Annotated in this window: 47 protein-coding genes and 1 pseudogene; 45 read left to right on the top strand and 3 right to left on the bottom strand. The window is 41.4% G+C overall.

The window, feature by feature from the left end; translation table 11 throughout:
- Positions 1 to 167: 167 nt before the first annotated feature.
- The 8 genes from cdaA (at position 168) to HT723_RS03120 (ending at position 8,676) form a co-directional block, all read left to right on the top strand.
- Positions 168 to 1,025: a diadenylate cyclase CdaA gene (cdaA, locus tag HT723_RS03085; RefSeq protein WP_205403118.1), complete on the top strand. Its 858-nt coding sequence runs from the start codon at positions 168 to 170 to the stop codon at positions 1,023 to 1,025.
- Complete coding sequence (locus HT723_RS03090) at positions 1,012 to 1,791, top strand: CdaR family protein (protein ID WP_172934606.1); 780 nt, start codon at positions 1,012 to 1,014, stop codon at positions 1,789 to 1,791. Before cdaA ends, HT723_RS03090 begins: the two co-directional genes overlap by 14 nt.
- Before the next feature lie 24 nt (positions 1,792 to 1,815).
- Positions 1,816 to 3,168, top strand: coding sequence for a phosphoglucosamine mutase (glmM, locus tag HT723_RS03095; RefSeq protein ID WP_172934607.1), 1,353 nt, complete (start codon positions 1,816 to 1,818; stop codon positions 3,166 to 3,168).
- Between the two features lie 73 nt (positions 3,169 to 3,241).
- Positions 3,242 to 3,616 (top strand): DUF1149 family protein, encoded by a 375-nt coding sequence (locus HT723_RS03100; protein WP_001050087.1) that lies wholly within the window; start codon positions 3,242 to 3,244, stop codon positions 3,614 to 3,616.
- A gap of 1 nt (position 3,617) precedes the next feature.
- Positions 3,618 to 4,466 carry a DegV family protein gene (locus HT723_RS03105; protein WP_172934609.1) on the top strand — a complete coding sequence of 283 codons (849 nt, stop codon included), beginning with the start codon at positions 3,618 to 3,620 and terminating at the stop codon, positions 4,464 to 4,466.
- Positions 4,467 to 4,844: 378 nt separating this feature from the next.
- Positions 4,845 to 5,612, top strand: a complete 768-nt coding sequence (dapB, locus tag HT723_RS03110; protein WP_172934611.1) for a 4-hydroxy-tetrahydrodipicolinate reductase — start codon at positions 4,845 to 4,847, stop codon at positions 5,610 to 5,612.
- Positions 5,609 to 6,808 (top strand): CCA tRNA nucleotidyltransferase, encoded by a 1,200-nt coding sequence (locus HT723_RS03115; RefSeq protein ID WP_345890227.1) that lies wholly within the window; start codon positions 5,609 to 5,611, stop codon positions 6,806 to 6,808. The genes dapB and HT723_RS03115 overlap by 4 nt, the downstream gene beginning before the upstream one ends.
- Entirely contained in the window at positions 6,805 to 8,676 is a 1,872-nt protein-coding gene (locus tag HT723_RS03120) for an ABC-F family ATP-binding cassette domain-containing protein (RefSeq protein WP_172934613.1), read from the top strand. Before HT723_RS03115 ends, HT723_RS03120 begins: the two co-directional genes overlap by 4 nt.
- A gap of 142 nt (positions 8,677 to 8,818) precedes the next feature.
- Here the strand turns inward: HT723_RS03120 and mntE are convergent, their stop codons facing one another.
- Complete coding sequence (mntE, locus tag HT723_RS03125; RefSeq protein WP_172934615.1) at positions 8,819 to 10,003, bottom strand: CDF family manganese efflux transporter MntE; 1,185 nt, start codon at positions 10,001 to 10,003, stop codon at positions 8,819 to 8,821.
- Between the two features lie 303 nt (positions 10,004 to 10,306).
- Here mntE and HT723_RS03130 point away from each other — a divergent pair, with 303 nt between their 5' ends.
- From HT723_RS03130 to yaaA, 6 genes are all read left to right on the top strand, one after another.
- Positions 10,307 to 13,003, top strand: a complete 2,697-nt coding sequence (locus HT723_RS03130; protein ID WP_000032458.1) for a cation-translocating P-type ATPase — start codon at positions 10,307 to 10,309, stop codon at positions 13,001 to 13,003.
- A gap of 12 nt (positions 13,004 to 13,015) precedes the next feature.
- Entirely contained in the window at positions 13,016 to 13,813 is a 798-nt protein-coding gene (yghU, locus tag HT723_RS03135; protein WP_172934616.1) for a glutathione-dependent disulfide-bond oxidoreductase, read from the top strand.
- Positions 13,814 to 14,032: 219 nt separating this feature from the next.
- Complete coding sequence (locus HT723_RS03140) at positions 14,033 to 14,443, top strand: peptide deformylase (protein WP_050207907.1); 411 nt, start codon at positions 14,033 to 14,035, stop codon at positions 14,441 to 14,443.
- An 11-nt stretch (positions 14,444 to 14,454) separates the two neighbouring features.
- Positions 14,455 to 16,050, top strand: a complete 1,596-nt coding sequence (locus tag HT723_RS03145; RefSeq protein WP_119948177.1) for a hypothetical protein — start codon at positions 14,455 to 14,457, stop codon at positions 16,048 to 16,050.
- Between the two features lie 132 nt (positions 16,051 to 16,182).
- Positions 16,183 to 16,347, top strand: coding sequence for a YczI family protein (locus HT723_RS03150; protein ID WP_050136214.1), 165 nt, complete (start codon positions 16,183 to 16,185; stop codon positions 16,345 to 16,347).
- A 192-nt stretch (positions 16,348 to 16,539) separates the two neighbouring features.
- Positions 16,540 to 17,268 (top strand): peroxide stress protein YaaA, encoded by a 729-nt coding sequence (gene yaaA, locus HT723_RS03155; protein ID WP_023933180.1) that lies wholly within the window; start codon positions 16,540 to 16,542, stop codon positions 17,266 to 17,268.
- A gap of 124 nt (positions 17,269 to 17,392) precedes the next feature.
- On the opposite strand, the gene HT723_RS03160 is transcribed toward yaaA, so the two are convergent.
- The gene (locus HT723_RS03160) at positions 17,393 to 17,941 is read right to left on the bottom strand and encodes an NADPH-dependent FMN reductase (protein ID WP_172934618.1); all 549 of its coding nucleotides are present in this window, start codon (positions 17,939 to 17,941) and stop codon (positions 17,393 to 17,395) included.
- A gap of 257 nt (positions 17,942 to 18,198) precedes the next feature.
- Here HT723_RS03160 and HT723_RS03165 point away from each other — a divergent pair, with 257 nt between their 5' ends.
- The 16 genes from HT723_RS03165 to HT723_RS03240 all read left to right on the top strand — a co-directional run bounded on the left by HT723_RS03165 (position 18,199) and on the right by HT723_RS03240 (position 29,031).
- Complete coding sequence (locus HT723_RS03165; protein WP_000747244.1) at positions 18,199 to 18,687, top strand: DUF5590 domain-containing protein; 489 nt, start codon at positions 18,199 to 18,201, stop codon at positions 18,685 to 18,687.
- A complete protein-coding gene (locus HT723_RS03170) occupies positions 18,684 to 19,871 on the top strand; it encodes a pyridoxal phosphate-dependent aminotransferase (RefSeq protein ID WP_000777796.1) in 1,188 nt (395 codons plus the stop codon). The genes HT723_RS03165 and HT723_RS03170 overlap by 4 nt, the downstream gene beginning before the upstream one ends.
- On the top strand, positions 19,864 to 20,229 hold the full coding sequence (locus HT723_RS03175) for a VOC family protein (protein ID WP_000565214.1): 366 nt from the start codon (positions 19,864 to 19,866) through the stop codon (positions 20,227 to 20,229). The genes HT723_RS03170 and HT723_RS03175 overlap by 8 nt, the downstream gene beginning before the upstream one ends.
- A 16-nt stretch (positions 20,230 to 20,245) precedes the next feature.
- Entirely contained in the window at positions 20,246 to 21,592 is a 1,347-nt protein-coding gene (asnS, locus tag HT723_RS03180) for an asparagine--tRNA ligase (RefSeq protein ID WP_172934638.1), read from the top strand.
- A 152-nt stretch (positions 21,593 to 21,744) separates the two neighbouring features.
- Complete coding sequence (gene rpsF, locus HT723_RS03185; RefSeq protein ID WP_001151785.1) at positions 21,745 to 22,035, top strand: 30S ribosomal protein S6; 291 nt, start codon at positions 21,745 to 21,747, stop codon at positions 22,033 to 22,035.
- Positions 22,036 to 22,046: 11 nt separating this feature from the next.
- On the top strand, positions 22,047 to 22,517 hold the full coding sequence (gene ssbA, locus HT723_RS03190) for a single-stranded DNA-binding protein SsbA (RefSeq protein ID WP_000609606.1): 471 nt from the start codon (positions 22,047 to 22,049) through the stop codon (positions 22,515 to 22,517).
- 31 nt (positions 22,518 to 22,548) lie between these two features.
- Positions 22,549 to 22,788 carry a 30S ribosomal protein S18 gene (rpsR, locus tag HT723_RS03195; RefSeq protein ID WP_000068664.1) on the top strand — a complete coding sequence of 80 codons (240 nt, stop codon included), beginning with the start codon at positions 22,549 to 22,551 and terminating at the stop codon, positions 22,786 to 22,788.
- A 273-nt stretch (positions 22,789 to 23,061) separates the two neighbouring features.
- Entirely contained in the window at positions 23,062 to 23,565 is a 504-nt protein-coding gene (locus HT723_RS03200) for a GNAT family N-acetyltransferase (protein ID WP_172934620.1), read from the top strand.
- Positions 23,566 to 23,647: 82 nt separating this feature from the next.
- Positions 23,648 to 25,048, top strand: coding sequence for a bifunctional Cof-type HAD-IIB family hydrolase/peptidylprolyl isomerase (locus HT723_RS03205; protein WP_172934621.1), 1,401 nt, complete (start codon positions 23,648 to 23,650; stop codon positions 25,046 to 25,048).
- 1 nt (position 25,049) lies between these two features.
- Entirely contained in the window at positions 25,050 to 25,409 is a 360-nt protein-coding gene (locus HT723_RS03210) for a S1 RNA-binding domain-containing protein (RefSeq protein WP_000689593.1), read from the top strand.
- A 53-nt stretch (positions 25,410 to 25,462) separates the two neighbouring features.
- On the top strand, positions 25,463 to 26,212 hold the full coding sequence (locus HT723_RS03215) for a tRNA1(Val) (adenine(37)-N6)-methyltransferase (protein WP_138699787.1): 750 nt from the start codon (positions 25,463 to 25,465) through the stop codon (positions 26,210 to 26,212).
- On the top strand, positions 26,202 to 26,486 hold the full coding sequence (locus tag HT723_RS03220) for a GIY-YIG nuclease family protein (protein ID WP_172934622.1): 285 nt from the start codon (positions 26,202 to 26,204) through the stop codon (positions 26,484 to 26,486). The genes HT723_RS03215 and HT723_RS03220 overlap by 11 nt, the downstream gene beginning before the upstream one ends.
- An 85-nt stretch (positions 26,487 to 26,571) precedes the next feature.
- Positions 26,572 to 27,507, top strand: a complete 936-nt coding sequence (locus tag HT723_RS03225; RefSeq protein ID WP_172934623.1) for a manganese-dependent inorganic pyrophosphatase — start codon at positions 26,572 to 26,574, stop codon at positions 27,505 to 27,507.
- Positions 27,508 to 27,593: 86 nt separating this feature from the next.
- Positions 27,594 to 28,106 (top strand): YiiX/YebB-like N1pC/P60 family cysteine hydrolase, encoded by a 513-nt coding sequence (locus tag HT723_RS03230; protein ID WP_172934626.1) that lies wholly within the window; start codon positions 27,594 to 27,596, stop codon positions 28,104 to 28,106.
- Positions 28,090 to 28,740 carry a DUF1803 domain-containing protein gene (locus HT723_RS03235; RefSeq protein WP_172934628.1) on the top strand — a complete coding sequence of 217 codons (651 nt, stop codon included), beginning with the start codon at positions 28,090 to 28,092 and terminating at the stop codon, positions 28,738 to 28,740. Before HT723_RS03230 ends, HT723_RS03235 begins: the two co-directional genes overlap by 17 nt.
- Before the next feature lie 99 nt (positions 28,741 to 28,839).
- Positions 28,840 to 29,031 (top strand): CsbD family protein, encoded by a 192-nt coding sequence (locus HT723_RS03240; RefSeq protein ID WP_000051193.1) that lies wholly within the window; start codon positions 28,840 to 28,842, stop codon positions 29,029 to 29,031.
- 47 nt (positions 29,032 to 29,078) lie between these two features.
- Here the strand turns inward: HT723_RS03240 and HT723_RS03245 are convergent, their stop codons facing one another.
- Positions 29,079 to 30,524, bottom strand: coding sequence for a UDP-N-acetylmuramoyl-L-alanyl-D-glutamate--L-lysine ligase (locus HT723_RS03245; protein WP_172934629.1), 1,446 nt, complete (start codon positions 30,522 to 30,524; stop codon positions 29,079 to 29,081).
- Positions 30,525 to 30,629: 105 nt separating this feature from the next.
- Between HT723_RS03245 and HT723_RS03250 the strand changes: the two genes are divergently transcribed.
- The 15 genes and pseudogenes from HT723_RS03250 to greA all read left to right on the top strand — a co-directional run bounded on the left by HT723_RS03250 (position 30,630) and on the right by greA (position 48,227).
- Positions 30,630 to 32,252: a polysaccharide biosynthesis protein gene (locus tag HT723_RS03250; RefSeq protein WP_172934630.1), complete on the top strand. Its 1,623-nt coding sequence runs from the start codon at positions 30,630 to 30,632 to the stop codon at positions 32,250 to 32,252.
- A 206-nt stretch (positions 32,253 to 32,458) separates the two neighbouring features.
- The gene (locus HT723_RS03255; RefSeq protein WP_050262124.1) at positions 32,459 to 34,417 is read left to right on the top strand and encodes a peptide ABC transporter substrate-binding protein; all 1,959 of its coding nucleotides are present in this window, start codon (positions 32,459 to 32,461) and stop codon (positions 34,415 to 34,417) included.
- A gap of 35 nt (positions 34,418 to 34,452) precedes the next feature.
- Positions 34,453 to 34,617, top strand: coding sequence for a hypothetical protein (locus HT723_RS03260; RefSeq protein WP_160313820.1), 165 nt, complete (start codon positions 34,453 to 34,455; stop codon positions 34,615 to 34,617).
- Complete coding sequence (locus tag HT723_RS03265; RefSeq protein ID WP_138703950.1) at positions 34,611 to 35,657, top strand: hypothetical protein; 1,047 nt, start codon at positions 34,611 to 34,613, stop codon at positions 35,655 to 35,657. The genes HT723_RS03260 and HT723_RS03265 overlap by 7 nt, the downstream gene beginning before the upstream one ends.
- A gap of 48 nt (positions 35,658 to 35,705) precedes the next feature.
- A pseudogene (locus HT723_RS11505) lies at positions 35,706 to 36,440 on the top strand (ABC transporter ATP-binding protein); the annotation flags it as partial.
- A gap of 186 nt (positions 36,441 to 36,626) precedes the next feature.
- The gene (locus HT723_RS11510) at positions 36,627 to 37,349 is read left to right on the top strand and encodes an ATP-binding cassette domain-containing protein (protein WP_025170631.1); all 723 of its coding nucleotides are present in this window, start codon (positions 36,627 to 36,629) and stop codon (positions 37,347 to 37,349) included.
- Positions 37,350 to 37,506: 157 nt separating this feature from the next.
- On the top strand, positions 37,507 to 38,601 hold the full coding sequence (locus HT723_RS03275; protein WP_172934631.1) for a cystathionine gamma-synthase: 1,095 nt from the start codon (positions 37,507 to 37,509) through the stop codon (positions 38,599 to 38,601).
- Positions 38,602 to 38,608: 7 nt separating this feature from the next.
- Positions 38,609 to 39,775, top strand: coding sequence for a PatB family C-S lyase (locus HT723_RS03280; RefSeq protein WP_000521369.1), 1,167 nt, complete (start codon positions 38,609 to 38,611; stop codon positions 39,773 to 39,775).
- 92 nt (positions 39,776 to 39,867) lie between these two features.
- Positions 39,868 to 42,966, top strand: a complete 3,099-nt coding sequence (locus tag HT723_RS03285) for a DEAD/DEAH box helicase (RefSeq protein ID WP_172934632.1) — start codon at positions 39,868 to 39,870, stop codon at positions 42,964 to 42,966.
- Positions 42,967 to 43,013: 47 nt separating this feature from the next.
- Positions 43,014 to 43,631, top strand: a complete 618-nt coding sequence (locus HT723_RS03290) for a cystathionine gamma-synthase (protein WP_172934633.1) — start codon at positions 43,014 to 43,016, stop codon at positions 43,629 to 43,631.
- Between the two features lie 10 nt (positions 43,632 to 43,641).
- Positions 43,642 to 44,976, top strand: a complete 1,335-nt coding sequence (gene murC, locus HT723_RS03295; RefSeq protein ID WP_023933148.1) for a UDP-N-acetylmuramate--L-alanine ligase — start codon at positions 43,642 to 43,644, stop codon at positions 44,974 to 44,976.
- A gap of 9 nt (positions 44,977 to 44,985) precedes the next feature.
- Entirely contained in the window at positions 44,986 to 45,447 is a 462-nt protein-coding gene (locus HT723_RS03300) for a GNAT family N-acetyltransferase (RefSeq protein ID WP_172934634.1), read from the top strand.
- Complete coding sequence (locus tag HT723_RS03305; RefSeq protein WP_172934635.1) at positions 45,444 to 45,938, top strand: GNAT family N-acetyltransferase; 495 nt, start codon at positions 45,444 to 45,446, stop codon at positions 45,936 to 45,938. Before HT723_RS03300 ends, HT723_RS03305 begins: the two co-directional genes overlap by 4 nt.
- Before the next feature lie 80 nt (positions 45,939 to 46,018).
- Complete coding sequence (mltG, locus tag HT723_RS03310) at positions 46,019 to 47,683, top strand: endolytic transglycosylase MltG (RefSeq protein WP_172934636.1); 1,665 nt, start codon at positions 46,019 to 46,021, stop codon at positions 47,681 to 47,683.
- 61 nt (positions 47,684 to 47,744) lie between these two features.
- On the top strand, positions 47,745 to 48,227 hold the full coding sequence (greA, locus tag HT723_RS03315) for a transcription elongation factor GreA (protein ID WP_000818760.1): 483 nt from the start codon (positions 47,745 to 47,747) through the stop codon (positions 48,225 to 48,227).
- Positions 48,228 to 48,396: the final 169 nt, after the last annotated feature.

The raw sequence follows: 48,396 nt of genomic DNA on the forward strand, positions 1-48,396 counted from the left end.
TTGAGCAACCTGCGGCTAGCTTCCTAGTTTGCTCTTTGATTTTCATTGAGTATCAGTTTATTTTATCATATTTTTTCTTTAATTTAAAATGAAGTAGGATAGGGAAAAAAATGCCAGAAAAATGGTATAATAGAGAGGAACGTGTTTGGACAGAGAGGAGACAGCAGATGAACTTTCAACAATTATCCAACCTGCAATATTGGACTAGCTTGTTTTCTAGTCCATGGGCGATAGCTATCAATCTGATTGATATTTTGATTGTTGCTTATATTTTATATCATTTTACAAAAGCTATTGCAGGAACCAAGATTATGATTTTGGTACGTGGAGTTTTGGTGTTTATTTTAGCTCAAATCCTTGCAAATATGATTGGCTTGACTACGATTTCTTGGTTAATCAATCAAATTATTACTTATGGGGTGATTGCAGCCGTTGTGATATTTTCACCAGAAATTCGGACTGGTTTGGAGCGTCTGGGACGAGCGACAGATTTCTTTTCCAATGCCCCAATTAGTGCTGAGGAACAGATGATTCGTTCCTTTGTTAAGTCTGTTGAATATATGAGTCCTCGTAAGATTGGTGCTCTGGTTGCTATTCAGCGCGTCCGCACCTTGCAAGAATACATTGCGACAGGGATTCCCTTGGATGCCAATATTTCAGCTGAACTCCTCATTAATATCTTTATCCCCAATACTCCTCTACATGATGGTGCTGTGATTATCAGAGAAAATCGAATTGCGGTGACTTCGGCCTATTTGCCCTTGACAGAAAGTACAGGGATTTCCAAGGAATTTGGGACCAGACACCGGGCGGCTATTGGCTTATCAGAAGTGTCTGATGCCTTGACCTTTATCGTCTCGGAGGAAACAGGTGGTATTTCTATTACCTACAATGGAGTCTTCAAGCATGATTTGACGATTGAAGAATTTGAAGCAGAGCTAAGAAGAATTCTTTTGCCAGCTGTTGAGGAAAAAGCCAGTTTCAAGGACCGTTTGCTAGGAGGTTGGAAATATGAGAAAAAATAGTCTATATATCATTTCATCTCTCTTTTTTGCTTGTGTCTTATTCATCTATGCAACGTCAACCAACTTTCAAAATAGCAATACCGCAAGGCAGGTCAAATCAGAAACCTATACCAATACGATAACGAACGTTCCTATCGATATTCACTATGATGATGACCAGTATTTCATTAGCGGATTTGCATCAGAGGTTTCAGTTGTGCTGACAGGTGCCAATCGTGTGACCTTGGCCAGCGAAATGCAGGAGAGCACTCGTAAGTTTAAAGTAACTGCTGATTTGACGGATGCCAGTGTTGGAACGATTGAGGTTCCCTTGAATATTGAAAATCTTCCAAGTGGGATGACTGCTGTGGCAACGCCTCAAAAGATTACAGTGAAAGTTGGTAAGAAGGTTAAGCGAGATGGAATGATTGTTGTGCCACAAGTTGACCAAAGCCAGATTGACCCTAAGCTACAAATTGATAGTGTAACCGTGTCAAATGAAAGGGTTTCTGTCACAACTGACCAAGAAACATTAGCTAAAATCGATCGAATTATTGCGCTTTTACCAACCAGCGAACGCATAACAGGTAATTACAGTGGTTCAGTACCTTTGCAGGCAATCGACCGTAATGGTGTTGTATTACCAGTAGTTATCACTCCATTTGATACAACAATGAAGGTGACGACAAAACCAGTAGCACCAAGTTCAAGCACATCAAATTCAACTACAAGTAGTTCATCGGAGACATCTTCGTCAACGAAAGCAACTAGTTCAAAAACGAATTAAAAATAGAAAAAGGATTTTATAAAAATGGGTAAATATTTTGGGACTGATGGAGTCCGTGGAGAAGCTAACGTAGAACTTACTCCGGAATTAGCCTTTAAACTAGGACGTTTTGGAGGCTATGTTCTCAGTCAACATGAAACGGAAGCACCGAAAGTCTTTGTAGGACGTGACACACGTATTTCAGGGGAAATGCTAGAATCTGCCTTGGTAGCAGGTCTCCTTTCAGTTGGTATTCACGTATACAAACTAGGTGTTCTGGCAACACCAGCAGTAGCTTACTTGGTAAAAACTGAGGGAGCTAGTGCGGGTGTCATGATTTCTGCTAGCCACAACCCAGCCCTTGATAATGGGATTAAGTTCTTTGGTGGTGATGGCTTCAAACTAGATGATGAAAAAGAAGCAGAAATTGAAGCCTTGCTAGATGCTGCGGAAGACACTCTTCCTCGTCCAAGTGCAGAAGGCTTAGGAACCTTGGTAGATTATCCAGAAGGCTTACGTAAGTATGAAGGCTACCTTGTTTCAACTGGAACTCCTCTTGAAGGAATGAAGGTTGCCTTGGATACAGCTAATGGTGCAGCTTCTACAAGTGCCCGTCAAATCTTTGCAGACCTTGGTGCTCAGTTGACTGTTATAGGGGAAACACCAGATGGTCTTAACATCAACCTTAATGTTGGTTCAACCCATCCAGAAACCCTTCAAGAAGTGGTCAAAGAAAGCGGCTCAGCTATTGGTTTGGCCTTTGATGGAGACAGTGACCGTTTGATTGCTGTTGATGAAAATGGCGACATCGTCGATGGTGACAAGATTATGTACATCATTGGGAAATACCTTTCTGAAAAAGGACAATTGGCTCAAAATACAATTGTGACAACTGTTATGTCTAACCTTGGTTTCCACAAGGCCTTGGATCGCGAAGGTATTAACAAGGTAGTCACTGCAGTTGGCGACCGCTACGTTGTTGAAGAAATGCGAAAATCAGGCTACAACCTCGGTGGTGAACAATCTGGGCACGTTATCTTGATGGACTACAATACAACAGGTGATGGTCAATTATCCGCTGTCCAATTGACAAAAATCATGAAGGAAACTGGTAAGAGCTTGTCAGAGTTGGCAGCAGAAGTAACCATCTATCCACAAAAATTAGTCAATATCCGAGTGGAAAATGCCGTGAAGGAAAAGGCTATGGAAGTGCCAGCTATCAAGGCTATCATCGAGAAGATGGAAGAAGAAATGGCAGGGAATGGTCGTATCTTAGTACGCCCAAGTGGAACAGAGCCCCTCTTGCGTGTTATGGCAGAAGCGCCTACCACAGAAGAAGTTGACTACTATGTTGATACCATCGCAGACGTAGTTCGAGCTGAAATTGGGATGGACTAAAACTTAGAAAACTAGATGAAAATAAAAAATTATGGTACAATAGCTTATAATATTGTAGCCGAGGGAGAAAGATATGAATCTTAAACGTGAACAAGAATTTGTTAGTCAGTATCATTTTGATGCGCGTAATTTTGAATGGGAAAATGAAAATGGAGCTCCTGAAACTAAGGTGGATGTGAACTTCCAATTGCTCCAACATGATCAAGAAAATCAAGTGACTTCCTTGATTGTCATCTTGACCTTTATGATTGTATTTGATAAGTTTGTCATTAGTGGAACCATTTCACAGGTAAATCATATCGATGGCCGTATTGTCAATGAACCAAGTGAATTGAGCCAAGAAGAAGTGGAAACTTTGGCTCGTCCATGTTTGAATATGCTCAACCGTTTGACTTACGAAGTAACTGAAATTGCATTAGACTTACCAGGAATCAATTTGGAGTTCTAATATGAAACTAGCTGTTATCACAGATTCCTCTGCCTATCTCAGTGCAGAGACCTTGCAAAGAGAAGATTTATTTGTCTTGGATATTCCTGTCAATATTGATGGTGAGGAGTATATCGAAGGCATCAATCTGACTGCTGAGGAATTTTACCCAAAAATGGCTCAGGCTTCTGAATTGCCTAAGACCAGTCAACCAAGTATTGCCAAGTTAGATGAAATCTTAACTTCGCTAAAAGAACAAGGCTATACCCATGCCTTGGGGCTTTTCTTATCTTCTGGAATTTCAGGTTTTTACCAAAATATCCAGTATATGATAGATGAATATGAAGGCTTAACCATTGCTTTTCCAGACACTTTGATTACAAGTGCTCCTCTGGGTATCATGGTTGAAAGCGTCTTTAATTGGCGTGACCAGGGCGATGATTTTGCCAGCATTCAGGATAAGCTAGCCATTCAAATCAGCCGTACGTCAGCTTTTATCATGGTAGATGATTTGGATCATTTGGTAAAAGGTGGGCGCCTTTCAAATGGGGCTGCCATTTTGGGCAATCTGCTAAGCATTAAGCCAATCCTTTATTTCAACGACCAAGGTGTGATTGAAGTTTACGAAAAAGTTCGTACTGAAAAGAAAGCAACCAAGCGCTTAATTGAAATTATCAAGGAAACAACGGCTTCAGGCCAATATCGGGTCATTGTCATTCATGGGAATGCTCCTGAAAAGGCTGAGGAATTGCGTCAACACTTGCTTGATTCTGGCTTGGGTTCGGATGTTTCACTTGCTACATTTGGTAGTGTCATTGGAACTCACCTAGGAGCAGGAAGCATTGCTCTAGGTTATATTCCAGTGATTTAGTTGGCGCTTCTTGGCTAGTTAAGAAATAGCAATTGAACACGGACTATCTGCCTCTTGAAAAAAGATGCCTGTCTTGCCTTTCGTGGAAAGTCAGCGCAATTCCCTATTTTTCATGGGTAGCTAATGTCCTTTGTATCTTGATAATTGAACACGCCTGGAACCCTGTGTGAAAAAGATAGATTTTCCAAGGAGTAGACACTTCTTGATCAGAACTTCTATTTTCACTTTGTGTTCCTACAGGCTTTGTATCTTAGAAATTGAACATGGACTATCTGCCTCTTGAAAAAAGATGCCTGTCTCGCCTTTCATGGAAAGTCAGCGCCATTCCCTATTTTTCATGGGCAGCTAACGTCCTTTGTATCTTAGATAGGAGTAGAGATGAGTATTCGAGTAATTATTGCTGGTTTTAAGGGAAAGATGGGCCAGGCTGCTTGTCAGATGGTCTTGGCTGATCCAGACTTGGACTTAGTAGCAGTTTTGGATCCCTTTGAGTCTGAATCAGAATGGCAGGGTATTCCTGTTTTCAAGGATAAGGCTGATTTAGCAGGCTTTGAAGCGGATGTCTGGGTAGATTTTACTACTCCAGCTGTTGCCTATGAAAATACACGCTTTGCTCTTGAAAATGGCTTTGCTCCAGTAGTTGGAACGACTGGTTTCACAAGTGAAGAAATTGCAGAGCTAAAAGAATTTTCTCGTGCTCAAGATCTGGGTGGTTTGATTGCTCCTAACTTTGCCTTGGGTGCTGTCTTGCTTATGCAATTTGCAAAGCAGGCTGCCAAATATTTCCCAAATGTGGAGATTATTGAGCTCCATCATGACAAGAAAAAGGATGCTCCGAGTGGAACAGCTATTAAAACAGCTGAGTTGATGGCAGAAGTTCGAGAGTCTACCCAGCAAGGTGCGCCTGATGAGGAAGAATTGATTGCAGGTGCTCGTGGTGCTGACTTTGATGGCATGCGCATCCACTCAGTACGTTTGCCAGGCTTAGTAGCCCATCAGGAAGTCATCTTTGGCAATCAGGGAGAAGGATTGACCCTCCGTCATGACTCCTATGATCGCAGCTCCTTCATGACAGGAGTCAATTTGGGAATTAAAGAAGTTGTCAAGCGTCATGAGCTTGTCTATGGATTAGAACACTTATTATGAGATTAATGCAAATGCCTTCTGAATTTCAGAAGGCTTTACCAGTATTAGAAAAAATTAAAGAAGCAGGATTTGAAGCTTATTTTGTTGGGGGCTCTGTTCGAGATGCCCTCCTCAATCGCCCTATCCATGATGTGGATATTGCGACGTCTTCTTATCCAGAAGAGACCAAGCAGATTTTTCCGCGAACAGCCGATATCGGAATTGAACATGGGACTGTCTTGGTTTTAGATGGGGATGAGGAGTATGAGGTAACCACCTTTCGGACAGAGGATGTCTATGTGGACTATCGCAGACCCAGTGCAGTCTCCTTTGTGCGCTCGCTAGAAGAAGACCTCAAGCGTCGCGACTTCACAGTCAATGCCTTTGCCTTGGACGAGACAGGCGAAATCATTGACTTGTTTCATGGTTTAGAAGATTTGGAAAAGCAAGTTTTGCGGGCGGTTGGGGAGCCTAGTGAACGTTTCAACGAAGATGCTTTGCGAATTATGCGTGGCTTCCGTTTTCAGGCCAGCCTTGGCTTTGAACTTGAGCCAGAAACCTTTAAAGCTATGAAGACTTTGACGCCACTTTTGGAGAAAATTTCTGTGGAGCGTACCTTCGTTGAGTTTGATAAACTCTTGCTGGCTCCATTTTGGAGAAGGGGCTTGGCTTCCATGATTGAGAGTCAAGCTTATGACTATCTCCCTGATCTGGCATCTAGCCAAGACAAACTTAACAGACTGTTTGATTTAGAGACTGATTTCACCTTTGAATCTTCAGAGCAAGCTTGGGCGGCTCTACTGTGGGCTTTGGAGATTGAAAATGCGCAGCCATTTTTGAAAGCTTGGAAGACCTCACGTCAGTTTGCCAAGCAAGTTCAGGATTTGCTGACTATTTTGGCCTTGCGTGAAAAGGGAGAATTGAGCAAGCGCGATTGTTATCGCTTTGACTTGGAGTTGCTTTTACAGGCTGAAAATCTTCGTCATACCCAGGGAAAACCAGTCAACCCACAAGTCATAACAGAAACCTATCAGAGTTTGACCATTCATGACAAGAAAGAAATTCAGATTAATGGTGGCATTTTGATCAAGGAATATGGTTATCAGCCGGGACCAGACTTGGGAGAGATTTTAACAGAGATTGAGTATGCCATTGTCGATGGAGAATTGGAAAATGACCGACAAGCCATCCATGCTTATCTGAGGGAGAAGAAATGAGTGATTTTATCGTTGAAAAACTAAGTAAATCTGTCGGTGATAAGACCGTTTTTAAGGATATTTCCTTTATCATCCATGACCTAGACAGAATTGGTTTGATTGGTGTCAATGGAACAGGGAAGACCACCCTTTTAGATGTTCTTTCTGGCGTTTCTGGCTTTGATGGGGATGTCAGTCCCTTTTCGGCTAAGAATGATTACCAGATTGGTTATTTGACTCAAGATCCTGATTTTGATGATAGCAAGACGGTCTTGGATACGGTTCTTTCCAGCGACCTCAAGGAAATCCAGCTCATTCGTGAGTATGAGTTGATCATGCTCAACTACAGTGAGGACAAGCAGGCTCGTTTGGAACGGGTCATGGCTGAAATGGACTCTCTCCAAGCTTGGGAAATCGAGAGTCAGGTCAAGACTGTTCTCAGCAAGCTGGGGATTCAGGACTTATCTACTCCTGTTGGGGAATTGTCAGGTGGTCTAAGAAGACGGGTCCAGTTGGCGCAAGTTCTTCTTGGTAATCACGACCTCTTGCTGCTGGATGAGCCAACCAACCATCTGGATATTGCGACTATTGAGTGGCTGACCCTCTTTTTAAAAAATTCTAAGAAGACAGTTCTCTTTATCACTCACGATCGTTATTTCTTGGATGCTTTGTCGACTCGGATTTTCGAGTTGGATCGAGCTGGATTGACCGAGTATCAAGGGAATTATCAGGACTATGTTCGCCTTAAGGCGGAACAGGACGAGCGTGACGCAGCTCTTCTCCACAAAAAAGAACAACTCTATAAGCAGGAATTGGCCTGGATGCGTAGACAACCGCAGGCGCGTGCGACCAAGCAGCAGGCTCGTATCAATCGTTTCCACGACCTGAAAAAGGAAGTTTCAGGCAATACTGATGAGACAGACTTGACCATGAACTTTGAAACCAGTCGGATTGGGAAAAAGGTCATCGAGTTTCAGGATGTTTCCTTTGCCTATGAAAACAAGCCTATTTTGCAAGATTTTAATCTCTTGGTGCAAGCCAAAGACCGCATCGGAATCGTTGGGGATAACGGTGTTGGGAAATCAACCCTGCTCAATCTAATTGTAGGCAGCCTTGAGCCGACAGCAGGTCAAGTTGTGATAGGGGAAACTGTTCGCATCGCCTATTTCTCTCAGCAAATTAAGGGCTTGGATGAAAGTAAGCGAGTGATCAATTACCTGCAGGAAGTGGCAGAAGAGGTCAAAACCAGTGGTGGTTCTACGACTTCCATTGCAGAGTTGCTGGAGCAGTTCCTTTTCCCACGTTCGACGCATGGAACCTTGATTGAGAAATTGTCTGGGGGAGAGAAAAAACGTCTTTATCTCCTCAAACTGCTTTTGGAAAAACCAAATGTTCTTCTCTTGGACGAGCCGACCAATGATTTGGATATTGCTACTCTTACAGTTTTGGAGAATTTCTTACAAGGCTTTGCTGGTCCAGTTTTGACTGTTAGTCACGACCGCTATTTCTTGGATAAGGTAGCGACCAAGATTCTCGCTTTTGAGGATGGCAAGATTCGTCCTTTCTTTGGTCATTACACCGACTATCTTGATGAAAAAGCTTTTGAAACAGATATGGCCAATCAAGTGCAAAAGGCCGAAAAGGAAAAAGTGGTCAAGGTTCGAGAAGACAAGAAACGCATGACCTACCAAGAAAAGCAGGAGTGGGCAAGTATTGAAGGTGATATTGAAACCTTGGAAAAACGTATCGCTGCTATTGAAGAGGAAATGCAGGCTAACGGCTCTGACTTTGGTAAGCTGGCTACTCTCCAAAAAGAATTGGATGAGAAAAATGAAGCACTCCTTGAAAAATACGAACGCTATGAGTATCTCAGTGAATTTGATAGTTAAGACTATTCGAAAATCAAAGTGCAAACTATGTCGGCTTCACATTGCCGACTCAAGTACAGCCTGTGACCGGCTTCCTAATTTGCACTTTGATTTTTATTGAGTATAAAAGAATAGAAAAATCCCGTCTCATGAAAGGATTTCTCTATTCTTTTTTGGTTTCTTGATGAAAGATATTTTGCCAGGTTTCGTGGCGACGCCAGATACTGGTATGGATGATACCATCTAACTCATAGCAGATGAGTTTGGTTTTTTGACTGATGGAAGTAATTTGAATGTCCTTGATAGCAGAATTTAACTCTTTTTTGGTCTTATAAGCCTCTTTATCCATCTGCTCTCCATCTTGGCGAATATAGACAAAATCATCAGTCAAGAGTTCTTCTAGTTGGTTTCCTTGGTCAATCAATTGTTCACGCATAAGCAATTTTTTATAGACATTGTCTAAAATTTCATCCTCAGGGATAGGTGCTGGTTCGATATGGACATCGGTATCAAAGACGCCAAAACGCTCCTCCAGCATAGACTCGACCTGATCCGCGATTTCATGGCTTTCAAAAACAGACAAGTCAGGATTCATCTCTAGTGTAATATCCAGGTAGATGTTGCTACCGTAGGTGCGACCTCTTTGCGATTTGACCTTGCTGATTTTGGGAATTTCCATGATAGCCTTTTGGTAGTCCTCGAGCAGGCGGTCGTCAAAGCCATCTGAAAGACTAAAGGAAGACTCGATGAAGATATCATAGGCAGTCTTCAAGATAAAGAAAGTGATGATGATAGCAACCAGTTTATCCACAATCGGATAATTAAAACTACTAGCTAGGATGGCAATGGCGGTTCCAAGTGAGGTAACAGCGTCAGAAAGATTGTCCTTAGCAGCTGCCTTCAGCGCCTTGGAGTTGGATTTCTTACTGAGGCGAGTATTGTAGAGATAGACCACAAACATAATCGCTGCAGACATAATTCCTAGAGTTGCACCAAGAGGATCAATGACCGTTTCTTCCCGACTGAGAATCTTTTGAATGGTATCTCTTAGAACATCGAAACCGACATAGAACATGATGATAGAAGTGATCAAGCTTGCCAAATCTTCAATCTTCCAATGACCAAAACGGTGGTCACGGTCTGCAGGCTGGCGCGCCATCCGAATCCCGATTAAGAGGGCCACATTTCCAATGATGTCCGATACGTTATTAAAACCATCGGCCACCAAACTGGATGAATGAAGGAGATGACCAGCTGCTAATTTGGCTGCAGACAAGATCAAATAGGTCGAAATACTGATAATGGCTCCACGCTCAGCTAACTTGAGATTTGAGATAGATTGCTTCATTCAACTTCCTTTCTAGTCACATAGCATTCTACCATTATACTGGTTTTCAAGGAAAAATTCAAATAAGGCAGTTTTTACTCTTTGAAAACTCCCCAAAATTTGGTATAATGGTACTACTCAAGGGAGTAGCTGGCAGAAACCTGTGATAGTGTCGTCATTCCGAATTTTATGCTGAAAAGTATGCTTTCCGGCCCTATCTTAAACAGCGAGACTTGTTATGATTAACAGGTCTCTTTTTGTTTGTCGTGAAAAGATATGACAGAAAGAGAGTCTGTTTTGCACACAATGTCAAGGAGGAGACACATGTCAAAAGAACAAAAACGCCAAGCGTTTTATACTCAGAGCCCTGAAGAGGTCTTGCAGGCTGTGGATGCGACCGAGCAAGGTTTGTCATCAAGTGAGGCGGAAAAGCGCCTTGCCGAATTTGGGCACAATGAACTCGAAGAAGGCGAGAAACGATCAATCTTGGTCAAATTCATCGAGCAATTTAAGGATTTGATGATTATCATCCTAGTTGCGGCAGCAATCTTGTCAGTCGTGACTTCTGGTGGGGAAGATATCGCAGATGCCATTATCATCCTAGCTGTGGTTATCATCAACGCTGCCTTTGGTGTTTACCAAGAAGGAAAAGCTGAAGAAGCTATTGAAGCCCTCAAATCCATGTCTAGTCCAGTTGCCCGCGTTCTTCGTGATGGACACATGGCAGAGATTGACTCTAAAGAATTGGTACCAGGCGATATCGTTGCCCTTGAAGCAGGTGACGTGGTACCAGCGGACCTACGTTTGATAGAAGCCAACTCTCTTAAAATTGAAGAAGCAGCCTTGACAGGTGAATCTGTACCAGTCGAAAAAGACTTGTCAGTCGAGCTTGCGACAGATGCTGGTATTGGTGACCGTGTCAACATGGCCTTCCAAAACTCAAACGTAACCTATGGTCGTGGGATGGGTGTTGTTGTCAATACAGGTATGTACACTGAAGTTGGTCATATTGCTGGTATGCTTCAAGATGCGGATGAGACTGATACACCACTCAAACAAAATTTGAACAACCTTTCTAAGGTCTTGACCTATGCTATCTTGGTCATTGCCCTTGTTACTTTTGTAGTGGGTGTCTTCATTCAAGGGAAAAATCCACTTGGTGAGTTGTTGACTTCTGTTGCCCTTGCCGTTGCAGCCATTCCAGAAGGACTTCCTGCTATCGTTACCATCGTTCTTTCTCTTGGTACTCAAGTTTTGGCCAAACGACATTCCATCGTTCGTAAGTTGCCAGCAGTTGAAACACTTGGTTCAACTGAAATCATCGCTTCTGATAAGACTGGTACGCTGACTATGAACAAGATGACAGTCGAAAAAGTCTTCTACGATGCGGTTCTACATGACTCAGCTGATGATATTGAACTAGGTCTTGAAATGCCACTACTTCGTTCAGTTGTCTTGGCCAATGATACGAAAATCGATGTGGAAGGTAACTTGATTGGTGACCCAACCGAAACAGCCTTTATCCAATATGCCTTGGACAAGGGCTATGATGTCAAAGGTTTCTTAGAGAAATATCCTCGTGTAGCTGAATTGCCATTTGACTCTGACCGTAAGCTCATGTCAACAGTTCACCCATTGCCAGATGGTCGTTTCCTTGTAGCAGTCAAGGGTGCGCCAGACCAACTCTTAAAACGTTGTCTTCTTCGTGATAAGGCTGGGGATATTGCTCCGATTGATGAGAAGGTTACAAATCTCATTCATACAAACAATTCTGAAATGGCTCATCAAGCCTTGCGTGTCCTTGCAGGTGCTTATAAGATTATCGATAGTATTCCAGAAAATCTCACTTCTGAAGAGCTTGAAAATGATTTAATTTTTACTGGTTTGATTGGGATGATTGACCCTGAACGTCCTGAAGCCGCTGAGGCTGTTCGTGTGGCTAAGGAAGCGGGAATCCGTCCGATTATGATTACAGGTGACCACCAAGACACAGCGGAAGCCATTGCCAAACGTTTGGGAATCATTGACGCAAACGATACAGAAGGTCACGTTTTAACTGGTGCTGAACTCAATGAACTGTCAGATGAAGAATTTGAAAAAGTCGTTGGTCAATACTCTGTTTATGCCCGTGTGTCTCCAGAACACAAGGTTCGTATCGTCAAGGCTTGGCAAAAACAAGGTAAAGTCGTTGCCATGACAGGTGACGGTGTCAATGACGCGCCAGCTCTGAAAACAGCCGATATCGGTATCGGTATGGGAATCACTGGTACAGAGGTTTCTAAGGGGGCTTCTGATATGATTCTTGCAGATGATAACTTTGCGACTATTATCGTCGCAGTGGAAGAAGGACGTAAGGTCTTCTCAAACATTCAAAAGACTATTCAGTACCTACTTTCTGCTAATACTGCTGAAGTATTAACCATCTTCCTATCAACCTTGTTTGGTTGGGATGTCTTGCAGCCGGTTCATCTTTTGTGGATCAACTTGGTAACGGATACCTTCCCAGCAATTGCACTAGGTGTTGAACCTGCTGAGCCTGGTGTCATGAACCATAAACCACGTGGACGCAAGGCAAGCTTCTTCTCAGGTGGTGTTTTGAGTTCTATCATTTATCAAGGTGTACTCCAAGCAGCTCTTGTTATGAGTGTTTATGGCCTTGCGATTGCTTACCCAGTTCATGTGGGTGACAATCATGCTATTCATGCAGATGCCCTAACGATGGCCTTTGCAACCCTTGGTTTGATTCAGCTCTTCCATGCCTACAATGTCAAGTCTGTCTACCAATCCATCTTGACAGTTGGCCCATTCAAGTCTAAGACCTTTAACTGGTCCATCTTGGTATCCTTTATCCTTCTCATGGCAACAATCGTTGTAGAACCGCTTGAAGGAATCTTCCACGTAACCAAACTAGACTTGTCACAATGGGGAATTGTTATGGCTGGAAGCTTCTCAATGATTATCATCGTCGAAATCGTTAAGTTTATTCAACGCAAACTCGGTTTTGACAAGAATGCGATTTAAGGGAGGTTTCGGATGTCAGCATATCAATTACCGACCGTATGGCAGGATGAAGCTAGTAATCAAGGAGCTTTTACGGGGCTAAACAGACAAACAGCAGGTGCCCGTTTCGAACAAAACTTGCCAAAAGGAGAACAAGCTTTTCAGCTTTATTCACTGGGAACACCAAATGGTGTGAAGGTTACTATCTTATTGGAAGAATTACTAGAAGCTGGTTTTAAGGAAGCGGCTTACGACTTGTATAAGATTGCTATCATGGATGGGGATCAATTCGGATCAGACTTTGTGAAGCTCAATCCAAATTCCAAGATTCCAGCCTTATTGGACCAGTCAGGTACTGAAGATGTAAGAGTCTTTGAGTCTGCTCATATTCTTCTTTACCTTGCTGAGAAATTTGGAGCCTTTTTACCAAGTAATCCTGTGGAAAAGGTAGAAGTTTTGAATTGGCTATTCTGGCAAGCAGGTGCAGCACCTTTTCTAGGTGGGGGATTTGGACATTTCTTCAATTATGCTCCTGAAAAATTGGAATATCCTATTAACCGTTTTACAATGGAAGTGAAACGCCAGTTGGATTTATTGGATAAGGAATTGGCTCAGAAACCTTATATTGCAGGCAATGACTATACGATTGCAGATATTGCTATCTGGTCTTGGTATGGACAGTTAGTTCAAGGAAATCTTTACCAAGGTTCTGCAAAATTCTTGGATGCCTCAAGTTATCAAAATCTAGTAAAATGGGCAGAAAAAATTGCCAATCGTCCAGCTGTTAAGCGTGGCTTGGAAGTAACTTATACAGAAATTAATACTCTTTGAAAATCTCTTCAAACCACGTCAGCGTCGCCTTGCCGTANNCAGTGTTTTGAGCAACCTGTGCTAGCTTCCTAGTTTGCTTTTTGATTTTCATTGAGTATAAGTAGCAAAAAAGTCATCTTCGGATGGCTTTTTGCTACAGTTGAGGGAAAGGGCTTGCAGTTATCGGCTTTTGTGCTATAATTGTTATAATATAGTAAAAAACAAGAGGAGTGTGAGGAAGTGGAAAAGAAAATTGTAAAAGATATTTTGTTTTTATCTCAGGTATCTCAGCCGGCAAGTCAGGAAGACCTTTATCTTGCCAGAGATTTGCAGGATACACTCTTAGCAAATCGTGAGACCTGCATTGGTCTAGCTGCCAATATGATTGGGGTGCAAAAGCGCGTGATTATCTTTAATCTTGGCTTGGTTCCCGTGGTCATGTTTAACCCAGTGCTTCTGTCCTTTGAAGGATCCTATGAGGCAGAAGAAGGCTGTTTGTCCTTGGTAGGTGTGAGATCAACTAAGCGTTATGAAAGCATAACGGTGTCCTATCGAGACATTAAGTGGCAGGAACAGACCATTACCTTGACAGGCTTCCCAGCTCAGATTTGCCAGCATGAGTTGGATCACTTGGAAGGACGAATCATTTAGGAGGAAAGCAAATGAAACGAATAGTCTTTGAACTTATTTTTATCGCAACGACCTGGTATATCTTTTTACCGCCCCTTAACCTGACCAGCTGGGAATTTCTCTTTTTCCTCTGTGGGCATTTGCTGCTTGTAGCAATCTTATTTGGCTTTGGCAAGGGAATCAATCTGGTCAAAACGGTTCATGTGCGCCACGGTAAGGCGGAAGCTGCCTTAAATCTTGAGGGTTTCAAAATCAATCGGTTAGGGAAAATTCTGTTAGCTTCGATTGGAGGAATTCTTCTCTTGGCAGCTTTGGTTTCCTTGGTAACTTCCAGCATGTTTCAGGCTAAAAATTATGCCAATGTAGTCACGGTTACGGAAAAAGACTTTACTGAATTTCCTAAGAGTGACACCAGTAAGGTTCCTATCCTAGATAGAAGTACTGCTGAAAAAATTGGAGACCGCTACTTGGGTTCCCTAACCGATAAGGTGTCGCAATACGTAGCGGCAGATACCTATACCCAATTGACAATTGATGGGAAACCTTATCGGGTCACACCACTAGAATATGCAGACCCTATCAAATGGTTTAACAATCAAGCCAAGGGAATCGGTGAGTATATCAAGGTGGACATGGTAACTGGAAATGCGGATTTGGTGGACTTGAAGACACCAATCAAGTATTCAGACTCGGAGTATTTTAACCGTGATGTCAAACGTCACCTGCGCTTGAAGTACCCGACCAAAATCTTTAAAACTCCATCTTTTGAGGTGGACGATGAGGGCAATCCTTTCTATGTAGCAACGGTTTACCAAAAGCAATTTGGACTTGCAGTTCCTCGTCCTGCTTCAGTCATTATCTTGGATGCTACAAATGGAGAAACCAAGGAATACAGCTTATCAGATGTTCCAGAATGGGTGGATAGGATCTATCCAGCAGAGGAAACCATTGAGCAAATCAACTACAACGGCAAGTACAAGGACGGTTTCTTGAATGCCATGATTTCCAAGAAAAACGTGACCCAGACTACCAATGGCTATAATTACTTGTCTATCGGTAATGACATCTATCTCTACACAGGTGTGACGTCGGCTAATGCGGATGAGAGTAATCTTGGTTTCATCCTTGAAAATATGCGAACAGGAGAAATTACTAAGTATAGCTTGGCTTCTGCGACAGAAGAATCAGCCCGTGAATCAGCAGAAGGTGCTGTTCAGGAGAAATCCTACAAAGCAACCTTCCCAATCCTCATCAACCTCAATGACAAGCCTTTCTACATCATGGGTTTGAAGGACAATGCTGGCTTGGTCAAAGAGTATGCTCTAGTAGACGCAGTCGAGTACCAAAATGTTATCGTAGCTACTACAGTGGAAGAGATGCTCAGCAAGTATGCCAATAAAAACGACCTTGAAATTGACAATGCAACGACAGAAAGCATCAAGGGAGTAGTAGCAGACCTCAAATCAGCTGTTATCAAGGGCGACACCGTCTACTTCTTTAAAGTTGATGGCAAGATTTACAAGGTTAAGGCCTCAGTATCAGATGACCTTCCTTACCTTGAAAATGGTAGAACCTTCGAAGGTCAAGTAGGAAAAGACAGCTATCTCAAGACCTTTAAAGTACAGTAATACTCTGCGAAAATCTCTTCAAACCNNGCTAGTTTCCTAGTTTGTTCTTTGATTTTCATTGAGTATAAAAAAGGTTTATTTAAGAAATATATGTTATAATAAAATAAATTAAGACTAATGGAGGACAAAGAAATGGGTTTTTATTTGATGGTTGCTTCAATGCTACTTGGACTGCTCGCTTTAAAGATAGGTTTTTCTCAGTTCAAGGAGAAAAAAGATAAATTCTTATCTATCTTAACAAGTTTAGCTGGCGCAGCCCTTGTTCTCGTGGCTATCTGGTTAGGATGGCCCAAATAAATAGAGAAGCCTCGGTCAAACCGAGGTTTTTCATACTCTTCGAAAATCTCTTCAAACCACGTCAACTTTATCTGCAACCTCAAAGCTGTGCTTTGAGCAACCTGCGGCTAGTTTCCTAGTTTGCTCTTTGATTTTCATTGAGTATCAGATGAATTTCTTGGTTGTGGCTAAAAAATATGCTACACTATCAATATGAAAATTTTAATCCCTACAGCAAAAGAAATGAACACAGACTTGCCGAGTATCGAGGCAACACCTTTAATACCAGAAAGTCAGGCCGTGCTGGATGCCTTGGCCCTCTATTCTGCTAGTCAATTGGAGAGTTTTTATAAGGTATCAGCCGAGAAGGCTGCGGAAGAATGTCAAAATATCCAAGCTTTGAAAAGGCAAACTGCTCAACACTACCCAGCTCTTAAACTTTTTGATGGGCTTATGTACCGCCATATCAAGCGAGATAAGTTGACCGAGGCGGAACAAGCCTATCTTGAAAATCATGTCTTTATTACTTCGGCTTTGTACGGTGTCGTTCCAGCCTTGTCATCTATGGCCCCTCACCGTTTGGACTTTTTGATGAAGTTAAAAGTCGCTGGTAAGACTTTAAAGAGTCATTGGAAGGCAGCCTATGATGAAGCTGTGAAGCAGGAAGAAGTGATTTTCTCCCTCTTGTCGTCCGAGTTTGAGACGGTATTTTCTAAGGAAATCAGAGAAAAAATGGTGATCTTCAAATTTATGGAGGATAGAGGCGGTCAGCTGAAAATTCACTCAACCATTTCCAAGAAAGCGCGTGGTGCTTTCCTGACAGCCCTGATAGAAAATCAAGTACAGACGGTGGAGGAAGCTCGTCGCTTAAGCTTTGCAGGATTTACCTACCGAGAAGATCTGTCCCAGCCACAGGAATTGGTTTTTGTTAAGGAAGTATAGAAATCAGATATTTTGTATTTGGCAATATGTATCATCAGCTATTTTAGTTTATAAATGAAAAAAAGCGAACAAGCTAGTCTTCTGAGTGTCAGAAAAGTAGTCTTGTTCGCTTTTATTATATTAGTTACTTGATAGCATTGACCAAGTCTTCCGCTTGTTTTTCAAGTGAGCTTAGGACTGTTTCTTCAAGAACCAATTTTCCGTCTGCCCAAGCAGAGTCATTAACACGTGCAGCAGTGAAATCACCAACGCCTTGTGTACGGATAAATGGCAAGAGGTCTTTGTAGATAGCGAAAAGTTGATCGTGCGCTGCATTGGCTACAGATGATACTGTGACAAACTTGTCTTGAAGGGCAGAAACGCCACGTGTATCAGACAAGTCAAGGGCACGAGATAGCCAGTCAAGCAAGTTTTTCACTGTACCAGGGATAGAGAAGTTGTAGACTGGAGAGAAAATCCAGATAGCATCCGCAACGAGAACTGCTTCACGAGCAGCAGCTACAGCTGGATGTGTTGGAATTTCCAAATCTTGACTGAAGAGAGGAAGGGCTGAATAATCAAGGTAGCTAACTTCCGCTTTACCAGCAAGTGCTTTCTCAGCTTCGAGCGCCATTTGGTGGTTGAAAGAACCTTGACGTAGTGATCCGACGATAAATAATACTTTTTTAGACATGATGTGTCTCCTTTTTCTTAAAATTTCGAGAATTCTCTCGTTGTTATAAAATATATTACAACAAAACAAAAGAACTTGCAAGAAATTTGCTCAGAGTTTATTTGAAAATTGTAAAATTTCGGAAACTCTAGTCATTTGTGACTGAAAAAGTAAGAACTGTTTCACTTTCAAAATCGGTTTTGTTTGAAGGAAGAAATAAAGTGCGATTGTTCTTGCATTCACTTGTAATAAAGCCCAATAGATGGTAAAATAGACGAGTGAAAAAAAGACAAAACAAAGCAAAAAATAATCTACTGTGGCAGTATGGTCTAGGGATGACGATTTTGTTTGTGGTTATCAGTGCTTCCTTTCTGTATCTAGTGTTTCTGAGTATGAAACCTTATCAAACAGCTAAAAGTGAAGGAGAAAAATTAGCTCAGCAGTATGCAGGATTAGAGCAGGCTGATCAGGTTGACTTATACAATGGCTTGGAATCCTATTATAGCGTTCTTGGCCGTAATAAAAAACAAGAAGCACTTGCTGTCCTGATTGGAAAAGATGACCACAAGATTTACGTTTATCAGCTAAATCAAGGTGTTTCACAAGAAAAAGCAGAAGCTGTTTCGAAGGAAAAAGGAGCTGGCGAGATTGACAAGATTACCTTTGGCCGTTATCAAGACAAACCAATCTGGGAAGTCAAGTCAGGCTCTGATTTTTATCTAGTAGATTTTGAAACAGGAGTATTGGTCAATAAGGAGGGCCTATGAAACTATCCAACCGTGTTTTAGAAATGGAAGAAAGTGTGACCTTGGCTGCTGGAGCTCGTGCCAAAGCACTCAAGTCTGAGGGAAGAGATATCCTGTCTCTAACCTTGGGTGAGCCAGATTTCACTACTCCAAAAAATATCCAAGATGCCGCCATTGCATCGATTCGAGATGGGCGTGCTTCTTTTTATACAGTAACCTCAGGCCTGCCAGAGCTCAAGGCAGCGGTCAATACTTACTTTGAACGCTTTTACGGCTATTCTGTAGCGCCAAATCAAGTGACAGTCGCTGCTGGAGCCAAATATTCTCTCTATACCTTCTTTATGGCTGTGGTCAATCCAGGTGATGAAGTTATCATCCCAACCCCCTACTGGGTAAGCTATGGAGACCAGGTCAAGATGGCAGAAGGTGTGCCAGTCTTTGTTCCTGCTAAGGAAGATAATCACTTTAAGGTGACCGTAGAGCAGTTAGAAGCAGCTCGCACAGACAAGACCAAGGTTTTGGTGCTGAATTCGCCATCCAATCCGACAGGTATGATTTACACCCGTGAGGAACTCTTGGCAATCGGAAACTGGGCTGTAGAAAAGGATATTCTCATTCTAGCAGATGATATCTATGGGCGCTTGGTCTATAATGGTCATGAGTTCACACCGATTTCTAGCCTATCTGAGGCAATTCGCAAGCAAACAGTGGTCATCAATGGTGTGTCTAAAATCTATGCCATGACAGGTTGGCGGATTGGCTATGCCGTTGGAGAAGCAAACATTATTGCTGCCATGTCCAAGATTGCAGGTCAAACAACTTCGAATCCGTCAGCAGTAGCCCAGTATGCAGCAGTTGAGGCTCTATCAGGTGAGCAAGATACTGTAGAAAGCATGCGTCAGGCTTTTGAGGAACGTCTCAATACCATCTATCCCCTTCTTGCTGAGGTGCCAGGATTTGAAGTGCTCAAACCGCAAGGAGCTTTCTATCTCTTCCCAAATGTCAAAAAAGCTATGGAGATGAAAGGCTATACAGATGTGACAGATTTTACAACCGCTATCCTAGAAGAAGCCGAAGTGGCCTTGGTAACAGGAGCAGGATTCGGAGCACCAGAAAATGTCCGTCTCAGCTATGCGACAGACCTAGACACGCTTAAAGAAGCAGTTAAACGCTTGAAAGCATTTATGGGTAGTGAGAATGATTGATCATTTTGAGATTAAGGTAAAGGATTTACAAATTTCAGAAGGATTTTATAAGAGTTTTCTCGCTCCTTTGGGCTATAAATTGGCTTTTAAGACTAGTTCTCTAATCAGTTTTCTTGCCCCGAACAGCCCTCATCCTGGTGGTGATTTTTGGCTGGCTCAGGGGACACAAGATCCTATTCACTTTGCTTTTTTAGCAGAAAATAAGGAAGAAGTTCAGGCTTGTTATGAGGCTGGTTTAGAGGCAGGTGGGCGAGACAATGGGGCTCCTGATTATCGCAGTGAGCATCCGATTTACTACGCTGCTTTTGTGATTGACCCAGATGGGAACAATATAGAAGTGGTTTGCCATAAAGAATAAAAAAGAAAAAGGAAAAATAATGACAAAACGTGTAACGATTATTGATGTAAAAGACTATGTTGGTCAGGAAGTGACGATTGGCGCTTGGGTTGCCAACAAATCAGGAAAAGGGAAAATTGCCTTCTTGCAATTGCGTGATGGAACAGCCTTCTTCCAAGGTGTGGCTTTTAAACCAAACTTTGTCGAAAAATTTGGTGAAGAAGTAGGACTTGAGAAGTTTGATGTCATCAAACGCTTGAGCCAAGAAACGTCTGTTTATGTGACAGGTATTGTCAAAGAGGACGAACGTTCTAAATTTGGCTATGAGTTGGACATCACAGACATCGAAGTGATCGGTGAATCTCAAGACTACCCAATCACACCAAAAGAACACGGTACAGACTTTTTGATGGACAACCGTCACTTGTGGCTCCGTTCTCGTAAGCAAGTGGCCGTGATGCAAATCCGTAACGCTATTATCCATGCAACTTATGAGTTCTTTGACAAGAACGGTTTCATGAAATTTGACAGCCCAATTCTTTCAGGAAATGCGGCAGAAGATTCAACAGAACTCTTTGAAACGGACTACTTCGGAACGCCAGCCTACTTGAGCCAATCAGGTCAGCTTTACCTAGAAGCAGGTGCTATGGCTCTTGGTCGTGTCTTTGACTTTGGTCCAGTTTTCCGTGCTGAAAAATCAAAAACGCGCCGTCACTTGACCGAGTTCTGGATGATGGATGCAGAGTACTCATACTTGACACATGATGAGTCGCTTGACTTGCAAGAAGCTTATGTGAAAGCTCTTCTACAAGGTGTTCTTGACCGTGCGCCTCAAGCCTTGGAAACCTTGGAACGTGATACAGAACTATTGAAACGCTACATTGCAGAGCCCTTCAAACGCATCACTTACGATCAAGCCATCGACCTCTTGCAAGAGCATGAAAATGATGAGGATGCTGACTACGAACATCTTGAGCATGGAGATGACTTTGGTTCACCACACGAAACTTGGATTTCAAACCATTTTGGTGTGCCAACATTTGTCATGAACTACCCAGCAGCTATCAAGGCCTTCTACATGAAACCAGTTCCTGGAAATCCAGAGCGCGTGCTTTGTGCAGACTTGCTTGCTCCAGAAGGTTACGGAGAAATCATCGGTGGTTCTATGCGTGAGGAAGACTACGATGCCCTTGTTGCTAAGATGGATGAACTTGGTATGGATCGTACAGAGTACGAATTCTACCTTGACCTTCGTAAATACGGTACAGTTCCACACGGAGGATTTGGTATCGGTATCGAGCGTATGGTAACCTTCGCAGCAGGAACAAAACACATCCGTGAAGCCATTCCATTCCCACGTATGTTACATCGCATTAAACCATAAGAATAGGAAAACGCCCATGTGGCGTTTTTTCGAATTCCAGAGTTTTTACTTGCGTAAAAAAATGTTTTCTAGTATAATAGTTTATTGTGAGCGAACCTCACTTACCCCTTGCAAAGTCTTGGGGTCATTAGACCAAAAGGAGGAACATATCAATGGCTAAATACGAAATTCTTTATATCATTCGTCCAAACATTGAAGAAGAAGCTAAAAACGCTTTGGTAGCACGTTTTGACTCTATTTTGACTGACAACGGTGCAACTGTTGTTGAATCAAAAACTTGGGAAAAACGCCGTCTTGCATACGAAATCCAAGATTTCCGTGAAGGACTTTACCACATCGTTAACGTTGAAGCAAACGACGATGCAGCTCTTAAAGAGTTTGACCGTCTTTCAAAAATCAACGCTGACATTCTTCGTCACATGATCGTCAAAATTGACGCGTAAGAAGGTAAACTATGATTAACAATGTTGTACTTGTAGGGCGTATGACACGTGACGCTGAGTTGCGTTATACCCCATCAAATGTAGCAGTTGCGACTTTTACTCTTGCAGTAAACCGTACATTTAAGAGTCAAAATGGCGAACGTGAGGCTGATTTTATCAATGTCGTTATGTGGCGCCAACAGGCTGAAAACCTTGCTAACTGGGCTAAAAAAGGCTCACTTATCGGGGTGACAGGTCGTATCCAGACTCGTAGTTACGATAACCAGCAAGGACAACGTGTCTACGTGACAGAGGTCGTGGCTGAGAATTTCCAAATGTTGGAAAGCCGTAGTGTGCGTGAGGGTCACACAGGTGGAGCTTATTCTGCACCAACTGCAAACTATTCAGCGCCTACAAATTCAGTACCAGACTTTTCACGTGATGAAAATCCATTTGGAGCAACAAATCCATTGGATATTTCAGATGATGATTTACCATTCTAATGGACAACTAAAATTATAAAGGAGAAAAAACATGGCTCAACAACGTCGTGGCGGATTCAAACGCCGTAAAAAAGTTGATTACATCGCAGCAAACAAAATTGAATATGTTGATTACAAAGATACTGAGCTTCTTAGCCGTTTCGTTTCAGAACGTGGGAAAATCCTTCCTCGTCGTGTAACAGGAACTTCAGCTAAAAACCAACGTAAAGTAACAACAGCTATCAAACGCGCTCGCGTAATGGCTTTGATGCCTTTCGTAAACGAAGATTAAAGAAAAGACCCGGTTGGGTCTTTTTTTCACGAGCCTTGAAATGAGAGAGCGAGTTGAGGTCCGGGTGGACCTCTTTTTCAGACCCGGTTGGGTCTTTTTTTCACGAGCCTTGAAATGAGAGAGCGAGTTGAGGTCAGTGGATCTCTTTTTCATGAGCTTGAAAACAAGAAAGCGAATTAAGACCCCAACGGGTCTTTTTTTCACGAGATAGTTTTTTTCTGACCTTGGCGTGCTATAATGGTAATAGAAAGAGTAAAGGTGGGTAAGTCAAAGATGAATTGTACGATTAGAAATATGATTAAGTCTGATATTGAATCCTTATCTCATGGATTTATGAATCAAGGTTGGCCTGGTAGAGAGGAAATTTTGGCTAGATATTTTCTGGAACAGGAAAGTGGGGAGAGAGAAGTCTTAGTTGCAGAGATTGATGGTGCTGTAGCGGGCTACGTTACCATTTTACCTTTGGCTAAACATGGTCCTTTTGCAGAAGTCTATCCAGAATTATCAGATTTTAATGTGTTTGAGCCTTTTAGAAATCAAGGGATTGGGAATCAATTGTTAGAAGAAGCAGAAAAACGAGTCAAGTTTGTTTCGAGTAAGATCACTCTTGGTGTAGGTTTGCACTTAGGCTATGGCTCTGCCCAGAGATTGTATATCAGACGGGGCTACATTCCAGATGGGACAGGTGTCTGGTATCGAAATCAACCCTTGGAAATGAATGCTACTATTCAAAATAATGATGATTTAGTTCTGTACTTATCCAAGAAGTTCGAATAAGAGATAGCGAATTTCTTTGAACATAGGGGATTTAGCTACTTTATGGTATAATGGAAAGAGTTAGATTGAAAGAGGTAGTGAGATGGATGCGAAATTAAAATACAAGGCAAAGAAGATTAAAATCGTCTTTTTTGATATTGATGATACATTGCGGAATTCAAAGACAGGTTTTATTCCAGCTTCAATCCCAACTGTTTTTAAGCAATTACGTGAGAAAGGAATTTTGACAGGTATTGCTTCTGGACGAGGGATTTTTGGTGTCGTTCCAGAGATTCGTGAGCTCAAGCCTGACTTTTTTGTGACCTTGAATGGGGCCTATATTGAAGATAAAAAAGGTCAGGTCATTTATCAGCATCAGATTGAGAAGTTAGATGTTGAGGAGTATATCTCTTGGGCCAAGCAAGAGGGAATTGAGTATGGCTTGGTTGGGAGTCATGATGCCAAGTTGTCGACTCGTACCGATATGATTAGTGAGGCTATCAATCCAATTTATCCTGATTTAGATGTGGATCCAGATTTCCATGAGAAAGAAGAAATCTATCAGATGTGGACTTTTGAAGATAAGGGAGATGACTTGCACTTGCCTGACAGTCTCTCAGACAAACTTCGCATGGTTCGTTGGCATGAGCATTCGTCTGATATTGTGCCAATTTCAGGCTCCAAAGCGACGGGTGTGGAAAAGGTTGTGGAACACCTTGGTTTGAAACCAGAGAACGTCATGGTTTTTGGAGATGGGCTCAACGACTTGGAACTCTTTGATTATGCTGGAATCAGCGTTGCCATGGGAATTTCTCATGATAACATCAAAGAAAAAGCAGATTATATTACAAAAACATTAGAAGAAGATGGCATTTTTGATGCCTTAGAAGGATTTGGCATGGTAGAAAAAGAATTGCATTTCCCACAAGTAGACATTGAAACAGTAGAAGGTCCTATCGCGACTATTAAGACCAATCACGGAGACTTGCGTATCAAGCTTTTCCCTGAACATGCTCCTAAAACAGTGGCTAACTTTGTAGCTCTTTCAAAAGATGGTTACTATGATGGTGTCATTTTCCATCGTATTATCAAGGACTTTATGATTCAAGGTGGAGACCCAACTGGAACTGGTATGGGTGGCGAGTCCATCTACGGCGAATCATTTGAGGATGAATTCTCAGAAGAACTTTACAATATCCGTGGTGCCCTTTCTATGGCCAATGCAGGTCCAAATACCAACGGTAGCCAGTTCTTTATCGTGCAAAATCAACATTTGCCTTATTCTAAGAAAGAAATTGCTCGTGGTGGTTGGCCAGAACCGATCGCAGAAATCTATGCTAACCAAGGTGGGACACCTCACCTAGACCGCCGTCACACGGTTTTTGGACAGTTAGCTGATGAAGCATCTTACGCTGTCTTGGATGCCATTGCTGCTGTTGAGACGGGGGCGATGGACAAGCCAGTTGAAGATGTTGTGATTGAAACAATTGAAATCGAGGACTAAGATGAAAATCGGTGATAAGCTAAAGGGGCGTATTACAGGGATTCAGCCCTACGGTGCCTTTGTTGAGCTAGAGACGGGTGATACGGGGCTGATTCACATTTCAGAGATTCGGACAGGATTTATTGAAAATATTCATGAAGCCTTGAAAGTCGATGAAGAGGTTCAGGTTCAGGTAGTGGATTTAGATGAATTTACAGGGAAAGCAAGTCTTTCTATCCGCACTTTGGAGGAAGAAAAGCACCAGTTTCCGAGACGGAGACGCTTTTCAAGCGACCGTTTTAACTACGGCTTTGCGCCTCTTAAACGAATGATGCCAATTTGGACTAGAGAAGCCTTGCACTATTTAAAAAAGAAGAAGTAGTTTAGAATTTTATATTTTTTGTAATGTTAATATAAATCTGCTATAATAGGACCATGGAAGAAGAACAATTATTAAAATCAGGGGAGCGAATTAACCAGCTCTTCTCAACAGATATCAAAATCATTCAAAATAGAGAGGTTTTTAGCTATTCGGTGGATAGTGTTCTCTTGTCACGTTTTCCGCGTTTTCCTAAAAAGGGCTTGATAGTGGATTTTTGCGCTGGAAATGGAGCAGTAGGGCTATTTGCTAGCACTCGGACTCAGGCACAGATTTTGGCTGTTGAGATTCAGGAGCGTTTGGCGGATATGGCTGAACGCTCTGTCCGTTTGAATGGTTTGGAAGAGCAGATGGAGGTCATCTGTGATGATTTGAAAAATATGCCTGCTTACATCCAGGGAAGTAAGGTGGATATGATTTTGTGTAATCCGCCCTATTTCAAGGTGGATCCTCATTCCAACTTAAATGAGAGTGAACATTATCTCTTGGCGCGCCATGAAATCACGACCAATTTGCAGGAAATCTGTCGTAGTGCCCAGAGTATTCTCAAGTCTAATGGACGGTTGGCTATGGTTCATCGTCCTGACCGACTCTTGGACATTCTGGATATGTTGCAACGGCATAATCTAGCCCCTAAGCGCCTGCAGTTTGTTTATCCAAAAAGAGAAAAGGAAGCCAATATGCTTTTGATTGAGGCGATCAAGGATGGCTCAACAAGTGGCTTTAAGGTCTTACCTCCTTTGATTGTCCACAATGATGATGGCTCTTATACGCCCGAAATCGAAGAGATTTATTATGGATCATAAGGCTTATATGTACGTTCTGGAGTGTCGTGATGGATCCTACTATATAGGCTATACGACTGATGTGAGAAGACGCCTCGCTATTCACAATAGTGGGAAGGGAGCCAAATATACACGAGCACGCTTGCCAGTCAAACTTATCTATGCTCAAGGTTTTGCCAGTAAGGAAGAAGCCATGTCGGCTGAAGCCCTTCTCAAGCGTAAGAAGAGGCCACAGAAGGAGCAATTTTTATCTGAAAATCAAGATAGAAATTTACTCAGTTATTTTGAAGAGTAGCGGGGAGTTCTTTGACTCCTCTTACTTTTGTCAAAAAGCGAAAAAAATGCTACAATAAAGAGAATAAACAAAATGAGGTATTATCATGTCTAAGATTCTAGTATTTGGTCACCAAAATCCAGACTCAGATGCCATCGGGTCGTCTGTAGCCTTTGCCTACCTTGCAAAAGAAGCTTACGGTTTGGATACGGAAGCTGTTGCTCTTGGAACTCCAAATGAAGAAACAGCCTTTGTCTTGAACTATTTTGGTGTAGAAGCACCGCGTGTTATTACTTCTGCCAAAGCAGAAGGAGCAGAGCAAGTTATCTTGACTGACCACAATGAATTCCAACAATCTGTATCAGATATCGCTGAAGTAGAAGTTTATGGTGTGGTGGACCACCACCGTGTGGCTAATTTTGAAACTGCAAGCCCACTTTACATGCGTTTGGAGCCAGTTGGTTCAGCGTCTTCAATCGTTTATCGTATGTTCAAAGAACATGGTGTAGCTGTGCCTAAAGAGATTGCTGGTTTGATGCTTTCAGGTTTGATTTCAGATACCCTTCTTTTGAAATCACCAACAACACATCCAACAGATAAGATTATTGCTCCTGAATTGGCTGAATTGGCTGGTGTAAACTTGGAAGAGTATGGCTTGGCTATGCTGAAAGCTGGTACAAACTTGGCTAGCAAATCTGCTGACGAATTGATTGACATCGATGCTAAGACTTTTGAATTGAACGGAAATAATGTCCGTGTTGCCCAAGTAAACACAGTGGACATCGCTGAAGTATTGGAACGCCAAGCAGAAATTGAAGCTGCAATGCAAGCTGCTAACGAAGCAAACGGTTACTCTGACTTTGTCTTGATGATTACAGATATCGTCAACTCAAACTCAGAAATCCTAGCACTTGGTGCTAACATGGATAAGGTTGAAGCAGCCTTCAACTTCAAACTTGAAAACAATCATGCCTTCCTTGCTGGTGCCGTTTCACGTAAGAAACAAGTTGTACCTCAATTGACTGAAAGCTTTAATGCGTAAGATTTTAGGTGTCAGTTCAAAATCGGAAAGTCTAGTTTGCCTTATATCGAAAGGAGTTTCGGCTCCTTTTTTTCTAGGAGTGAAGCATGTTAGCAAATGGCGATTTGATTTTTGTGAGAGATGAGTCAGATATGGGACAGGCCATCCAGACTTCCACAGGCAACTATAACCATGTTGCCATTTATTTGGATGGGATGATTTACCACGCTAGTGGACAGGCTGGTGTTGTCTGTCAAGAACCTGCAGACTTCTTTGAGCCCAATCACTTGTACGACCTCTATGTTTACCCAGAAATGGATATCCAGTCGGTGAAGGAAAAAGCTTGCAAACATCTAGGGGCTCCCTACAATGCTTCTTTCTATCCAGATGGACATGGTTTTTACTGTTCCCAGTACATGGCAGAAATTCTCCCCATTTTTGAAACTATTCCCATGAAATTTGGGGATGGGGAGCAGGAGATTAGTGATTTTTGGAGAGAGTATTATAGAGAACTAGGCCTACCTGTTCCTCTGAACCAAGCTGGGACCAATCCCAGTCAGTTGGCAGCATCTCCTCTGTTAGAATGTAAAGAAAGGAATCTTCATGATTCAGATTTTTAATCCATCTCGTTTGACGAGACAGCCATTTTTTAGAGAGTTGATCCGCTATCTGGATCAGCATGATGATGTGATTCTACGGGAAATCAAGGCTCAATTTCCAGATGTAGCAGTTGATAAACTCATGGAAGAGTATATAAAGGCAGGTTTGATTCTACGAGAAAATAAGCGCTATTACCTCAATTTTCCTATGCTTGAATCACTCGATAGTCTTGAACTGGATCAAGAGATTTTTGTCAGCGAAGCTAGTCCGATCTATCAAGCCTTGTTAGAGCAGCGTTTTGAGACAGAATTACGAAATCAAACCAATGCAGCTATTTTAGTTGAAAAGACAGATTTTGCGCGCACTAAAATGACCCTGTCTAATTATTTCTATAAGGTCAAACATCAGTATCCTTTGACAGAAAAACAGCAGGAACTTTATGACATTTTAGGAGATGTTAATCCTGAGTATGCTCTCAAATACATGACAACTTTTTTGCTAAAATTTCTCAAAAAAGATCAGCTTATGCAGAAACGTCGTGACATCTTTGTGGACAGTTTAATTGTCCTAGGTTATATTGTCCAAAATGAAGATGGAAAGTATGAGTTGGCTATCGATTTTGATAAGGAAAGATTAACTTTCTATTTAGTGTGATTGCTTTTTCTGAGCACATTGTTTGACTTTATCTATCGATAAGTTTATACTAATGTAACCGATAACACATATCGGAATAAAATTAAAGGAGACAATCATATGTCACTTGAAAACAAATTGGAACAAGCAACAGGCGCTGTCAAAGAAGGTTTTGGTAAAGTTACTGGAGACAGCAAGACAGAACTTGAAGGAGCTGTTGAAAAAACAGTTGCTAAGGCAAAAGACGTTGTAGAAGACGCTAAAGGTGCTGTAGAAGGTGCCGTTGAAGGTTTGAAAAACGCTTTTAAATAAAGATAGAAAAAATCAAGGGTTTCATTTTCCCTTGATTTTTTCTATTCTTATAAATAATTTTCTGCGACAGCTGCATCTCCAGGATAGGCTTCTTTCTTGCCTTGGACGATTTGGTAGCAATCGGCTCCCTTACCAGTGATAATCACAGCATCTAATTCGTGATTTGTGATAGCCATAGCTGCCTTGATGGCTTCTTGGCGATCCGCAATTTTTTCAACAGGATGATTGATATAGCTACTAATTTCATCTGCAATGGCCATTGGGTCCTCATAGTTGGGGTCATCAGCAGTCAAAAAGACTTGAATCTCAGGATGTTGATTGAGGAGGAGGCCAAAGTCCTTACGGCGACTTTCTCCCTTGTTTCCTGTTGAACCCAAAACCAGAGCAATTTTTCCGGTTTGATGAGTTTCAACCACATTGATGAGTTTTTTCAGACTGTCACCGTTGTGGGCGTAGTCGATGAAGACCTTAGCTCCATTTTTCTGAGTCAGGACTTCCATACGACCAGGAACGCGGGTTGCAGCAATTCCTTTTTTGATGTCCTCAAGACTAGCTCCGAGACGGAGACAAGCAAGTCCAGCAGCAACGGCATTTTCTTGGTTGAAGTGCCCAATGAGTTGGATATCATAATCTCCAGCGAGTTTCCCCGTAGCTGAGAAGCTAAAGGCTTTGGAATTCTCGATTTGATTATTTGATTGGCTACCATAGAAATCATGGTCTTGATCTGCCACTTGTTCTTTCAAGACAGAAAAGTGATCCATGTCACTATTAATGATGACTGCTCGGCTATTTTCCATCAAGAGACGTTTGTGGTAGAAGTAGTCTTCAAAGCTAGGGTGTTCAATCGGGCCGATATGGTCTGGGCTGATATTGAGGAAAACTCCCACATCAAAGGTTAGACCATAGACACGTTTGACCAGATAGGCTTGACTAGATACCTCCATGATGAGGTGGGTGCGGTCATTTTGCACAGCCTGAGCCATCATGTCAAAGAGGTCAATACTCTCAGGGGTTGTCAACGCTGACTTAAAGAAAGTTTTACCATCAAGAGTTGTGTTCATGGTCGACAACATAGCAGGTCGATGCCCTTGAGATAAGATGTTATAGGCGAAATAGGCTGCTGTTGTCTTACCCTTGGTTCCAGTAAAGGCGAGGAGTTTGAGTTTTTCCTGTGGATTTCCATAAAATTCCATAGAAATCAAACTCATGGCTTTCTTAATGTCGCTGACGATAATGGCAGGAATACCAACCTCATAGTCCTTTTCAGCCACATACCAATCGAGACCTTGAGAGATAGCTGAAAGCAGAAATTCCTTCTTAAAGGCAGCACCCTTGACGAAAAAGAGGCTCTTTTCTTTAGCCTTACGGCTGTCATAGCAGATAGTGTCAAATACGACATGGCTGTAGTTGTAGTGATAATGTCCTTGGTCGATAGTCTCGCGGAAGAGACCATCTTTCTTTAATATATCTAATACGGTTTCAATCTTAATCATACTTTCTATTGTAAACCGAAAGTCGCAAATTTACAAGTAACAAGGAAAAGTTTATAATGGAAGATAGGGAGTTTTTCCTAGTTATCAAAATTGAATGAGGAATCTATGTCGCACGAAAACAATCACCAGCAGGCCCAGATGTTACGGGGGACTGCTTGGTTAACGGCTAGTAACTTTATCAGTCGCCTGCTTGGGGCTATTTACATTATCCCTTGGTACATCTGGATGGGGTCTTATGCGGCTACGGCCAATGGTCTCTTTACCATGGGGTATAATATCTATGCCTGGTTCTTGCTGGTTTCAACAGCAGGGATTCCAGTTGCGGTGGCCAAGCAAGTTGCCAAGTATAATACCATGCGAGAAGAGGAGCATAGCTTTGCCCTGATTCGGAGCTTTTTAGGCTTTATGACAGGACTAGGCCTGGTTTTTGCTTTAGTCTTGTATCTCTTTGCTCCTTGGCTAGCAGACTTGTCTGGCGTGGGCAAAGACTTGATCCCAATCATGCAAAGCTTGGCTTGGGGAGTCTTGATTTTCCCGTCTATGAGTGTTATCCGAGGATTTTTCCAAGGGATGAATAACCTCAAACCTTATGCTATGAGTCAAATTGCTGAGCAGGTCATTCGTGTTATCTGGATGCTCTTAGCAACCTTTATCATTATGAAACTTGGTTCAGGAGATTACCTAGCAGCCGTTACTCAATCCACTTTTGCTGCCTTTGTCGGCATGGTCGCCAGTTTTGCAGTCTTGATTTATTTCCTTGCCCAAGAAGGTTCACTCAAAAGAGTTTTTGAAACAGGAGATAAGATTAACAGTAAGCGTCTTTTGGTTGATACCATTAAGGAAGCCATTCCTTTTATCCTGACAGGGTCTGCCATCCAGCTCTTCCAGATTTTGGACCAGCTGACCTTTATCAATAGTATGAGCTGGTTTACCAACTACAGCAATGAGGACTTGGTTGTCATGTTTTCTTATTTCTCAGCCAATCCTAATAAAATCACGATGATTTTGATTTCTGTTGGGGTTTCGATTGGGAGTGTTGGTTTGCCACTTTTGACGGAAAACTATGTCAAGGGGGACTTGAAGGCAGCTTCTCGTCTCGTTCAGGACAGTCTCACCCTACTCTTTATGTTCTTGCTACCAGCAACGGTTGGAGTGGTTATGGTAGGAGAACCTCTTTATACAGTCTTCTATGGCAAGCCAGACAGTTTGGCTATGGGCTTATTTGTCTTTGCAGTTTTGCAGTCTATTATTTTAGGCTTGTACATGGTCTTGTCCCCCATGCTTCAAGCCATGTTCCGCAACCGCAAGGCCGTTCTCTATTTTATCTATGGTTCTATTGCCAAGCTGGTCTTGCAACTGCCTACCATCGCCCTTTTCCACAGTTATGGTCCCTTGATTTCAACAACCATCGCTCTTATCATTCCTAACGTCTTGATGTATCGGGATATTTGTAAAGTAACGGGTGTTAAGCGCAAGGTGATTGTGAAGCGAATCATTTTAATCAGTTTGCTGACCCTAGTCATGTTTCTGTTAATAGGAACCATCCAGTGGCTGTTAGGATTTGTTTTCCAACCAAGTGGACGTTTGTGGAGCTTCTTTTATGTAGCTCTTGTCGGTGCCATGGGGGGTGGACTCTACGGATTCATGAGTCTCTATACTCGTCTCTTAGATAAGGTTATTGGACAGGCCAAAGCTGCCCAGTTGCGAGCAAAATTTAAGTTTTCTTAAGATAGCATTTATAAATAAAAGGAATAAGTTGAACAATCTTTTAGGAGAACTTGAAACTTATTCCTTTTTTTTAGCGTCAAAACAGCTAAAATTATCTTTTAAGAGTAGAAGATGAGGCCTTCTTCGATTTTTTTGGACAAAATCATTGACTAAACAAACTAAACGTTGTATAATAAAACAAATCTTTAAAGCAGGAGGTTCTGGAAATGAAAAAGTCTAAGAGCAAATATCTAACCTTGGCAGGTCTTGTCCTGGGTACAGGAATTTTATTGAGCGCGTGTGGAAATTCTAGCACAGGATCAAAAACCTATAACTATGTTTATTCAAGTGATCCATCTAGTTTGAACTATCTAGCAGAAAACCGCGCAACAACAAATGATATTGTGACCAACCTGGTAGATGGTCTCATGGAAAATGACCAATATGGGAACTATGTGCCATCCTTGGCAGAGGATTGGAGTGTTTCTAAGGACGGTTTGACCTATACCTACAAACTTCGTAAGGATGCCAAGTGGTTTACTTCTGAGGGAGAAGAATATGCTCCTGTAACTGCCCAAGATTTTGTGACAGGTTTGCAATATGCGGCTGATAAAAAATCAGAAGCCTTGTATCTAGTGCAGGACTCTGTTGCAGGTTTGGATGACTATATCACTGGTAAAACAAGCGACTTTTCAACTGTCGGTGTCAAGGCTCTTGATGACCAAACGGTTCAATACACCTTGGCTCGACCAGAACCTTACTGGAACTCAAAAACGACATCAACCATTCTTTTCCCAGTCAATGCGGATTTCCTAAAATCAAAAGGGGATGATTTTGGCAAGGTAGACCCTGCTAATATTTTGTACAGTGGACCTTTCTTGATGAAAGCTTTTGTTTCAAAATCTGTCATCGAATACAAGAAAAATCCTAACTACTGGGATGCTAAGAATGTCTTTGTAGATGATGTTAAATTGACCTACTATGATGGTAGTGACCAAGATGCTCTTGTTCGTAACTTTACAGACGGAGCCTATAGCTACGCTCGTCTCTATCCAAATAGTTCAAGTTTTGAAGGGATTAAAGAAAAATACAAAGATGATATCATCTACAGTATGCAGACTGCTACGTCTTATTACTGGAATTTTAACCTAGATAGACAAGCTTATAAATTTACTTCTAAGACGACCGACATTGAAAAGAAATCAACTCAGGAAGCAGTTCTTAATAAAAACTTCCGTCAAGCTATTAACTTTGCCTATGATCGTACAGCCTATGGGGCTCAAACTCAGGGAGAAGACGGAGCGACTAAGATTTTGCGTAACTTGGTTGTTCCTCCAACCTTTGTAAGTATCAAGGGAAAAGACTTTGGTGAAGTAGTAGCCTCTAAGATGGTCAATTATGGTAAGGAATGGCAAGGTATCAACTTTGCGGATGGTCAAGACCCTTATTACAATCCTGAGAAAGCCAAGACTAAATTTGCTGAGGCCAAGAAAGAGCTAGAAGCTAAGGGAGTTCAATTCCCTATTCATTTGGATGCGACAGTTGACCAAGCTTCTAAGAAGGGGATTCAAGAAGTAAGCTCTATGAAGCAATCTATTGAAGCAGCTTTAGGTACGGAGAACGTCGTTATTGATATCCAACAGTTATCAACAGAGGACTATGATAACTCAAGTTACCTTGCTCAGACTGCTACTCAGAAAGACTACGACCTTTACAATGGTGGTTGGAGTCCTGACTACTTAGATCCATCAACCTATCTTGATATCTTTAGTGTCAAGAATGGTGGGGTTCTACAAAATCTTGGACTCGACCCTGGTGAAGCCAATGACAAGGCTAAGGCAGTTGGACTTGACACTTATACTCAAATGTTGGAAGAGGCTAATAAGGAGCAAGACCCAGCCAAACGTTATGAGAAATATGCTGATATTCAAGCATGGTTGATAGATAGTTCTCTAGCGATTCCAAATGTTTCATTAGGTGGAACGCCTAGCTTGAGAAAAACAGTTCCTTTCTCAGCACCTTATTCATTGGCTGGTAATAAAGGGGTTGAATCCTATAAATACCTTAAAGTACAAGATAAGACAGTCACAACAGACGAATATGAAAAAGCTAAAGAAAAATGGCTGAAAGAAAAAGAAGAATCCAATAAAAAAGCCCAAGAAGAATTGGCAAAACATGTCAAATAAGGATAAAAGAATAATATATCGAAAGGAAGAAGCTAATGAAATCATTGTTTAATAAATTTTCTGAAAACACTAAAGTAATTATTGAGGAAACTCGACCAGTACGTATTTATAAAGATACTACACATGTTTTTATATACTTTAAGGATTTAGAAGATGAAATGACTGGCGATATTTTTGATGTTATGTCCCTAGAATGGTAACAGGGATGGATAGGTTTTTCCTATCATTAAATAAGGTGGAGGATTGGATTGACAATCATCTACCTTATTTTTATAAAAATAAAAAATCTCTATTAGAGTATCATCAAATGACTTTATATGGAGATAGAGTTGATATGAAATCTGTAGACATACTGTTAAAGTTTTACAACAGTCAGTATCAGTCATTAAATAATTTAATGAATAGCGATGAGATATATTATCGTAAGATAGAGTATCTAGCCTTAATGTCTTTAAAGGATTATCGAAATAGTAGAGAATATAGATTAAAAATTTTAAATTTATTCAATAGCGGTTTTCTGCACCAATTGTTATTGGGAGATATTCCATTGGATATTTTATTAAGTCGTGAACATTTATATGCTATCACACATGATATATTCTATACTTCTATTTTTTCAAAAGATAAAAGTATTTTTGAAAATATTGATCAAAATAAGTTGTCTTCTATTTTAGAACTCTCATTACTGATTTCTATTAAACGAAAAGATATAGATGTTATTATGGAGTTGATGTGCTGTTTGTCTATATTGAATATTCCAATTTCTGACTATATTTTAGAAATATCAGTGTCTATATTAGCTAATTCTCAGGTTGACAATGGTTTTTTTATATATGATGAGGATAGACCTTTACTAGATAAGATAGAAGATTTTTTTCCAAAGGTATATCATACGACTCTTGTAGCAAATATATTAAATAAACTTATAAAAAATAATATGAACTATTCTGAGCTTTTCTTATCAAAAGCAACAGAAGTAAAGCCTGATAGGGCTTTAGAATTGTTACAAAATATAACCGTTGAAAGCATTGATTTGCTATATGAAAAGATGAAGAACGATTCAGAAGAATATTCTTATAGGATAGAAAAATTGAAAACTTATAAAGAAATTATCGCTGTTTATATTTTGATACATCTTTTTTATGAAAATATTAAGACGGTAGAAAAATTATTAGTTATTTATGAAAGGGTAGGTGGAGAAGTAAAACTATTTCGAAATCGTCTCATAGAGCTATTATAAGGAGTATTTATGAAATTAAAATTATTAAGAGTAGATACTAAGGTGATTATGGGGAGTTTCTTACTTGTTCTGTCTAGTCTACTTGCTTTGTTGCTTCCCCTTATCTTAAAGGGTTTAATAGATGGGAGTTCTATTGAAAATATAGGTTCCAAAGTATTTCAATCGTTTTTGATTTTTATTGGTCAAGCCTTGTTTTCTTCTATTGGTTACTATCTGTTTAGTCAATCGGGTGAAAAAAAGATAGCAAAAATCAGGAAAAAAGTGATAGAGGGGTTGATTTATGCAGAGAAATCCTTCTTTGATAAGAGCCAAAGTGGGGAGTTGACTTCTGCCATTGTCAATGACACGAGTGTCATTCGTGAGTTTTTAATTACGACTTTCCCAAATATTATTTTGAGTTTAGTTATGGTACTTGGTTCCATCATAGTCTTATTTAGTCTTGATTGGAATCTTTCTCTACTTTTATTCATCACTCTTCCTTGTATGATGTTTATTATCTTGCCCCTTTCCAATATCAGTGAAAAGTATAGTCGTCGTTTACAGGAGGAAATCGGATTTTTAACAGGGCAATTGACTGAAAAGATTCAAGAACATGAATTAATTAAGACTAACCAAGCAGAGAAAAGTGTACAGGATGTTTTGGATAATTGTATTGAAAGGGTACAAAACAATTCACTGAAATCAGATAGGATTACTTCTTTTGAGACCCCGTTTGCTCTCTTATTTATCTTTGCGACTATAGCTGTGATGCTAACCTATGGGGGTTATCGGGTCAGCGCAGGATATATATCTGTGGGAACCTTGGTTTCGTTTTTGATTTACCTCTTTCAATTACTTAATCCTATTAGTAATATAGCTAATTTTGTAACTGTTTATTCTAGGAGTAAGGGATCTTCAGTTGCACTGGAGAACTTGCTTGCAGTTCCTAAAGAAAAATTTGAGGGAGGAAAATCGGTATCAGGACAAGGGTTGAATTTTAACCATGTCTATTTTGGTTATGATGAAAATCGACCTGTCTTAAAGGATATTACTTTTTCAATTTTCAAGGGGCAAAAAATTGCTTTTGTTGGACCATCTGGATCAGGAAAATCAACGATTGTGCGTTTGTTAGAGCGGTTTTATAAACCGCTTTCAGGAGATATTCTAATGGAGCAATCAAGTATATATGATTTTAACTTAAAAGAATGGAGAAGTAAAATCGCTTGGGTTTCACAAAATAATGCAGTCTTATCTGGCAGTATTCGTGACAATCTTTGTCTCGGTTTGAATCGCTTAGTAACTGATGATGAATTGATGAAAGTGCTAGACTTAGTATCACTAGGTGATGAGATTCGCTCCATGAAAGAGGGACTAGATACTGAGGTTGGTGAACGCGGACGACTCTTGTCAGGGGGACAAAGCCAAAGACTTCAAATAGCTAGAGCCTACTTAAAAGATGCTGAAATTCTTATATTTGATGAAGCCACTGCTAATCTTGATGCGGATTCTGAGTATGCGATTATCAGTAGCCTCTATTCTGTACTAAAGGAGAAGACAGTTGTGATTATAGCGCATCGTTTGTCAACGGTAAAAGATGTGGATTGTATTTTCTTCTTAGAGGAGGGGAAAATCACTGGCTCAGGAACTCATAAGGAACTACTGGAAAATCATGAGCGTTATGCTCGTTTTGTGCAGGAGCAAATGATAGAGTGAAGGTGTCTTTTGAGATTCACCATTTTATAGTCTATTAAAGGGAGCAGGAAAAACTCCCTTTTTATATAGTTTGAAACTATAGCTAGCTCTTGAAAAGAAGAAAATGAGTTGATGAAAATAAGTGGTACAATAGTTACTATAGATTTGGAGGTATTGTATGAGCAAGGAATTACACATTAACACAATTTTGGCCCAGGCGGGCATTAAGTCAGATGAAGCGACAGGTGCATTGGTGACACCGCTCCATTTTTCAACGACCTATCAGCATCCAGAGTTTGGTCGATCTACTGGGTTTGACTATACGCGCACTAAAAATCCAACTCGTAGTAAGGCTGAGGAAGTCTTGGCGGCTATTGAGTCAGCAGACTATGCCCTAGCGACTAGCTCAGGGATGTCAGCTATTGTACTGGCCTTTAGCGTCTTTCCAGTAGGAAGTAAGGTCTTGGCAGTGCGTGATCTTTACGGTGGTTCTTTTCGCTGGTTTAACCAAGTGGAGCAGGAAGGTCGTTTCCATTTTACCTATGCCAATACAGAAGAAGAGTTGATTGCCGAGTTAGAAAAGGATGTGGATGTTCTCTATATCGAAACCCCAACCAATCCCTTAATGTTGGAATTTGATATCGAAAAACTAGCAAAATTGGCTCATGCTAAGGGTGCCAAAGTGGTGGTGGACAATACCTTCTATAGCCCTATCTACCAATGTCCGATTGAAGATGGAGCAGATATCGTTCTCCATTCAGCAACCAAGTATCTAGCAGGCCACAATGATGTCTTAGCTGGAGTGGTTGTGACCAATAGTTTAGAACTATACGAGAAGCTTTTTTACAATCTCAATACAACAGGGGCAGTCTTGTCCCCATTTGACAGCTACCAGTTGCTTCGTGGTCTCAAGACCTTGTCTCTTCGTATGGAGCGTTCAACAGCTAACGCCCAAGAAGTGGTTGCCTTTTTGAAGGATTCTCCAGCAGTTAAGGAAGTTCTCTACACTGGTCGTGGAGGCATGATTTCCTTTAAAGTAGCCGATGAAACACGCATTCCTCATATTTTGAACAGTCTCAAGGTCTTCTCTTTTGCGGAAAGTTTGGGTGGAGTGGAAAGTCTTATTACTTATCCAACGACTCAAACTCATGCTGATATTCCAGCAGAAGTACGCCATTCTTATGGTTTGACAGATGACCTCTTGCGTTTGTCTATTGGGATTGAGGATGCTAGAGATTTGATTGCAGATTTGCGCCAAGCTTTAGAAGGATAAGACAAAGATGGGAAAATATGATTTTACAAGCCTGCCCAACCGTTTAGGGCACCATACCTATAAATGGAAAGAAACAGAAACGGATAGTGAAGTTCTACCAGCTTGGATAGCGGATATGGACTTTGTGGTCTTGCCTGAAATCCGCCAAGCCGTGCAAACTTACGCAGACCAACTGGTTTATGGTTATACCTATGCCAGTGAAGACTTAATTAAGGAAGTTCAAAAGTGGGAAGCTACACAATACGGTTACAACTTTGACAAAGAGGCTCTTGTTTTTATCGAGGGTGTGGTACCAGCCATCTCAACAGCTATTCAAACCTTTACAAAAGAAGGCGAGGCGGTTTTAATTAACACGCCTGTCTACCCACCCTTTGCTCGCAGTGTCAAGTTGAACAATCGTAGATTGATTACTAATTCCTTAGTGGAAAAGGATGGTCTGTTTGAGATTGACTTTGACCAACTTGAAAAGGATTTGGTGGAAGAGGAGGTTAAACTCTATATTCTTTGCAACCCTCACAATCCTGGTGGACGTGTTTGGGAAAAAGAAGTGTTGGAGAAGATTGGCCAACTCTGCCAAAAACACGGTGTTTTGTTAGTTTCAGATGAGATTCACCAAGATTTGACCCTCTTTGGTCACAAACACCAGTCTTTCAATACCATCAATCCTGCCTTCAAAAATTTTGCTATCGTCTTGAGCAGTGCCACTAAAACATTTAATATTGCTGGGACAAAAAATTCCTATGCAGTCATTGAAAATCCTAAGTTGAGACTGGCTTTCCAGAAACGCCTGTTGGCCAATAATCAGCATGAAATTTCAGGCTTGGGTTATTTGGCGACAGAAGCTGCCTATCGATACGGTAAAGATTGGCTAGAGGAACTCAAGCAAGTCTTTGAAGATCACATCAATTATGTGGTGGATCTATTTGGAAAAGAGACTAAAATCAAGGTCATGAAACCGCAAGGTACCTACTTGATTTGGCTTGACTTTTCAGCCTATGACCTGACTGATGAAACATTGCAAGAGTTGTTGAGAAATGAAGCCAAGGTTATCCTTAACCGTGGTTTGGATTTTGGAGAGGAAGGAAGTCTCCATGCCCGCATCAATATAGCCATGCCCAAATCTCTGTTGCAAGAAGTCTGTCAGCGGATTGTGGCTACTTTTGCCAAACGTTAAAAATCCATCCTTCTAGGAGAAAAGTCTTCCTAGAAGGCTATTTTCATAGGCGAAAATATGGTATAATAAAAAGATAAGGTAAAGGTGAAAATATGGCTAAATTGATTCCGGGGAAAGTTCGTATCGAAGGTGTTGCCCTTTATGAAACTGGTAAGGTTGATATCATCAAGGAAAAGAACAATCGGCTCTATGCTCGCGTTGCAGAAGAAGAACTGCGCTATAGTTTAGAGGATGATTTGGTTTTTTGTGCCTGTAATTTTTTTCAAAAGAGGGGCTACTGTGTGCATTTGGCAGCGCTAGAGCATTTTCTGAAAAATGATGAGCGTGGTCAGGAAATCTTGTGGAGTCTGGAAGAAGGTCATGAAGAAAAAGAGGCCGTTGAAACCAAGGTGACCTTGGGTGGCAAGTTTTTGGATCGAATTTTATCTCCAAAATCAGAATGCGCCTATGAGTTATCAGCTGTGGGTCAGGTGGAAGCAGGAACCAATCATATCTTGTGGACTCTGAGAATCGGCCAAATCAATAGCCAAAAATACTATGTCATTCGGGATATTCCACTTTTTTTAAGGATTGTCGAGCAGAGAAAGTCGTATATGATTGGCAAGATTTATGAGGAGTCTCTTTCTTGGGAAGCTTTTGATGATGCCAGCCAAGAACTTTTGACTTTCTTGCACGGACTAACGGAGGAAGGGCTGGTTCCAGACCTCTTTTTCCAAAACCAAGGTCGGCACCTCTTTTTCCCTCTGACCTTTTTTGAGCAGGGTGTGAATTTACTGATGGCCTTGCCCCATTTTCAATTTGACCATCAAGTGGATAGCTACCAAACCCTGCTTTTTCAGGATATGCATGCTGATGCCAATCTATTTGCCTTTACAGTAACAGAATACTCGGACTATTTTGAAATGGAAATCAGTGAGAGTCCTAGGGTCAATGTCTTTTATCAGGGAGCAGTACTTTTCCATAAAGGTCAGGTTTATTTTTTAACAGACCAGCAGATGCGTCTTCTCAAGGAAATTAAAGTGTTACCTGTGGGTCAACAAGGAAAGAAATACCTGCAATTTGATAGCAGTGATCGAGACAAATTGGCCTCCTGTCTGACTCTTTTTATCCAGATGGGCACCGTTTCAGCTCCAGAACGGCTACAAATCAAAACTTTTGCGCCCTCTTTTTACTTTGACAGGGAAGAGGATAATCGGATTCGTTTAGAAATTCAGTTTGATTATGGAAATAGACAGGTATCTAGCCGACAAGAGCTAGAAGAATTACCATTTTCAAGTGACGCGGACTTAGAAGAAAGAATTTTCCAAGTCTGTTTGGCTGCGGGCTTTGAAGCCGATTTTCAATCTTGGCGTCAGGCCTTAAAAGCGGAGTCTGTCTATCATTTTTTTCATGATATCATTCCAGTCTTTGAAAAACTCGGGCATGTTGACCTATCAGATAAACTAGAAGAGCTTTATAGCCTAGCGAGTCCTCAGGTGCAGATTGCCTCCAAGGGAGGTCTCTTGGAAATCCAGTTTGATTTTCAAGATATTGCCCAGGAGGAAATCGACCAAGCCATGCAGGCCTTGGTTGCCAATCAAGATTTTTATATTGATTCGTCCAATCAAGTCTACTTTTTCGATGAAGAAACCAAGAAAATTCGCCAAAATCTACAGGAACTGGGGCAATTTGAATTAAAAGATGGGACCTTGCAGGCTCGGAAATCCTTGACCTACAGTTTAGCTCATCTCTTTGAAGGGCGAGACCGTGTTTCTTTTTCACAAGAATTCCAGAATCTGGCACAGGATTTGACGCATCCAGAGGACTTTCCTTTGCAAGCAACTCAGGTTCAGGCTGACTTGCGAGATTATCAGGAAAAGGGAATTGGCTGGTTGCAGATGCTCCATCATTATGGTTTTGGTGGGATTTTGGCTGATGATATGGGACTTGGGAAAACCCTTCAGACCATTGCTTTTTTGACTAGTCAAGTGACAAAAGAAAGTCGGGTTTTGATTCTCGCTCCGTCAGGTTTGATTTACAACTGGGCAGATGAGTTTCAGAAATTTGCTCCACAGTTGGATGTGGCTGTTGTTCATGGTTTGAAAGCAAGTCGTGAGGAGATTCTTGCCGAGAGCCATCAAATCTATGTGACTAGCTATGCCACCTTCCGTCAGGACAGTGAGTTTTATCAGGGGATGGCCTTTGACTTCCTTTTCTTAGATGAGGCTCAGGTCATGAAAAATGCCCAGACCAAGATTGCCCAGACCTTGAGACAATTTGTGGTGCCGTCGGTCTTTGCCTTGTCAGGAACTCCGATTGAAAACCATCTGGGTGAGTTGTGGTCTATTTTCCAAATCGTCATGCCCGGACTTTTGCCAAGCAAGAAAGAATTTATGAAATTGCCAGCAGAGCGAGTGGCTCAGTTTATCAAGCCTTTCGTGATGCGACGCAAGAAAGAAGAAGTTCTGACTGAATTGCCAGACTTGATTGAGGTGGTTTATAAAAATGAACTGGAAGACCAGCAAAAGGCTATTTACCTTGCCCAGTTACAACAGATGCGAGACCATCTGGCTCAAGTGTCAGAACAGGAATTTCAGCGAAGTCGTGTGGAAATTTTATCTGGTCTGATGCGCTTGCGCCAAATCTGTGATACCCCTGCCCTCTTTATGGAAGATTATCAGGGAGCCAGCGGTAAACTAGATAGTCTCCGAGACCTACTGGTACAGGTGGCAGACGGCGGACACCGTGTCTTGATTTTCTCTCAGTTCAAGGGAATGTTGGAAAAAATTGAACAAGAACTTCCAGACTTGGGCTTGACATCTTTTAAAATTACGGGTTCAACTCCAGCCAAGGAAAGACAAGACATGACCAAGGCCTTTAACCAAGGGGAAAGAGATGCCTTTCTGATTTCCCTCAAGGCTGGTGGTGTCGGACTGAACCTGACAGGTGCTGATACCGTTATCTTGGTTGACCTTTGGTGGAATCCCGCGGTGGAAGCGCAAGCCATTGGCCGTGCCCATCGGATGGGTCAGGAAGAAACGGTTGAGGTCTATCGCTTGGTAACCCAGGGAACTATTGAAGAAAAAATTCAGGAACTCCAAGAACAGAAGAAACATCTGGTGTCACAAGTATTGGATGGCACAGAGTCACGTGGCAGTCTGACCCTAGCAGAAATTAGAGAAATTTTGGGAATTTCTGAAGCCAGTACTTGAAAAATCAAGACAATACGCTATAATGAAGTGTTGAAAGGAAATAGAAAATGAAACAAGAACGATTTCCATTGGTGTCAGATGACGAGGTCATGTTGACTGAAATGCCAGTCATGAACTTGTATGATGAGTCTGATCTGATCAGTAATATCAAGGGTGAGTATCGAGATAAAAATTATTTAGAATGGGCTCCTATTACTGAAGAGGCGCCAGTAAAACCGATTGAAAAGCAAGTAGAGAAACCTAAAAAGGCTCCTTTAGGGGTTAAAAAAGAAGGAAAGAGTTATGCTGAGGTGGCGCGTGAAGAAGCGCGTGCGGACTTGAAAAAGAAACGCTCTGCTAACTATCTAACTCAGGATTTCAGCCGTGCGAGACGTCATTCTAAATCAGGCCTTGTTAGACAGGGCAATCAACCGACAGCGCCTTTCCAAAAAGAAAATCCTGGTGAATTTGTCAAATATAGTCAAAAATTGACCCAGTCTCATTACATCTTGGCGGAAGAAGTTAGCAATATTTCGACTCAAGCTGAGACAAAAGAAACTTCAGGCCCAAAGAAAAACAACTATGATTTTCTAAAGAAGAGCCAAATCTACAATAAAAAAAGTAAACAAACAGAACAAGAACGTCGGGTTGCCCAAGAGTTGAATCTGACCAGAATGACAGAATAGGGGAGAAAACATGCCAAAGACATATCATTTTATCGGGATTAAGGGATCAGGGATGAGTGCCTTGGCCTTGATGTTGCACCAAATGGGGCACAAGGTACAGGGATCAGATGTTGAAAAATACTACTTTACCCAACGTGGTCTTGAGCAGGCAGGGATTACTATTCTTCCTTTTGATGAAAAGAACCTAGACGGTGATATGGAAATTATCGCTGGAAATGCCTTTCGTCCAGATAACAACGTCGAAATTGCCTATGCGGACCAAAATGGTATCAGCTACAAACGTTACCATGAATTTCTAGGTAGCTTTATGCGTGACTTTGTCAGCATGGGAGTAGCAGGAGCGCATGGAAAAACTTCAACGACAGGTATGTTGTCACACGTCTTGTCTCACATTACAGATACCAGCTTCTTGATTGGGGATGGGACCGGTCGTGGTTCGGCCAATGCCAAATATTTTGTCTTTGAATCTGACGAATATGAGCGCCACTTTATGCCTTATCACCCAGAATACTCTATTATTACCAACATTGACTTTGACCATCCAGACTATTTCACAAGTCTCGAGGATGTTTTCAATGCCTTTAACGACTATGCCAAACAAATTACCAAGGGTCTTTTTGTCTATGGTGAAGATGCAGAATTGCGTAAGATTACGGCTAATGCTCCGATTTATTATTATGGTTTTGAAGCTGAGGGCAATGACTTTGTAGCTAGTGAGCTTCTTCGTTCAACAACTGGTTCAACCTTCACCGTTCATTTCCGTGGACAAGACTTGGGTCAATTCCACATCCCAACTTTTGGTCGTCACAATATCATGAATGCGACAGCCGTTATTGGTCTTCTTTACACAGCAGGATTTGATTTGAACTTGGTGCGTGAGCACTTGAAAACATTTGCCGGTGTTAAGCGTCGTTTCACTGAGAAAATTGTCAATGACACAGTGATTATCGATGACTTTGCCCACCATCCAACAGAAATTATTGCGACCTTGGATGCGGCTCGTCAGAAATACCCAAGCAAGGAAATTGTAGCGGTCTTCCAACCGCATACCTTTACAAGAACCATTGCCTTGTTAGATGACTTTGCCCACGCTTTAAACCAAGCGGATGCTGTTTACCTAGCCCAAATTTATGGATCTGCTCGTGAGGTAGACCATGGTGATGTTAAGGTAGAAGACCTAGCTAATAAAATCAACAAGAAACACCAAGTCATTACTGTTGAAAATGTTTCTCCTCTCCTAGACCATGACAATGCTGTTTACGTCTTTATGGGAGCAGGAGATATCCAAACCTATGAATACTCATTTGAGCGACTCTTGTCTAACTTGACAAGCAATGTTCAATAGGATGCTCCCATGGAAATTCCAATTAAGATTATTCAGGCAAGCAAGTCTGATTTGCCTGAGATAGAGGCACTTCAGGCCTCGTCTTTTCCAGCTGAAAAGCAGCAACCTTCCCATATCTTAGAAGAAAGTATCCGTAAGTGTGCGGATACCTTTCTTCTAGCTAGGGATGAAAACCAACTTTTAGGCTATATTCTATCAAGTCCTCAGTCAGACAATCCGCAATGTCTAAAAGTAGATTCTTTAGTCATTGAGTCTGACTATCAGAGACAAGGATTGGGAACACTTCTTCTTGCGGCTTTGAAAGAGGTGGCAGTTGAGCTGGATTACAAAGGGATTTGTTTGGAGAGTCCTGATGAGCTGCTTTCCTATTTTGAAATGAACGGTTTTATTGATGAAGAAACTTCCCTTTATGAAACTAGCCAGGGTTTTAGTATGATTTGGTTTAATCCCTATTATCTGGAGGCACAATGAAAATCAGGAAAGCAAGATTAGAAGATTTGGATCGGATTGTTGAACTTGAATTTGAAAATTTTTCGGTCGAAGAAGCCATTCCTCGCTCTGTCTTTGAGGCACATTTGCGAGAAATTCAGACCTCTTTTCTGGTTGCTGAAAAAGAGGGTAGGATTATGGGTTATATAGAAGGACCAGTTGGCCCCCATCGCCATCTGCAAGACCAGTCTTTTACAGAAGAGATAGAAGACCATAGCCATGGGCCGGGGGGCTATATCTCTGTGACCTGTCTGTCTATTGCCAAGGAGGCACAGGGACTCGGACTGGGTCAGAAATTGCTAACAGCCTTGAAAGAAGTTGCTCTTGTATATGAGAGAGATGGCATTAATCTAACCTGTCATGACTATCTTATTGCCTACTATGAAAAGCGTGGATTTGTCAACGAAGGCCAGTCCCAGTCAACCTTTGCAGGGGAAACCTGGTATGATATGGTCTGGGAAATGAAAAAATAAGCTAGGAAAAGCATCATAGGTTGCTTTTCTTGGACTTTTAAGATATAATATTATGGATTGTCAACAAGGAGGAAAAACTTTTGAGTGAAAAGTCAAGAGAAGAAGAGAAATTAAGCTTTAAAGAGCAGATTCTGAGAGATTTAGAAAAAGTAAAAGGCTATGATGAAGTTCTGAAAGAAGATGAGGCAGTAGTTCGCACTCCTGCAAATGAACCTTCAGCTGAAGAACTCATGGCTGATTCCTTGTCAACGGTAGAGGAGATTATGAGAAAAGCTCCTACCGTGCCGACTCACCCAAGTCAAGATGTACCAGCTTCTCCAGCAGATGAGATTCAAAGAGAAACTCCTGGTGTTCCAAGTCATCCAAGTCAAGATGTACCTTCCTCTCCAGCGGAAGAAAGTGGTTCAAGACCAGGACCAGGTCCTATTAGACCTAAGAAACTTGAAAGAGAATACAATGAAACCCCAACAAGGGTAGCTGTTTCCTATAAGACGGCAGAGAAAAAAGCAGAACAAGCAGGTCCAGAAACACCTACGCCTGCTACAGAAACAGTGGATATCATCAGCGATACACCACGTCGTAGCCGTAGAGAAGGAGCAAAACCCGTTAAGTCTAAGAAAGAGAAGAAGTCACATGTGAAAGCTTTTGTGATTTCATTCCTTGTATTCCTTGCCTTGCTCTCAGCAGGTGGCTACTTTGGTTACCAGTACGTGCTAGATTCTTTATTACCTATCGATGCTAATTCTAAGAAATATGTGACTGTTGGAATTCCAGAAGGTTCAAACGTTCAAGAAATCGGTACGACGCTTGAAAAAGCTGGTTTGGTAAAGCATGGTCTGATTTTTAGCTTTTATGCCAAGTATAAAAATTATACCGATTTGAAAGCGGGTTACTACAATTTGCAAAAGAGTATGAGTACAGAAGACTTACTCAAAGAGTTGCAAAAAGGTGGAACAGATGAACCGCAAGAACCTGTACTTGCGACTTTGACAATTCCAGAAGGTTATACCTTGGATCAGATTGCACAAGCTGTGGGTCAATTGGAAGGTGACTTCAAAGAGTCTTTGACAGCGGAGGCTTTCTTGGCAAAAGTTCAAGATGAGACGTTTATCAGTCAAGCAGTAGCCAAATATCCTACTTTATTGGAAAGTTTGCTTGCAAAAGATAGTGGTGCGCGTTATCGTTTGGAAGGATACCTTTTCCCAGCTACTTATTCTATCAAGGAAAGCACAACTGTTGAGAGCTTGATTGATGAGATGTTAGCTGCTATGGATAAGAACCTATCTCCTTACTATAGTACTATCAAATCTAAAAACTTGACTGTCAATGAGTTGTTGACCATTGCTTCCTTGGTCGAAAAAGAAGGTGCCAAGACAGAAGATCGTAAGCTCATTGCAGGTGTATTCTACAATCGTTTGAATCGTGATATGCCACTTCAAAGTAATATTGCAATCTTGTATGCCCAAGGAAAACTGGGGCAAAATATCAGCTTAGCTGAGGATGTTGCGATTGATACCAACATTGATTCACCTTATAATGTTTATAAAAATGTAGGTCTCATGCCTGGTCCAGTCGATAGTCCAAGTCTGGATGCGATTGAGTCAAGCATCAATCAAACTAAGAGCGATAACCTCTACTTTGTAGCAGATGTCACAGAAGGCAAGGTCTACTATGCTAATAATCAAGAAGACCACGATCGCAATGTCGCTGAACATGTCAACAGCAAATTAAACCAAACAAACTAAAATTATGTGATACTTCACATAATTTTCTTTAGAAAATATTATTAGAAGAAAGTTGAGAAAAATGGCAGAAAAAACATATCCTATGACCCTTGAGGAAAAGGAAAAACTTGAAAAAGAATTAGAAGAATTGAAATTGGTTCGTCGACCAGAAGTGGTAGAACGCATTAAGATTGCCCGTTCATACGGTGACCTTTCAGAAAACAGTGAGTACGAAGCAGCTAAGGATGAACAAGCCTTTGTCGAAGGACAAATCTCTAGCTTAGAAACAAAAATCCGCTATGCTGAAATCGTCAATAGCGACGCAGTTGCCCAGGACGAAGTAGCGATTGGTAAAACAGTCACCATCCAAGAAATTGGTGAGGACGAAGAAGAAGTTTATATTATCGTAGGTTCAGCGGGTGCGGATGCCTTTGCAGGTAAAGTTTCAAATGAAAGCCCAATTGGACAAGCCTTGATTGGCAAGAAAACAGGTGATACAGCAACCATTGAAACGCCTGTTGGTAGCTATGATGTAAAAATCTTGAAAGTTGAAAAAACAGCCTAAAAACAGAAAAAGGAGTGGGGAGGCGATGTGCTTCACTCACTCCTTTTTCCATTTTGCTACTCTTCGAAAATCTCTTCAAACCACGTCAGCGTCGCCTTGCCGTATATATGGTTACTGACTTCGTCAGTTCTATCTACAACCTCAAAACCATGCTTTGAGCAACCTGTGG

The sequence above is a fragment of the Streptococcus sp. 2106 genome (genome assembly GCF_013277315.1).
GTDB classification, from domain to species: domain Bacteria; phylum Bacillota; class Bacilli; order Lactobacillales; family Streptococcaceae; genus Streptococcus; species Streptococcus pseudopneumoniae.

Bases quoted from the DNA above. Each gene is read 5' to 3' on its own strand.
- cdaA (WP_205403118.1), top strand. From the start codon at position 168: ATGAACTTTCAACAATTATCCAACCTGCAATATTGGACTAGCTTGTTT.
- HT723_RS03090 (WP_172934606.1), top strand. From the start codon at position 1,012: ATGAGAAAAAATAGTCTATATATCATTTCATCTCTCTTTTTTGCTTGT.
- glmM (WP_172934607.1), top strand. From the start codon at position 1,816: ATGGGTAAATATTTTGGGACTGATGGAGTCCGTGGAGAAGCTAACGTA.
- HT723_RS03100 (WP_001050087.1), top strand. From the start codon at position 3,242: ATGAATCTTAAACGTGAACAAGAATTTGTTAGTCAGTATCATTTTGAT.
- HT723_RS03105 (WP_172934609.1), top strand. From the start codon at position 3,618: ATGAAACTAGCTGTTATCACAGATTCCTCTGCCTATCTCAGTGCAGAG.
- dapB (WP_172934611.1), top strand. From the start codon at position 4,845: ATGAGTATTCGAGTAATTATTGCTGGTTTTAAGGGAAAGATGGGCCAG.
- HT723_RS03115 (WP_345890227.1), top strand. From the start codon at position 5,609: ATGAGATTAATGCAAATGCCTTCTGAATTTCAGAAGGCTTTACCAGTA.
- HT723_RS03120 (WP_172934613.1), top strand. From the start codon at position 6,805: ATGAGTGATTTTATCGTTGAAAAACTAAGTAAATCTGTCGGTGATAAG.
- mntE (WP_172934615.1), bottom strand. From the start codon at position 10,003: ATGAAGCAATCTATCTCAAATCTCAAGTTAGCTGAGCGTGGAGCCATT.
- HT723_RS03130 (WP_000032458.1), top strand. From the start codon at position 10,307: ATGTCAAAAGAACAAAAACGCCAAGCGTTTTATACTCAGAGCCCTGAA.
- yghU (WP_172934616.1), top strand. From the start codon at position 13,016: ATGTCAGCATATCAATTACCGACCGTATGGCAGGATGAAGCTAGTAAT.
- HT723_RS03145 (WP_119948177.1), top strand. From the start codon at position 14,455: ATGAAACGAATAGTCTTTGAACTTATTTTTATCGCAACGACCTGGTAT.
- HT723_RS03150 (WP_050136214.1), top strand. From the start codon at position 16,183: ATGGGTTTTTATTTGATGGTTGCTTCAATGCTACTTGGACTGCTCGCT.
- yaaA (WP_023933180.1), top strand. From the start codon at position 16,540: ATGAAAATTTTAATCCCTACAGCAAAAGAAATGAACACAGACTTGCCG.
- HT723_RS03160 (WP_172934618.1), bottom strand. From the start codon at position 17,941: ATGTCTAAAAAAGTATTATTTATCGTCGGATCACTACGTCAAGGTTCT.
- HT723_RS03170 (WP_000777796.1), top strand. From the start codon at position 18,684: ATGAAACTATCCAACCGTGTTTTAGAAATGGAAGAAAGTGTGACCTTG.
- HT723_RS03175 (WP_000565214.1), top strand. From the start codon at position 19,864: ATGATTGATCATTTTGAGATTAAGGTAAAGGATTTACAAATTTCAGAA.
- rpsF (WP_001151785.1), top strand. From the start codon at position 21,745: ATGGCTAAATACGAAATTCTTTATATCATTCGTCCAAACATTGAAGAA.
- ssbA (WP_000609606.1), top strand. From the start codon at position 22,047: ATGATTAACAATGTTGTACTTGTAGGGCGTATGACACGTGACGCTGAG.
- rpsR (WP_000068664.1), top strand. From the start codon at position 22,549: ATGGCTCAACAACGTCGTGGCGGATTCAAACGCCGTAAAAAAGTTGAT.
- HT723_RS03200 (WP_172934620.1), top strand. From the start codon at position 23,062: ATGAATTGTACGATTAGAAATATGATTAAGTCTGATATTGAATCCTTA.
- HT723_RS03205 (WP_172934621.1), top strand. From the start codon at position 23,648: ATGGATGCGAAATTAAAATACAAGGCAAAGAAGATTAAAATCGTCTTT.
- HT723_RS03210 (WP_000689593.1), top strand. From the start codon at position 25,050: ATGAAAATCGGTGATAAGCTAAAGGGGCGTATTACAGGGATTCAGCCC.
- HT723_RS03215 (WP_138699787.1), top strand. From the start codon at position 25,463: ATGGAAGAAGAACAATTATTAAAATCAGGGGAGCGAATTAACCAGCTC.
- HT723_RS03220 (WP_172934622.1), top strand. From the start codon at position 26,202: ATGGATCATAAGGCTTATATGTACGTTCTGGAGTGTCGTGATGGATCC.
- HT723_RS03225 (WP_172934623.1), top strand. From the start codon at position 26,572: ATGTCTAAGATTCTAGTATTTGGTCACCAAAATCCAGACTCAGATGCC.
- HT723_RS03230 (WP_172934626.1), top strand. From the start codon at position 27,594: ATGTTAGCAAATGGCGATTTGATTTTTGTGAGAGATGAGTCAGATATG.
- HT723_RS03235 (WP_172934628.1), top strand. From the start codon at position 28,090: ATGATTCAGATTTTTAATCCATCTCGTTTGACGAGACAGCCATTTTTT.
- HT723_RS03240 (WP_000051193.1), top strand. From the start codon at position 28,840: ATGTCACTTGAAAACAAATTGGAACAAGCAACAGGCGCTGTCAAAGAA.
- HT723_RS03245 (WP_172934629.1), bottom strand. From the start codon at position 30,524: ATGATTAAGATTGAAACCGTATTAGATATATTAAAGAAAGATGGTCTC.
- HT723_RS03250 (WP_172934630.1), top strand. From the start codon at position 30,630: ATGTCGCACGAAAACAATCACCAGCAGGCCCAGATGTTACGGGGGACT.
- HT723_RS03255 (WP_050262124.1), top strand. From the start codon at position 32,459: ATGAAAAAGTCTAAGAGCAAATATCTAACCTTGGCAGGTCTTGTCCTG.
- HT723_RS03260 (WP_160313820.1), top strand. From the start codon at position 34,453: ATGAAATCATTGTTTAATAAATTTTCTGAAAACACTAAAGTAATTATT.
- HT723_RS03265 (WP_138703950.1), top strand. From the start codon at position 34,611: ATGGTAACAGGGATGGATAGGTTTTTCCTATCATTAAATAAGGTGGAG.
- HT723_RS03275 (WP_172934631.1), top strand. From the start codon at position 37,507: ATGAGCAAGGAATTACACATTAACACAATTTTGGCCCAGGCGGGCATT.
- HT723_RS03280 (WP_000521369.1), top strand. From the start codon at position 38,609: ATGGGAAAATATGATTTTACAAGCCTGCCCAACCGTTTAGGGCACCAT.
- HT723_RS03285 (WP_172934632.1), top strand. From the start codon at position 39,868: ATGGCTAAATTGATTCCGGGGAAAGTTCGTATCGAAGGTGTTGCCCTT.
- HT723_RS03290 (WP_172934633.1), top strand. From the start codon at position 43,014: ATGAAACAAGAACGATTTCCATTGGTGTCAGATGACGAGGTCATGTTG.
- murC (WP_023933148.1), top strand. From the start codon at position 43,642: ATGCCAAAGACATATCATTTTATCGGGATTAAGGGATCAGGGATGAGT.
- HT723_RS03300 (WP_172934634.1), top strand. From the start codon at position 44,986: ATGGAAATTCCAATTAAGATTATTCAGGCAAGCAAGTCTGATTTGCCT.
- HT723_RS03305 (WP_172934635.1), top strand. From the start codon at position 45,444: ATGAAAATCAGGAAAGCAAGATTAGAAGATTTGGATCGGATTGTTGAA.
- greA (WP_000818760.1), top strand. From the start codon at position 47,745: ATGGCAGAAAAAACATATCCTATGACCCTTGAGGAAAAGGAAAAACTT.